At 66.2% G+C, this 53506-nt stretch carries 48 protein-coding genes and 3 tRNA genes (1 of these 51 only partly in view); 25 read left to right on the forward strand and 26 right to left on the reverse strand.

Annotated elements, in window-relative coordinates:
* A protein-coding gene (locus DA1_RS08840; protein WP_034392083.1) for an alginate O-acetyltransferase AlgF crosses the window boundary here: on the forward strand, window positions 1–43 show its 3' portion. It extends 659 nt beyond the left edge of the window; 43 of the gene's 702 nt are visible here — the last part of the coding sequence; its start codon lies beyond the left edge, outside the window; the stop codon is at window positions 41–43.
* Between the two features lie 26 nt (window positions 44–69).
* Window positions 70–1215: an acyl-CoA dehydrogenase family protein gene (locus DA1_RS08845; protein WP_034392081.1), complete on the forward strand. Its 1146-nt coding sequence runs from the start codon at window positions 70–72 to the stop codon at window positions 1213–1215.
* A gap of 17 nt (window positions 1216–1232) precedes the next feature.
* On the opposite strand, the gene DA1_RS08850 is transcribed toward DA1_RS08845, so the two are convergent.
* A complete protein-coding gene (locus DA1_RS08850) occupies window positions 1233–2207 on the reverse strand; it encodes a DUF4434 domain-containing protein (protein ID WP_034392079.1) in 975 nt (324 codons plus the stop codon).
* 297 nt (window positions 2208–2504) lie between these two features.
* Window positions 2505–3833, reverse strand: coding sequence for a dicarboxylate/amino acid:cation symporter (locus tag DA1_RS08855; protein WP_016449906.1), 1329 nt, complete (start codon window positions 3831–3833; stop codon window positions 2505–2507).
* Window positions 3834–4046: 213 nt separating this feature from the next.
* Between DA1_RS08855 and DA1_RS08860 the strand changes: the two genes are divergently transcribed.
* Window positions 4047–6698 (forward strand): hybrid sensor histidine kinase/response regulator, encoded by a 2652-nt coding sequence (locus DA1_RS08860; RefSeq protein WP_034392077.1) that lies wholly within the window; start codon window positions 4047–4049, stop codon window positions 6696–6698.
* Window positions 6699–6722: 24 nt separating this feature from the next.
* Here DA1_RS08860 and DA1_RS08865 read toward each other — a convergent pair whose 3' ends face one another.
* Window positions 6723–7361, reverse strand: coding sequence for a LuxR C-terminal-related transcriptional regulator (locus DA1_RS08865; protein WP_034392075.1), 639 nt, complete (start codon window positions 7359–7361; stop codon window positions 6723–6725).
* 528 nt (window positions 7362–7889) lie between these two features.
* Between DA1_RS08865 and DA1_RS08870 the strand changes: the two genes are divergently transcribed.
* Both DA1_RS08870 and DA1_RS31035 read left to right on the forward strand, forming a co-directional pair.
* Entirely contained in the window at window positions 7890–8918 is a 1029-nt protein-coding gene (locus DA1_RS08870) for a porin (RefSeq protein WP_034392073.1), read from the forward strand.
* 235 nt (window positions 8919–9153) lie between these two features.
* Window positions 9154–9318, forward strand: a complete 165-nt coding sequence (locus DA1_RS31035) for a hypothetical protein (protein WP_169807218.1) — start codon at window positions 9154–9156, stop codon at window positions 9316–9318.
* Between the two features lie 59 nt (window positions 9319–9377).
* On the opposite strand, the gene DA1_RS08875 is transcribed toward DA1_RS31035, so the two are convergent.
* The 4 genes from DA1_RS08875 to DA1_RS08890 all read right to left on the reverse strand — a co-directional run bounded on the left by DA1_RS08875 (window position 9378) and on the right by DA1_RS08890 (window position 12543).
* The gene (locus DA1_RS08875) at window positions 9378–10148 is read right to left on the reverse strand and encodes a hypothetical protein (RefSeq protein WP_034392071.1); all 771 of its coding nucleotides are present in this window, start codon (window positions 10146–10148) and stop codon (window positions 9378–9380) included.
* Window positions 10145–11137, reverse strand: a complete 993-nt coding sequence (locus DA1_RS08880) for an MlaD family protein (protein WP_013803088.1) — start codon at window positions 11135–11137, stop codon at window positions 10145–10147. Before DA1_RS08880 ends, DA1_RS08875 begins: the two co-directional genes overlap by 4 nt.
* A gap of 65 nt (window positions 11138–11202) precedes the next feature.
* Window positions 11203–12006: an MlaE family ABC transporter permease gene (locus tag DA1_RS08885; RefSeq protein ID WP_034392069.1), complete on the reverse strand. Its 804-nt coding sequence runs from the start codon at window positions 12004–12006 to the stop codon at window positions 11203–11205.
* Between the two features lie 72 nt (window positions 12007–12078).
* Window positions 12079–12543: a Cd(II)/Pb(II)-responsive transcriptional regulator gene (locus tag DA1_RS08890; RefSeq protein WP_013803089.1), complete on the reverse strand. Its 465-nt coding sequence runs from the start codon at window positions 12541–12543 to the stop codon at window positions 12079–12081.
* Window positions 12544–12582: 39 nt separating this feature from the next.
* Here DA1_RS08890 and DA1_RS08895 point away from each other — a divergent pair, with 39 nt between their 5' ends.
* The 10 genes from DA1_RS08895 to DA1_RS08940 all read left to right on the forward strand — a co-directional run bounded on the left by DA1_RS08895 (window position 12583) and on the right by DA1_RS08940 (window position 21547).
* On the forward strand, window positions 12583–14787 hold the full coding sequence (locus DA1_RS08895) for a heavy metal translocating P-type ATPase (protein ID WP_034392067.1): 2205 nt from the start codon (window positions 12583–12585) through the stop codon (window positions 14785–14787).
* Entirely contained in the window at window positions 14784–15170 is a 387-nt protein-coding gene (locus DA1_RS08900) for a DUF3703 domain-containing protein (protein WP_034392065.1), read from the forward strand. Before DA1_RS08895 ends, DA1_RS08900 begins: the two co-directional genes overlap by 4 nt.
* 30 nt (window positions 15171–15200) lie before the next feature.
* Window positions 15201–15668 (forward strand): hypothetical protein, encoded by a 468-nt coding sequence (locus DA1_RS08905; RefSeq protein WP_051940637.1) that lies wholly within the window; start codon window positions 15201–15203, stop codon window positions 15666–15668.
* Window positions 15669–15789: 121 nt separating this feature from the next.
* Entirely contained in the window at window positions 15790–16158 is a 369-nt protein-coding gene (locus DA1_RS08910) for a hypothetical protein (protein ID WP_034392060.1), read from the forward strand.
* The gene (locus tag DA1_RS08915; RefSeq protein ID WP_034392058.1) at window positions 16155–17603 is read left to right on the forward strand and encodes a TolC family protein; all 1449 of its coding nucleotides are present in this window, start codon (window positions 16155–16157) and stop codon (window positions 17601–17603) included. The genes DA1_RS08910 and DA1_RS08915 overlap by 4 nt, the downstream gene beginning before the upstream one ends.
* Before the next feature lies 1 nt (window position 17604).
* Window positions 17605–18987, forward strand: a complete 1383-nt coding sequence (locus DA1_RS08920; RefSeq protein ID WP_034392056.1) for a multicopper oxidase family protein — start codon at window positions 17605–17607, stop codon at window positions 18985–18987.
* Between the two features lie 20 nt (window positions 18988–19007).
* Window positions 19008–19499, forward strand: coding sequence for a cupredoxin domain-containing protein (locus DA1_RS08925; protein WP_013803095.1), 492 nt, complete (start codon window positions 19008–19010; stop codon window positions 19497–19499).
* Between the two features lie 35 nt (window positions 19500–19534).
* Window positions 19535–20062, forward strand: coding sequence for a DUF411 domain-containing protein (locus tag DA1_RS08930; protein ID WP_034392054.1), 528 nt, complete (start codon window positions 19535–19537; stop codon window positions 20060–20062).
* A 15-nt stretch (window positions 20063–20077) separates the two neighbouring features.
* Entirely contained in the window at window positions 20078–20470 is a 393-nt protein-coding gene (locus DA1_RS08935) for a copper-binding protein (RefSeq protein ID WP_034392052.1), read from the forward strand.
* 66 nt (window positions 20471–20536) lie between these two features.
* Window positions 20537–21547, forward strand: coding sequence for a P1 family peptidase (locus tag DA1_RS08940; protein ID WP_034392050.1), 1011 nt, complete (start codon window positions 20537–20539; stop codon window positions 21545–21547).
* 6 nt (window positions 21548–21553) lie between these two features.
* Here DA1_RS08940 and DA1_RS08945 read toward each other — a convergent pair whose 3' ends face one another.
* The 3 genes from DA1_RS08945 to ettA form a co-directional block, all read right to left on the reverse strand.
* On the reverse strand, window positions 21554–22699 hold the full coding sequence (locus DA1_RS08945) for an FAD-dependent monooxygenase (RefSeq protein ID WP_034392047.1): 1146 nt from the start codon (window positions 22697–22699) through the stop codon (window positions 21554–21556).
* Window positions 22700–22866: 167 nt separating this feature from the next.
* Window positions 22867–25470 carry a DUF1631 family protein gene (locus DA1_RS08950; protein WP_034392046.1) on the reverse strand — a complete coding sequence of 868 codons (2604 nt, stop codon included), beginning with the start codon at window positions 25468–25470 and terminating at the stop codon, window positions 22867–22869.
* A gap of 60 nt (window positions 25471–25530) precedes the next feature.
* A complete protein-coding gene (ettA, locus tag DA1_RS08955; RefSeq protein WP_013803101.1) occupies window positions 25531–27192 on the reverse strand; it encodes an energy-dependent translational throttle protein EttA in 1662 nt (553 codons plus the stop codon).
* A 267-nt stretch (window positions 27193–27459) separates the two neighbouring features.
* Between ettA and DA1_RS08960 the strand changes: the two genes are divergently transcribed.
* The 3 genes from DA1_RS08960 (at window position 27460) to DA1_RS08970 (ending at window position 31427) form a co-directional block, all read left to right on the forward strand.
* The gene (locus DA1_RS08960; protein WP_034392045.1) at window positions 27460–29265 is read left to right on the forward strand and encodes a DEAD/DEAH box helicase; all 1806 of its coding nucleotides are present in this window, start codon (window positions 27460–27462) and stop codon (window positions 29263–29265) included.
* Between the two features lie 242 nt (window positions 29266–29507).
* Window positions 29508–31265, forward strand: a complete 1758-nt coding sequence (locus tag DA1_RS08965; protein ID WP_034392044.1) for a M14 family metallopeptidase — start codon at window positions 29508–29510, stop codon at window positions 31263–31265.
* An 85-nt stretch (window positions 31266–31350) separates the two neighbouring features.
* Window positions 31351–31427, forward strand: a tRNA-Arg gene (locus DA1_RS08970).
* A gap of 428 nt (window positions 31428–31855) precedes the next feature.
* Here the strand turns inward: DA1_RS08970 and DA1_RS08975 are convergent.
* Window positions 31856–32758, reverse strand: coding sequence for a LysR family transcriptional regulator (locus DA1_RS08975; RefSeq protein ID WP_016445413.1), 903 nt, complete (start codon window positions 32756–32758; stop codon window positions 31856–31858).
* A gap of 132 nt (window positions 32759–32890) precedes the next feature.
* On the opposite strand from DA1_RS08975, the gene ycaC reads away from it, so the two are divergent.
* The 4 genes from ycaC to DA1_RS08995 all read left to right on the forward strand — a co-directional run bounded on the left by ycaC (window position 32891) and on the right by DA1_RS08995 (window position 35859).
* Window positions 32891–33517, forward strand: a complete 627-nt coding sequence (gene ycaC / locus DA1_RS08980) for an isochorismate family cysteine hydrolase YcaC (protein ID WP_034392043.1) — start codon at window positions 32891–32893, stop codon at window positions 33515–33517.
* Window positions 33518–33527: 10 nt separating this feature from the next.
* The gene (locus DA1_RS08985) at window positions 33528–34217 is read left to right on the forward strand and encodes a hydrolase (protein WP_013803115.1); all 690 of its coding nucleotides are present in this window, start codon (window positions 33528–33530) and stop codon (window positions 34215–34217) included.
* 423 nt (window positions 34218–34640) lie between these two features.
* The gene (locus DA1_RS08990) at window positions 34641–34979 is read left to right on the forward strand and encodes a hypothetical protein (protein ID WP_051940634.1); all 339 of its coding nucleotides are present in this window, start codon (window positions 34641–34643) and stop codon (window positions 34977–34979) included.
* A 541-nt stretch (window positions 34980–35520) separates the two neighbouring features.
* Window positions 35521–35859 (forward strand): hypothetical protein, encoded by a 339-nt coding sequence (locus tag DA1_RS08995; RefSeq protein ID WP_051940630.1) that lies wholly within the window; start codon window positions 35521–35523, stop codon window positions 35857–35859.
* Window positions 35860–35879: 20 nt separating this feature from the next.
* Here DA1_RS08995 and DA1_RS09000 read toward each other — a convergent pair whose 3' ends face one another.
* From DA1_RS09000 to DA1_RS09040, 9 genes are all read right to left on the reverse strand, one after another.
* Window positions 35880–36293: a type IV pilin protein gene (locus DA1_RS09000; RefSeq protein ID WP_174549377.1), complete on the reverse strand. Its 414-nt coding sequence runs from the start codon at window positions 36291–36293 to the stop codon at window positions 35880–35882.
* A gap of 80 nt (window positions 36294–36373) precedes the next feature.
* Window positions 36374–40852 carry a pilus assembly protein gene (locus tag DA1_RS09005; RefSeq protein ID WP_230590752.1) on the reverse strand — a complete coding sequence of 1493 codons (4479 nt, stop codon included), beginning with the start codon at window positions 40850–40852 and terminating at the stop codon, window positions 36374–36376.
* 46 nt (window positions 40853–40898) lie between these two features.
* Window positions 40899–41492 (reverse strand): pilus assembly PilX family protein, encoded by a 594-nt coding sequence (locus DA1_RS09010; RefSeq protein WP_034392036.1) that lies wholly within the window; start codon window positions 41490–41492, stop codon window positions 40899–40901.
* Window positions 41489–42349: a prepilin-type N-terminal cleavage/methylation domain-containing protein gene (locus DA1_RS09015; protein ID WP_230590751.1), complete on the reverse strand. Its 861-nt coding sequence runs from the start codon at window positions 42347–42349 to the stop codon at window positions 41489–41491. The genes DA1_RS09010 and DA1_RS09015 overlap by 4 nt, the downstream gene beginning before the upstream one ends.
* Entirely contained in the window at window positions 42312–42833 is a 522-nt protein-coding gene (pilV, locus tag DA1_RS09020) for a type IV pilus modification protein PilV (protein ID WP_224986021.1), read from the reverse strand. Before pilV ends, DA1_RS09015 begins: the two co-directional genes overlap by 38 nt.
* 23 nt (window positions 42834–42856) lie before the next feature.
* Window positions 42857–43369: a GspH/FimT family pseudopilin gene (locus tag DA1_RS09025; RefSeq protein ID WP_034392031.1), complete on the reverse strand. Its 513-nt coding sequence runs from the start codon at window positions 43367–43369 to the stop codon at window positions 42857–42859.
* A gap of 450 nt (window positions 43370–43819) precedes the next feature.
* Window positions 43820–43895: transfer RNA gene (locus DA1_RS09030), tRNA-His, on the reverse strand.
* A gap of 255 nt (window positions 43896–44150) precedes the next feature.
* Window positions 44151–44226: transfer RNA gene (locus DA1_RS09035), tRNA-His, on the reverse strand.
* Window positions 44227–44300: 74 nt separating this feature from the next.
* Window positions 44301–46196 carry a SurA N-terminal domain-containing protein gene (locus tag DA1_RS09040; protein WP_034392029.1) on the reverse strand — a complete coding sequence of 632 codons (1896 nt, stop codon included), beginning with the start codon at window positions 46194–46196 and terminating at the stop codon, window positions 44301–44303.
* Window positions 46197–46506: 310 nt separating this feature from the next.
* Between DA1_RS09040 and DA1_RS09045 the strand changes: the two genes are divergently transcribed.
* The 3 genes from DA1_RS09045 (at window position 46507) to DA1_RS29535 (ending at window position 49446) form a co-directional block, all read left to right on the forward strand.
* Window positions 46507–46950 carry a LexA family protein gene (locus DA1_RS09045; protein ID WP_034392027.1) on the forward strand — a complete coding sequence of 148 codons (444 nt, stop codon included), beginning with the start codon at window positions 46507–46509 and terminating at the stop codon, window positions 46948–46950.
* A gap of 9 nt (window positions 46951–46959) precedes the next feature.
* Complete coding sequence (locus tag DA1_RS09050) at window positions 46960–48246, forward strand: Y-family DNA polymerase (protein ID WP_034392025.1); 1287 nt, start codon at window positions 46960–46962, stop codon at window positions 48244–48246.
* A gap of 384 nt (window positions 48247–48630) precedes the next feature.
* On the forward strand, window positions 48631–49446 hold the full coding sequence (locus DA1_RS29535; protein ID WP_080736833.1) for a hypothetical protein: 816 nt from the start codon (window positions 48631–48633) through the stop codon (window positions 49444–49446).
* A gap of 233 nt (window positions 49447–49679) precedes the next feature.
* On the opposite strand, the gene DA1_RS09055 is transcribed toward DA1_RS29535, so the two are convergent.
* The 6 genes from DA1_RS09055 to DA1_RS31265 all read right to left on the reverse strand — a co-directional run bounded on the left by DA1_RS09055 (window position 49680) and on the right by DA1_RS31265 (window position 53305).
* Window positions 49680–50024, reverse strand: a complete 345-nt coding sequence (locus tag DA1_RS09055) for a hypothetical protein (RefSeq protein WP_230590750.1) — start codon at window positions 50022–50024, stop codon at window positions 49680–49682.
* A gap of 442 nt (window positions 50025–50466) precedes the next feature.
* Window positions 50467–51186 carry a HEPN domain-containing protein gene (locus tag DA1_RS30310; protein WP_155294200.1) on the reverse strand — a complete coding sequence of 240 codons (720 nt, stop codon included), beginning with the start codon at window positions 51184–51186 and terminating at the stop codon, window positions 50467–50469.
* A 157-nt stretch (window positions 51187–51343) separates the two neighbouring features.
* Entirely contained in the window at window positions 51344–51874 is a 531-nt protein-coding gene (locus DA1_RS09060) for a DUF2514 family protein (protein ID WP_034392021.1), read from the reverse strand.
* On the reverse strand, window positions 51871–52485 hold the full coding sequence (locus DA1_RS09065) for a lysozyme (protein ID WP_034392019.1): 615 nt from the start codon (window positions 52483–52485) through the stop codon (window positions 51871–51873). The genes DA1_RS09060 and DA1_RS09065 overlap by 4 nt, the downstream gene beginning before the upstream one ends.
* On the reverse strand, window positions 52482–52784 hold the full coding sequence (locus tag DA1_RS09070; protein WP_034392018.1) for a hypothetical protein: 303 nt from the start codon (window positions 52782–52784) through the stop codon (window positions 52482–52484). Before DA1_RS09070 ends, DA1_RS09065 begins: the two co-directional genes overlap by 4 nt.
* Before the next feature lie 8 nt (window positions 52785–52792).
* Window positions 52793–53305, reverse strand: a complete 513-nt coding sequence (locus DA1_RS31265) for a hypothetical protein (RefSeq protein ID WP_034392016.1) — start codon at window positions 53303–53305, stop codon at window positions 52793–52795.
* Window positions 53306–53506: the final 201 nt, after the last annotated feature.

Below are 53506 nucleotides of genomic sequence, written 5' to 3' on the forward strand. Positions count from 1 at the left end.
GCTGCGCGGCCAGGCCAGCGCCACCGACACCTATCGTCCCTGACCCAGCCCAAGGAGACCGACACAGACATGCGCACCCGCTCCGTATTGCGTGAAGACCACCTGCTGTTCAAGGAACAGGTGGACCGATTCGTGGCCACCGAGATCCTGCCCCACATCAATGACTGGGAGGCCGAGGGCATCACGCCGCGCGCCCTGTGGCGCAAGGCCGGCGACAGCGGCCTGCTGAACTGCGACCTGCCTCCGCCCTACGGCCAGGGCGGCGACTTCGGCCACGCGGCCGTGGTCATCGAGGCGCTGGCGCGCGCCAACTGCCTGGGCATCGGCTTTTCCATCCATTCCGACATGGTGGCGCCCTATCTCTGGAACTTCGGCACGCAGGTGCAGAAGGACCGCTGGCTGCCGCGCATGGCCACGGGCGAGCTGATTGGCGCCATCGCCCTGACCGAGCCCGGCGCGGGCAGCGACCTCAAGGCCGTGCGCACGCGCGCCCGGCGCAAGAGCGAGAGTGAAGGCGGCGGCTACGTGCTCAACGGACAGAAAACCTTCATCACCAACGGCGTCAACGCCGGCCTGATGGTGGTGCTGGCCAGCACCGAGCCCGACCTGGGCGCGCGCGGCCTGTCGCTGTTCGTGGTGGAAGAAGGCATGAAGGGCCTGGGCAAGGGACCGGCGCTGCGCAAGATAGGCCAGCACAGCCAGGACACCTGCGAGCTGTTCTTCGACGAACTGCACCTGCCGGCCGACCACCTGCTGGGGCGCGAGAACGCTGCCTTCGAGCATGTGACCCAGGAGCTGGCGCAGGAACGGCTGGCGATCGCGCTGCGCGCGGCGGCCTCCACCGAAGGCATGCTGGACGAGGCCGCCGAGTTCGTGCGCAACCGCAAGGTCTTCGGGCGCCGCGTGCTCGACTACCAGAACACCCGCTTCAAGTTCGCCGACGCCCTGGCCAAGACCACCATGCTGCGCGTCTTCCTGGACGACTGCCTGACCCAGCACATGGAAGGCTCACTGGACTCCGTCACCGCCGCCATGGCCAAGCTCAACGCCACCGAGCTGCAGGGCCAGGTGCTGGACGAGCTGCTGCAACTGCACGGCGGCTACGGCTACATGGCCGAATACGGCATTGGCCGCGCCTGGGCCGATGCACGGGCGCTGCGCATCTTCGGCGGCAGCAGCGAAATCCTCAGAGAGATCATCGGCAAGCGCTTCTGACCCGGCAGCCACCGCGCTCAGCGGGCGGCGGCCTTCCACTCGCGCAGCAGTTGCCGGGCCTCTGGCGTGTCGTTCAGCACCCAGGGGTCGATGGCGAAGGCGACCACGCGCTGGGCGCCGTAGTCGCGGGCCACGTCCCACTGGCGGCGCACGCGCTCGAAGCTGGCCGTGCGCGCCTGGAAGTCCGAGCCATCGGGCCGCGTGGGCGGCAGTTGCTCGAACAGTTCCACGATGAGGTCGAACGGCGCCCTGCGCTCCAGCAGCATCTGCTGCAGCGGTGCCAGCGCCTCGTAGTTGCGCAGGCCCGCCACGCCCACGCCGTCCTGCACCATGGGGCGCAGGGATACGCGGTCCAGCAGGATGCTCCACAGCGTGGGCAGGCTGCCCAGCGTCTGCAGCTGGCTGAAATAGGTGGAGATGCCGGGCACTTGGCCGGATGTGGCCGCTGCCGCCTGCGCCAGTGGCTGCAGTGCGCTCACCAGCAGCTCGATGCGCTCGGGCGCGGCCCAGTGGTATTGCTCCAGCTCGTAGGGGATGTACCAGCCGCGAAACGCCGCATGGCGCGGCCAGGTGCTGGTGTACATGTGGCTGGCGCCCTGCTCGGCGATATGCGCCAGGTAGGGCGCGGGGCCTGCGGCGTTGGAAAGGCTGATCTGCTTCCACCAGCGCTCGTCATAGGGCAGGCCCAGGTGCACGCCCATGCCCAGTTCGGTGCAGATGTCCAGCAAGTCGGCGATCTGCGCGTCGGCCAGCATCCAGCTGTCCGCCTCGGAATCGCCTTGCAGGCCGCTCCATTGCACGAACAGCTCCCGGCAGCCCAACGCCTGGGTGGCGGCCAGGCGCTGGCGCCATTGATCGCGCGGCATCTCCAGATGGCTGCGCCACGGCTGCAGGAAACTGCCCGACACGGGCGCCGAGGCCGCGCAACCGACCAGCGAGGCACAGGCGGCGGCCGCGCCGGCGCCGAGGAATTCGCGTCTGGACAAATGCATGGTGGGAACGGCCGCAAGGCTGCGTGAAGCGAAGCACCAAGAATACAGCCAAGCGGCGCGGCAGCCGCCCCGCAAGAGCCGGCCCACCCGGACTTGACCCGGCCGGGCTGAGGGTTGAATCAGAACCGACGATGAATTGGAGCCAAGGGGACGACGCCCGTGCAGATGTCCTGCCGGCCCGAACCAGGCAAGGACTTGCTGCCATTAGATCGAGTAGAAATGCCTCGCGCCACCCTTGGGCGGCGCGAGGCATCGTCGGGTGGGCCTTTGCCGGCCCTTGCCCTGGCCAGGGCGTTCTCAGGCCTTGGCCACGGCGGCCTCGGCGGGCAGGGCCTGCACAGGCTCTCCATCCAGGGCGGCATTGAGCTTGCTGTAGTCCAGCTCGTTTTCCCAGCGCGAGACCACCACAGTGGCCACGGCGTTGCCCATGAAGTTGGTGAGCGAGCGGCACTCGCTCATGAAGCGGTCCACGCCCAGGATCAGGGCCATGCCGGCCACGGGCACTTCGGGCACAACGGCCAGCGTGGCGGCCAGGGTGATGAAGCCCGCGCCGGTCACGCCGGCAGCGCCCTTGGAGCTGAGCATGGCCACCAGCAGCAGCGCGATCTCATGGCCCAGGGTCAGGTGGGTGTTGGTGGCCTGGGCGATGAACAGCGCGGCCAGCGTCATGTAGATATTGGTGCCGTCCAGGTTGAAGGAGTAGCCCGTGGGCACGACCAGGCCCACGACGGACTTGCCGCAGCCGGCGCGCTCCATCTTCTGCATCAGCGAAGGCAGGGCCGATTCCGAGGACGAGGTGCCCAGCACCAGCAGCAGTTCCGCCTTCAGGTAGCGCGCCAGCTTGAGCACCGAGAAGCCGCACAGCCGCGCCACGAAGCCCAGCACCACGACCACGAAGAGCAGCGAGGTGATGTAGAACGAGCCCACCAGCCAGGCCAGGTTCACCAGCGAACCCAGGCCGAACTTGCCGATGGTGAAGGCGATGGCGCCAAAGGCTCCCAGCGGCGCAGCCTTCATCAGGATGCCGACCAGCTTGAACACGGGCGCCGTCAGCGCCTCCAGGAAGTTGAGCACGGGCTTGCCCGCATCACCGACCATGGCCAGCGAGATGCCGAACAGCACGGCCACGAACAGCACCTGCAGGATGTTGTCGCCCACGAAGGGGCTGACCAGCGTCTTGGGGATGATGTCCATGGCAAAGCCGGTGAGCGTCAGCTCGTGCGACTTGGCCACATAGCCCTTGACGGCGGCCTGGTCCAGGTCGGCCGGGTTGATGTTCATGCCCGCGCCGGGCTGCACCACGTGCGCCACCACCATGCCGACCACCAGGGCCAGCGTGGAGAAGAACAGGAAGTAGGCCATGGCCTTGAGGAACACGCGGCCCACGGTGCGCAGGTGCGTCATGCCGGCAATGCCGGTGACGATGGTCAGGAAGATCACCGGCGCGATGATCATCTTCACCAGCTTGATGAAGGCATCGCCCAGCGGCTTGAACTGCTCGGCGTACTGGGGCTCGAAGTGGCCGAGCAGCACGCCTGCCACGATGGCGACCACCACCTGGAAATACAGCTGGCGGTAGAAAGGCAGCCGCTCGGGGCTGGCGGCGTGGGTGGGGACGGCATGCATGGTGCGGCTCCGGCGGGACTGTGTGGGGGTGGACGCACCACCAAGGTGCGGCGAGGTCCAGGTTGTACCGCTGGCGTGCTCCGGCGCCGATAACCTATTGGTATTAGGCGCAGGTGCTCTCCCAGGGAGAATGCACGCAGAATCAGGGTAATCCCCAACCCCTTCCCGCCCCTGGAAGGCACCAAGCTGGCGCCCAATCGGGTCCACACCACCATGCCCCAACCCGTTCGACGCCCTTCACGCCGTTCCTTCTGGACCCTGCTGCTGCTGTTCGGCGGCATGCTCGCCTGCATGCTGCTGGCCGGTGAGCTGGTCTACCACCGCGCCCTGCGCGGCGAGGCCGAAAGCGTGCAGCGCCAGCTCAGCCTCTACGCCCAGGCCCTGGGCCAGCGCATAGACCGCTACCGCACCCTGCCCGAGGTGCTGGCGCTGGACGCGCAATTGCGCGCCGCCCTCACCCACCCGCTGTCCGCCGCCGAGGTCGATGCCCTCAACCGCAAGCTGGAGCAGGCCAACGGCGCCAGCCAGTCGTCCACGCTGACCCTGATCGACCGCCACGGCACGGCCCTGGCCGCCAGCAACTGGCGCGAGACGCGCAGCAACGTGGGCGTGGACTACAGCTTCAGGCCCTATGTGCAGCAGGCGCTGTCGCGCGGCAGCGGGCGCTTCTACGGCATCGGCCTGACCACGGGCCTGCCGGGCTACTTCCTGTCGCAGGCCATCCTGGACGAACAGAACGCCGTCGCGGGCCTGGTGGTGATCAAGATCGCGCTGCTGGAGCTGGAGCGCGAATGGCTGCAGACGCCCGACGTGGTCATGGCCTCGGACGAGCACGGCGTGGTCTTCCTGGCCAGCCAGCCCGACTGGCGCTACCGCCTGCTGTCCCCCCTGAGCCCCATCGACGAGGCGGACCTGGCCGCCACGCGCCAGTACATCGACCAGGAGTTGCACCCCATGCGCTACCGGGTGCGCCAGGGCCTGGAGCAAGGCAGCCGCCTGGTGCAGATGCAGGAGCCCGCCCTGCCCGGCACCACGCTGTGGCAGACCCTGCCCCTGCCCGGCAGCGACTGGCAGTTGCACCTGCTGCACGACACGCAGGCCAGCACCGTGGCCAGCCGCTGGGCGGCGGCGGCCGCTGCGGGCGGCTGGCTGGCGCTGGGCCTGCTGGTGCTGTTCGTGCGCCAGCGCAGGCGGCTGGCCGCGCTGCGCCTGCGCAGCCGCCTGGAGCTGGAGACCGTGCTGCGCCAGCATGCCCAGGAGCTGCGCACGGCCCAGGACGGCATCGTCCAGGCCGCGCGCCAGGCCGACACGGGCCTGAGCCGCAGCCTGGAGCACCTGCCCCAGGGCGTGGTGGTGATCGACGCCGACCTCAACCTGGTGGCGTGGAACTCGCGCTACGTGGAGCTGTTCCGGTTTCCCTCCGAGCTGCTGCGCACGGGCCAGCCCATCGAGAACCTGTTCCGCTACAACGCCCGGCGCGGCCTGCTGGGGCCCGGCCCCATCGAGGAGGCCATCCACCGGCGGCTGCAGCATCTGCGCAGCGGCAGCCCGCACCTGCGCGAAAGCACCAAGGACGACGGCACGGTGCTGGAGATCCGCGGCAACCCGCTGCCCGATGGCGGCTTCGTCACCAGCTACGCCGACATCACCAGCTACAAGAACGCCGCACGCGAGCTGCGCTCGCTGGCCGATGCGCTGGAGCAGCGCATTGCCGAGCGCACGCGCGACCTGGCCGAAGCCAAGCGCGAGGCCGAGCAGGCCAACCGCTACAAGACCCGCTTCGTGGCCGCCGCCGTGCACGACCTGCTGCAGCCGCTGAACGCCGCGCGCATGTTCAGCTCCCTGCTGCGCAGCCATCTGCATGACGACGCGGGCCGCCACGTGGCCGACAGCATCGACGGCGCCCTGGCCGCGCAGGACGCCATCCTGGGCAGTCTGCTGGACATCTCGCGCATGGAATCGGGCCAGCTGGAGGTGCGCGTGCGCGACTTCGCGCTGGGCCCGCTGCTGCAGGTCATGCGCCACAACTTCGGCATCCTGGCCGAAAGCCGGGGCCTGCGCCTGAGCGCGGTGGACACGCGCTGCGTGGTGCGCAGCGACGAGGCGCTGCTGCGCCGCATCCTGCAGAACTTCCTGTCCAACGCCATACGCTACACGCGCCAGGGCCGCATCGTCATCGGCTGCCGGCGCCAGGGCCAGCACTTGCGCATCGAGGTGCACGACCAGGGACCGGGCATTCCCGAAAGCCTGCAGCACGAGATCTTCGAGGAATTCCGCCGCCTGGACGAAGGCCATGGCGACGACCGTGGCGCCGGGCTTGGCCTGGCCATCGTCGAGCGCCTGGGCCGCCTGCTGGGCCACGAGATCGGCCTGCGCTCGCACCTGGGCCGGGGCAGCGTGTTCTGGGTCTGCGTGCCGCTGGGCGATCCCGCAGCCGTGCCGCAGATCGCCGCGGCCACGCACTCCGGCGAGGCAGGCCAGGACGCACCGCTGCAGGGCATGAGCGCCTGGTACGTGGAAGACGATGCCCAGTCCTGCATCGCCATGCGCGCACTGCTGCAGCGCTGGGGCTGCAACGTGCCGCTGGCCGGTGGCCCGGCCGAGGCGCTGGCGCTGGCCGCGCCCGGCGAAGCGCCGCAGCTGGTGCTGCTCGATGTGCGCCTGGGCCAGTTGCACGGCCCCGATGTCTACGCGCAGCTGTGCCAGCGCTGGGGCCAGTCGCCGCCCGTGATCCTGGTCACGGCCGAGCGCGACGGCATGGTGCGCCGCCAGGCGGCCGAGCGCGGCTGGGGCTTTCTGGCCAAGCCCGTGCGCCCGCCCGCGCTGCGCGCGCTCATGAGCCAGATGCTGCTGCGCCACCGATAGACGTGGCACGGCAGGGACTGGCGTTCAGACCGTGCCGTCGTTCTCCAGGCTCTTGACCAGCACGGCCGCCTGCGTGCGGCTGTAGCACTCCAGCTTCTTGAGAATGGCCGTCACATGCACCTTGACCGTGTTTTCGGCCAGCCCCAGCTCGTGGGCGATCTGCTTGTTGAGCAGGCCGTCGGCCAGGCACAGCAGCACGCGGAACTGCTGGGGCGTGAGCTGGGCCAGCCGCGCGGCCAGCGCGGCGTCGGCCTCGGAGCGCTCGGCGGCCATGGGCGGGAACCAGCTGCCGCCGTCCAGCACTTCCTGCAGGGCCGTGCCTATGGCCTCGGCCGGCGCCGATTTGGGAATGAAGCCCGCGGCACCGAACTGCTGCGCACGGCGGATCACGCGCGGATGGTCGTTGGAGGAAATCACCACCACCGGAACATCGGGGTACTCGCCGCGCACATGCAGCAGCGCCGAAAAGCCGCGCGCGCCCGGCATGGCCAGGTCCAGCAGCACCAGCTCGATCTCGGGGTGCTGCTGCAGCGCCGCGCCCAGCGTGGCGGCGCTTGCGGCTTCCAGCACGGCGAACTGCGGCAGGGCCTCGCGCAGCACATGGATCACCGCGGCGCGGAACAGCGGGTGGTCATCGGCAACGAGCAGGGTGGATTCGGACATGGGCGCGAGTCTGACACGTCTGCAAACACATGCCCGGCTCATGGACCCCCGTGGAGGCCGGTGGCCGGGTTGCAGGCTGGCACGCCGTTTGCAATCAGTTGCAGCCACAGGCCTGGCAACAGGCGGATATCTTCCTCCAACCGACGAACAAGGAGCCCTGAATTGACCTTTGAGCCCTCTTGCAACGACCTGCTGCACAGGCCTGGTGCCCCGGCCCCATCCCAGTGCACGGCAGTGTTCAAGCCGCGAGAGTGCAAAACACAAATTAAGTTTCGTCATAACTGTGTCAAAGACACCACTTCCTGGCTGGCGCGATGGCTCGGATGCGTTGTAATACGCGGCTTAGCCAGTCAAGACCGCCTTGCACACAGGCCGCAAAGACGTGCCGACGCCAGCCCGCCCCTGATGCGAAAACGCCACTGTCCCAGGTTTGCCACGTAGCCCAGCCCGGGCGATTGGTTCATCGTCTGCCCCGGTCACAGCACTGGCCACCCGTTTCCACTCTCTAACAATGAAAGACTCCTCAACATGAAACGTTCCTTCATCGCACTGGCCGCTGCACTGGCCTGCGCCGGCGCTGCACACGCCCAAAGCTCTGTCCAGCTGACTGGCCTGGTGGACGCCTATGCCGGCTCCATGCGCATGGCTGGCGATGCCAGCGGCAAGGGTGTCGTGGGTTCGGGCGGCATGACCACCTCCTGGTGGGGCATGAAGGGCCAGGAAGACCTGGGCGGCGGCCTGAAGGTCGATTTCCAGCTGACGGCCTTCATGCGTGTGGACACTGGCAGCCCCGGCCGTTTCGATGGTGACCCGTACTTCTCGCGCGATGCCAACGTCGGCCTGTCCGGCGGCTTCGGCACGGTGCGTCTGGGCCGCGGCATGTCGCCCAACTTCCTGCCCACCATCCTGACCAACCCCTTCGGCGACTCCTTCACCATCTCCCCGCTGGTGCTGCACGCCAACGTGGGCACGGCAGCCTGGGGCTCGGCCAACCTGACCACGCCGTCCGACACCGGCTGGAGCAACCAGGTCGTCTACACCACGCCCAAGTTCGGCGGCCTGCAGGCCAACGTCCACTACCAGTTCGGTGAAAAGGGCGGCGATTCCGGCAAGAAGAACATCGGCGTGAACGCCATGTACTTCGGCGGCCCCCTGAGCCTGGTGGCCTTCTACGAGCGCGCCCAGATCAGCAATCCCGTGAGCCTGGCCGTGATGCCCACCAAGACCGACTGGATGCTGGGCGGCACCTACAACTTCGAAGTGGCCAAGCTGTACGCAACCTACGGCCAGGCCAAGGTCAAGGATCTGGACCGCAAGAACAGCACCTACTCGCTGGGCCTGGACGTGCCCGTGAGCAGCGCCGGCACCATCAAGGCAGCCCTGGCCCGCACCAAGGCCGAAATCGGCGCCGTGGACTCCACGCGCACCACGGCCAGCCTGGGCTACGACCACTACCTGTCCAAGCGCACCGATGTGTACACCGTGCTGATGCACGACCGCATCACGGACCTGAAGTCGGGCACCAGCCTGATCGCGGGTATCCGCCACCGTTTCTAAGGCGACGCCTGGCCTGCCAGCACGGGCCAGGGACTTACGTCCCGAACTTTCAGCGAGGCTCTGCCTCGCTTTTTTTTCGGCCTCTTGAAAGTCGATAGAAATTTTCTCTCAGCAGTTTTTTACAAACGTCAAGAGAGAAAGCGATTGTCCGACAGCCGCGCTGCGCAATCCGGTGTGCAATGGAGTCCAGGCCCAGCCCTGTGCTCTGCCTGCGCTGCCAGACAGGAGGTCCACCATGCGCAGACCCAGCCCCTTCGGACGTCATCCCTTCATCGCCTTCACCGCCACGGTCGTGCTTGCCCTGGCCGCCAGCGTTGCAACCTTCTGGCTGGACAGCGCCGCCCCGGCCGCAGACACCCTGCTGCAAAAAGACCCGGGCGCCCTGCTGTCGTCGATGTAAGCCCTGCAAACGCCTGCAAATGCCTGCCCAGCGCCATCCCTTTCGGACTGGCGCTGTTTTCATTTGCCGGCCGATGTGCCGACCGATGCACCGGCTGATGTACCTGCCGATGCGCCCCCACCGCTGGCCGTCTTCTCCAGCAGCGACAGCCTGCGCCTGACGGCCTGGGCCTTGTCCACCTCGCCCGCCTGCTCATGGGCCCTGGCCTGCAGCAGCAGCCAGGCCATCACCGCGCGGCGCCAGCCTTGGGCCGAGGCTGTGCCGGCGCCCAGCTCCAGCAATTGCGGCTGCGCCGCACCCGCCCGCAAGGCCGCGCCGGCTGCCACCAGCCGGGGCAGCGGCTCCTTGATGGCGCTCACGGCGGCCGGCGCAGACGCAGACCCTCCCAGCAGCGCCTGTGCCACGGGGCGCTGTAATTCTGGCAATAGCGAAATGTCCTCGGGCCGGGGCTTGCCTTGCAGATACCGCGCATAAGCGGCCTCGGCCGGCGCCGCGTCAAGCGCCAGCGCCTGGTAGCCGGGGCAGTCATCCCATTCCAGACTGGCCACCTGGGCCGCGCAGCGCATCAGCTCCAGACGCGCGGCCAGATCGGTGCGGCCCGTGGCGGCCACCTCGGCGCGGGCCTTGTCCCATTCCATGGCCTGCACGCGCTGGCGGCCTTCCAGGTAGGCGGTGGATGCGCGTTGCGAAGCCGATTCGGCATTCAGCGCCCAGTCCGGCGCGGGCGGGCGGCTGCTGCAGCCGGCCAGCACCAGGGTCAGCACGGCGCCGGCGACGGCATGGCGCGCCAGGAGGGTTGCGGCAGAAAGCTTCTTGGGGGCAGAACTCATGGCAGCTTCAACTCCGGTTGATGGGCAAACGGCCACTTGCGCTGCAGGTCGGCCAGCACGCCTTCCAGGCGGCGCAGGTTGCCCTCCACCTCGGCGCGCAGGGCGCCCAGGTCGGCCGTGGCCTCGCGCGCATTGGAGCCCACGGCCTGGGCCTCGGCCAGCACGGCGTCCACCTTGCCCAGCGTGCGGCGCGTGTCGGCCAGCAGGCCGTTGAGCTGCACCACGGTGGAACGCACCTCGGGCATGACGCCGCCGGCATCGAACACCTGGCTGTCGGCCCGCGCCACCATGCGCTCCATGCGGGCCAGCGTGGCATTGGCGCGGTCCAGCAGGGCCGTGACCTTGCGCGCCTCCTGCTCGCTGCCCATGACCACGCCCAGCACGCCGCCCGGCCCCTGGGCCCGGCCGGCCAGGCCGCGCAGTTCGGTCAGCGACCCGCCCAGGGCCGAGTCCGGCGCGGTGAGCTGGGCGATGTTGCCCAGCACTTCCTTGGCCGTGGACATGATCTGCGGCAGCTCGGCCGTGGCATCGCCGCGCAGCACGGGGCGCACGGCCTCATCGGGCAGCGGCGGATCGCTGAGGATGCCGCTGTAGGCCTTGATGGTGGTGCCGCCCACCAGCCCCTTGACCAGGGTGAAGACGCTGGACTCGCGCAGCCAGTGCGCGTCCTTGCGCGGCACGTCGATGAGGATGCGCACATTGCCGTCCTCGGCCAGTTCGATGCGGCGCACGCGCCCGATCGGAAAGCCCGAGAAGGTCATGTCCATGCCCACGCTCACGCCCTCGGAGTCGTCGGCCGTGAGCACCAGGCGCTGCGTGGCGTCGAACACGCCGCGCGAGTACAGCAGGTACAGGGCCGATCCAAGAATCAGCACCAGCGTGAACAGCAGCAGGCCCGCCGCCTTGGCGCGCAGGTGCGCCACGGGCTTGAGGGCCTCGATTTCCTCGCCGTCCCAGGGGTCTGGCGGCGTGCGCCGCGTATCGGTCATGGCATTCCTTGTTCTGGCACGGGCCTTGCCGTGCATGTGGGGTTCGTGGAGTTCAGCGGACGTGCTCAGTAGTAGTTGCCCATGAGCGAGATCACCTCGATCACCAGCAGCACGGCAAACATGCGCGCAAAGCCGCCCAGCGCCGCGCCGCCCAGCCGGTGGCGCCGCAGCGGCGCATACAGGCCCGAGGCCATGGGCATGATGGCCACGGTGAGGCTGAAGAACAAGGTCTTGAGCACGAAGACCAGGGTCACGGCCGGCGTGAAGATCTGGCCGAAGATGCGCGTGTAGCCGGGCAGGCCCGCCAGCGTGAAGCCATAGACGCTCAGGTAGACGGTGACCAGGGCCACCACGCAGCTGAGCACGGCCAGCGTGACCGAGGCAAACACGCCACCGGCCGCGCGGGGCACCAGGGCCATGCGCAGCGGGTCGGAGCCGCGCTCCTGCCAGGCCTGGAGCTGGCCCCGCGCGCGCAGTTGCGCAATCAGCGTGCCATTGGGAATGGTGCAGCGCATGGCCACGAACAGCGCGGCCGTCAGCGGGATCAGCTCGATCACCAGCACGCGCACCACCATCTCCAGCGCATAGCGCGACAGCCCATAGCTCAGCGCCGTGACGATGACGATGCGCGTGATCACCGCGCACAACAGCGCCGCCAGCGCCGTGAATCCCAGCAGGATGGGGCCGGTCTGCACATAGATCTGGTGCGCCATGGCACGCCGTGCGCCGCGCCGGTAGCTGGAAGGGGACATGGCCAGCACCAGCAGCACGGCGCCCAGGTAGACGCTGCGCCACCAGGCCAGCGCATGGTCGCGCAGCGCCGCCCAGATGCGGTCGGGAAGGGACAGGGCTGCGTGGCTGAGGCTCATCGGGCGATGATAGCGAGCCGTACCGGGACGGTCCGTCGGACGCCGGCGCAAGACAGGCAGCTGCGGACGGCGCTACACATGGCGCTTGGCGCCGGAGCTGCCCAGGGCAGGCGCCAGCGGCTCGTCAGCCTGGGCATGCAGGGCCTCGATCAGATGGCAGTAGCTGTCCGACCCGTCGCACTGGCTGCGCAGCTGCATCAGCTCATGCTCCAGCGCGCGCAGCTCGGCCAGGCGCTCGCGCACATGGCCCAAGTGGGCATCCAGGGTTTCGTTGGCAGCCACGCAGTCGGCCTTGCTGGCGCCGTCCAGCGCCAGCAGGGTGCGGACCTCGTCCAGCGACATGTCCATGGCGCGGCACAGGCGGATGAAGCGCAGCCGGTGCACATCGCTGTCGCTGTACAGCCGGTACTGGTTGTCCTCGCGCACGCCTGCACTGAGCAGCCTTTCCTTCTCGTAGTAGCGGATGTTGGCGGCGGCCACGCCGGAACGCTTGGCCGCCTCGCCGATGCGCCAGCGCGCAGATTCATGCTGTGACATGCTTGACCTTGAAGTGACTTCACCGTTTCCAATGCTCGCATGAACTCCAATCGCCTGCCAAGCCCTCAGGGCAACGAGGCCCTGAAAGCCTCCCCAGCCCTTTCAACGCCCGCCTCGACTTCGCCGTCTTCCGCCTGCGGCACCGATTGCTGCGCGCCCTTCACCATCACCCAGCCCACGCCGGCCCGCAAGAAGGCCCAAGGCCACTCGCATGCGCATGGCGAGGGCCATGGCCACGATCACGCCCATGACCATGACCATGACCATGGCCACGGTCACGACGAGAGCGATCCCCATGCCGGCCACGACCACAGCGTGCTGCCCGGCTGGCCGCGCATCACGGCCGCGCTGATTGCAGCCGTGCTGGCCGAAGCCGCCCACTGGGTCAGCGGTGCCCAGGGCGGCGTGCCTGCCCTGCAATACGGCGGCATGGCCGTGGCCGTGCTGGCGATTGCCCTGTCGGGCCTGGGCGTCTACAAGGCCGGCATACGCGACGTGCTGCGCCTGAAGCTGGGCATCCATGCGCTGATGGCCATTGCCGTCACGGGTGCCTTCGCCATCGGCCAGTGGCCCGAGGCCGCCATGGTCATGGCCCTGTACGCCGCGGCCGAGCGTATCGAGGACCAGGCCATGGACCGCGCGCGCAATGCCATCCGCAGCCTGCTGCAGATGGCGCCCGAGACGGCAGACGTGCTCCAGCCCGACGGCAGCGTGCAGCGCGTGGCCGCCGCCGACGTGGCACTGGATGCCACCGTGCGCGTGGCCCCCGGCGCGCGCGTGCCGCTGGACGGCGTGGTCCTGCGAGGCCAAAGCTCGGTCAACCAGGCCCCCATCACCGGAGAAAGCGCCCTGGCCGACAAGGCCCCGGGCGACGAGCTCTACGCCGGTAGCATCAACCAGGATGGCGAGCTGCAGATGCGCGTCACCTCGGCGGCCAATGACAGCCTGATTGCGCGCATCGTCCACGCCGTGGAGCAGGCCCAGGCCTCCAAGGCGCCCACCCAGCGCTTCGTCGATCGCTTTGCTGCCGTCTACACGCCCATCGTGCTGGTGCTGGCCATTGCGCTGGCGGTGCTGGCACCGCTGGTCATGGACTGGAGCTGGCATGACGCGGCCTACCAGGCGCTGGCTCTGCTGGTCATCTCCTGCCCCTGCGCCCTCGTGCTGTCCACCCCCGTCACCGTGGTCAGCGCGCTCACGGCGGCTGCACGCCGCGGCCTGCTGATCAAGGGCGGCCAGGCGCTGGAATCGGCGCGCAAGCTGCGCGCCATTGCCCTGGACAAGACCGGCACGCTGACCACGGGCAGCCCCAGGCTGGTCGAATGGAAATCCTGGAGCGAAGAAGACGCGGCCCAGGACTCCAGCCAGCCCGCCGCATATGCCCTGGCCCTGGCCGGCCGCTCGGACCACCCGGTCTCGCGCGCCATTGCTTCCGGACTCCAGGCCGATGCCGCCGTGGCCGCCGATGCCGCGCGGGCCTCGGTCAGCAAGCTGCTGGCCCTGCCCGGCCGTGGCGTGCAGGCCGAGATCGACGGCCAGCTCTGGACCCTGGCCAACCTGCGCTGGGTGCAGGAGCAAGGCTGGGACAGCGCCGCGCTGCGCGCCGGCTTGGCCATGCACGAAGCCCAGGGCCGCACCGTGACCCTGCTGGCCGACAGCAGCGGCGTGCGGGCCCTGTTCGCCGTGGCCGACCCGCTGCGGCCCCAGGCCCGCGAGGCCGTGGCGCGCCTGCAGGCCCTGGGCGTGCAGCCCGTGGTGCTCAGCGGCGACAACACGGCCACCGTGCGCTCCATCGCTGCCGAAGCCGGCATCCAGGATGCGCGCGGCGGCCTGCTGCCCCAGGACAAGCTCGACGCACTGGCCGAGCTGCAGCGCACCCGCGGCCCCACGGCCATGACGGGCGACGGCATCAACGATGCGCCGGCCCTGGCCCAGGCCGATATCGGCTTTGCCATGGGCGGCATGCACAGCACGGGCATGGCCATGGAAACCGCCGACGTGGTGCTGATGAACGACGACCTGCGCCGCCTGCCCGAGGTGGTGGAGCTGTCACGCAGCGCCCACGCCGTGCTCTGGCAGAACATTGCCCTGTCGTTGGGCGTCAAGCTGGTGTTCTTCGCACTGGCACTGGCCGGCAACGCCAGCATGTGGCTGGCCGTGCTTGCGGACATGGGTGTGAGCCTGCTGGTGGTCGCCAACGGCCTGCGGCTGCGCCGCTGGGGCAGCGACAGGGAGTCCGCATGACGGATTCCCAGCGCCGCGCCGCCTTCGCCCACCTGCTGCACAGCTTTCAGGCGAGCAGGGACCAGGCGCCTGCACAGCGCTGGCTGCTGCTGGAAGCCAGCCACGTGCTGGGCCAGCAACTGCTGGGCCTGCACTGGCGATCCCACTGCTGGATGCTGCGCCACGCGCTGCAGCTGCGCGACGGCAGGGAGGTGGCAGGCCAGTTGCTGCGCCTGGCCCTGGTGCCCGCAGGCCATCTGCTGGACCGGCTGCCGCGCGGCAACACCGGCCGCGCCACGGTGCCGGCCACCCTGCCCATGGACATGCCCCCCGCCGTATCGGCGCTGATCGCCGAGGCACTGCGCACCACGCGCCGCCCGCCCGGGCAAAGGGTCCGCACCTGAGGAACTTCCCAGCACCGTCCGGTATCATCCATGCCTATGCGTTGCCCCCTGTCCATTGTCCTGGTCTTGCTGCTGGTCCTTCGTGGCCTGCTGGGCGACGCCATGGCCATGGGGGCGGCTCCGGTGATGGGCGTCCCGGCTCCGGCCGTCGCATCGGCGTCGGACTCGGCACTCCACCACCATGCGCCGGAGATCGCGCAGTCGCCGGACAGCCATGAACGGCATCCGGCACACGCCACGGAGCAGCCCTCGCATACGTCACACGCCGAGCACAGTGCAGACTGCTCCTCCCAGGCCGGCGGCCCTGCGGGCGGCAGCTGCGGCGAACATGAACACGGTCCCAGCTGCACCCTGTGCGGCATCTGCCATTCGGCCCTTTTCACTCCTGGCCAGATCGGTTCGGACGGCGCAGCGCCGTCCGCCGCACTGCGCCCCCAAGGCAGCGCGCGCTTTGCCAGCGCGGCCAAGCTGCAGGCCATCAAGCCACCCATTTCCTGAAGCCTGACGCCCGAAGTGCGTCCGCGCCCGCCTTGCCGCCCGCCCATGGGCAGCCCGTTTTCGGGCATGGCAGGGCACTTGGCCGCGGATGCGTCACCCGTTACGCATTCAGGAGAACACCATGCGCCGTGCGCATTTTCTCGCCCCCCTCATCCCCCTCATCCATTTCGGGCTGGCGGCCCTTGCCGCATCCAGCCCCGCTGCCTGGGCCCAAGCCCATGACGGCAGCCTCCCCCCGGCCTCGTCCTCCGCAGGCCTGACCGGCGCCATCGATCCGGCTGCGGCCAGCCTGCCGCTGCGCCATGCCGCGCTGCCGGCCAGTGGCGCCGTGGAAACCGAGCTGACCGACTGGCGCCAGGCCAATGCGGCCGTGGCCGAGTTTCCCAACGGCCATATGGACATCCTGCGCTGGGAAGCCGCCCAGGGCGGCCGATCCACGCCTGCGCCGTCCCCGCACGGCTCTCACATGCGGCACGGAGGCCGGCCATGAAGCGCACCCTCTTCGTCCCCACCCGGCTGGTCGGCGCCATGGCTGCCGTGCTGGCCCTGGCCGGCTGCGCCAGCATCTCGCCCGACGGCCTGCGCGGCGCGGTCCAATCCCATACCGCCAGCCGCCTGCCGGACGGCGCCCAGCTGCCGCCAACCGATCTGCAGGCCCGCGACGCGGCGCAGCAGCGCATCGACGAGTGGCTACGCCAGCCGCTGGACATGGACCAGTCCGTGCGCATCGCACTGCTCAACAACCCCGGCCTGCAAGCGCGCCTGGCGCAACTGGGCGTGCAGGATGCCGAACGCGTTCAGGCCCTGACCCTGCCCAACCCCACGCTGGCTCTGGGCCGCATGGTCAACAGCGACGAGCGCGAGATCGAGCGCCAGCTGAGCTTTGGCCTGGTCAGCCTGATCACCCTGCCCTGGCGCAGCCGCTGGCAGGGCATGCAGATGGAACAGGCCACCCTGACCGCCGCGCAGGATGTGCTGCGGCTGGCCGCCGACACGCGCCGCGCCTGGCTGCGCGCCGTGGCCGCACGCCAGCAACTGGCGTCCAGCGAGCGCATGCACGAAGCGGCCGAGGCCGGGGCCGAGCTGGCGCGCCGCATGGCCCGCGTGGGCAACTTCAGCCGGCTGCAGCAGGCACGCGAGCTCAGCATCCAGCAGGACACCGCAGCCCAGCTGGCACGTGCGCGCCTTGCCGCCACGGCCGAGCATGAGCAACTGGCCCGCCTGATGGGCCTGTGGGGACGGCGCATCGATTTCAAGCTGCCCGACCAGCTGCCCGCCATCCCGCAGGCCGCCACGCAGTTGCGCGCCGGGGACGATGCCGAAGCCACCGCGCTGCGCGAGCGCCTGGACCTGCGCGCACTGCGCCGCGACCTGGACCAGTTGGCCGAGCGCCGTGGCTGGGCACGCCTGGGCGCCATGTTCGGCGACATCGGCCTGGGCTACAACCGCAACACCGCCACGGACCGGGCCACCGGCCACAGCGATGTGACACGCGGCTGGGAGATCGACCTGCCCCTGCCGCTGTTCGACTGGGGTGGCGCCGCCAGCGGCCGCGCACGTGCCGAGGTCCAGCGCAGCGCGGCCCAACTGCAGCAAGGCGCCATCCAGGCGCGGGCCGAGGCGCGCAGCAGCTGGATGCGCTACCGCACGGCCTGGGACCTGGCCCACCAGCAGCAGGCCGAGGTGCTGCCGCTGCGCCGCTTCATCCAGGACGAAACCATGCTTCGCTACAACGGCATGTTCGTCAGCGTCTGGGAGTTGCTGGCCGAGGCCCGCAACAGCGCCCAGGCCGTGGCCACCGCCACCGACGCCCAGCGCGACTTCTGGCTGGCCGACACCGACCTGCAGCTGGCTCTGGCCGGAACCTCGCCAGGCACGGTCGAGGCCGCATCCAGCGCCGCCGCACCCACTCCCACGAACACAGCGAGCCACTGACATGAACCGCCGCAACTTCTTCACCGGCGCGGCCGTGGCCGCTGTCTCCAGCGCCGCCGTCAGCCGCGTGGCCCTGGCCGCCCTGCCCGAGGCAGCGACCCAGTCCTCGGCCGAAACCGCCGCCCCGCTGGCACCGCCCAACGGCCGCCCCTACCGCCCCGTGGTCACGCTCAACGGCTGGACCACGCCCTGGCGCATGAACGCAGGCGTCAAGGAATTCCACCTGGTGGCCGAGCCCGTGGTGCGCGAGGTGGCACCGGGCTTCTTCGTCAACATGTGGGGCTACAACGGCCAGAGCCCCGGCCCCACCATCGAGGTCGTGGAAGGCGACAAGGTCCGCATCTTCGTGACCAACCGCCTGCCCGAGCACACCACCGTGCACTGGCACGGCCAGCGCCTGCCCAACGGCATGGACGGCGTGGGCGGCGTGACCCAGCCGCACATCCCGCCCGGCAAGACCTTTGTCTACGAGTTCACGGCGCGCCGTCCCGGCACCTTCATGTACCACCCGCATGCCGACGAGATGGTGCAGATGGCCATGGGCATGATGGGGCTGTGGATCACGCATCCGAAGGCGGCCCACCCGCAGATCGCCGAGGTCCAGCGCGACTACGCCTTCCTGCTGTCGGCCTACGACGTGGAGCCCGGCTCCATGACGCCGCGCGTGGCCGAGATGACGGACTTCAACATCTGGACCTTCAACAGCCGGGTGTTCCCCGCCATCAGCCCCGTCGTCGCCAGGCGCGGCGACCGGGTGCGCCTGCGCGTGGGCAACCTGACCATGACCAACCACCCCATCCACGTTCACGGCCACGAATTCGAGGTCACGGGCACCGACGGCGGCCCCGTGCCCCGGTCCGCGCGCTGGCCCGAGGTGACCACCGACGTGGCCGTGGGCCAGATGCGCCAGGTGGAGTTCATCGCCGACGAGCTGGGCGACTGGGCCCTGCACTGCCACAAGAGCCACCACACCATGGGCGCCATGGGTCATGACACGCCAACCATGATCGGCGTGGACCACCGGGGCCTGGTCGGCAAGATCCAGAAGATCGTGCCCGACTACATGGTCATGGGCGAGCGCGGCATGGGCGACATGGCCTCCATGGAAATGCCCCTGCCCGACAACACCTTCCCGATGATGACCGGCACGGGCCCCTTCGGCCCCATCGAGATGGGCGGCATGTTCACCACCCTCAAGGTGCGCGAGCAGCTGGGCGCCAACGACTACGGCGACCCGGGCTGGTTCACCCACCCCAAGGGCAGCGTGGCCTATGAATGGAAGGGGCCCGCGGCCGAAGCCTCCGCACCGCGCCAGACCACGCCCGGCCAGTCCCCCGGCGCACCCAGCGTGCGCAAGCCCGGTGCGGGCCATGAGCACCACTGATGCCATCCAAGGAGTCCCTCATGAACACCTTTGCCCTCCTCCTCGCCACCGCACTGCTTGCCGGCCCCGCTGCCGTCTTCGCCCATGGCAGCGAAGCCCACGATGACGCTCCCAAGGCCGCCGCGGTCAAGGAGCAAAAGCCCTGGGGCATTGCCGGCGATGCCTCGGCCGCCCGGCGCACCATCACCCTGGACATGAGCGACAACATGCGCTTCACGCCAGAGCGCATCAGCGTCAAGCGCGGCGAGACGGTGCGCCTGCGCGTGGCCAACAAGGGCCAGGTCATGCACGAGATCGTGCTGGGCACGCCGGCCTCGCTGGACGAGCACGCGCAGATGATGCTCAAGTTCCCCACCATGGAGCACGGCGAGCCCTACATGGCCCATGTCTCGCCCGGCAAATCCGGCGACCTGGTCTGGAATTTCAACCGCGAAGGCAGCTTCGACTTTGCCTGCCTCATCCCCGGCCACTACCAGGCCGGCATGCGCGGAACCATCACGGTGACGCAATGAGCGCGCCACTTCTTCCCCCCTTTCAGGAGCACCCCATGAAACATGAACGCATGGCATCCGCCCACCCGCGCCGCAGTGCGCTGCGCCGCATGGCCCTGGCCTGCACGGCATTCGCCGCCCCTTCGCTGTGGGCGGCGGCACCCACGACGCCCAAAGCACCCAGCACCGGCATCCCCGTCGAGGTCTGGAAGGACCCCAACTGCGGCTGCTGCCAGGACTGGGTGGTGCACATGGAGCAAAACGGCTTTGCCGTCACCGTGCACGACACCGGCAACAGCGCCGTGCGCGCCAAGCTGGGCATTCCGGCGCGCCTGGGCTCCTGCCACACGGCCCTGGTCGAAGGCTATGCGCTCGAAGGCCATGTGCCTGCGGCCGACGTGCACAAGCTGCTCAAGCAAAAGCCCAAGGCGGTGGGCATTGCCGTGCCCGGCATGCCCGTGGGCAGCCCTGGCATGGACGGCCCCGAGTACGGCGGCCGCAAGGACCCCTACGAGGTGCTGCTCATCACCAAGAACCTCATGAACAGCGACGTTTCCACCCGCACCTTCACCAGCTACCGCTGAACCCCGGAGCACACCATGCACAACACAGCCCTCCTTGTTTCCCGTACGTCCCGTACCGCCCTTGCCGTGCGCCTGGCCCTTGCCGCCGCGCTGATCCCGGCCTGGGTCTGTGCCCAGGCCACGGCCCACGACCATGCGGCGCATAGCGCGCAATCTACCGAAACCGCACCCGCCGCCGCCAGCCAGGACCTCAGCGAAGGCGAGGTCACGCGCTGGGATGCACGCACCAGCAAGGTCACGCTGCGCCACGGCGAACTCAAGAACCTGGGCATGCCGCCCATGACCATGGTCTTCCAGCTGCGCGTGGCTGCACCCGAGCCCGCCCTCAAAGCCGGCGACAAGGTGCGCTTTCGCGCCGAGCAGGACCAGGGCGCCTTCGTGGTCACGCAGCTGGAAGTGCTGCGCTGAAGAGCGGGTGCAGGGCTGCCGTTTCGGCTAAGGTGAAGGCCTGTCCATCACCGAGCAGAGCAGCGCATGCCAAGCACCGACTCAGACCCCGGCTCCATCACCCGCGTACAGGGCATCGAGGTAGGCCACCACACCGATGCCCGCCGGCCCACGGGCTGCACCGTCGTGCTGGCGCGCGGCGGCGCCGTGGGGGGCTGCGATGTGCGTGGCGCCGCCCCCGGCACGCGCGAGACCGACCTGCTGCATCCTTCCAACCTGGTGCAGCAGGTGCATGCCGTCATGCTCTCGGGCGGCAGCGCATGGGGGCTGGACGCTGCCAGCGGCGCCATGCGCTGGCTGGATGAGCAGGGCATAGGGCTGGATGTGGGCGTGGGCCGCGTGCCCATCGTGCCGGCCGCCGTGCTGTTCGACCTGGCGGTGGGCGACAGCCGCATCCGCCCGGGTGCCGATGCCGGCCATGCGGCCTGCCAGGCCGCCAGCGCCGCGCGGCCTGCCGAGGGCAATGTGGGCGCCGGCATGGGCGCCTGCGTGGGCAAGGTCTTCGGCATGGATCGCGCCATGAAGGGTGGCATTGGCACGGCCTCGCTCACCGTGCATGGCGTCACCGTGGGCGCGCTGATCGCCTGCAATGCCGTGGGCGATGTGGTCGACCCCCACAGCGGCGCGCTGCTGGCCGGCGCGCGCAGCCCCGATGGCCGCCAGCTGCACGACACCTGCCGTGCCCTGCTGCGCGGCGAAGAGCCCCGGCCGCTGCTGGCAGGCACCAACACCACCATCGGCGTGATTGCCACCGATGCACGCATCACCAAGGTCCAGGCCCAGCGCCTGGCCGTGGTGTCCCATGACGGCCTGGCACGCGCCATACGCCCCGTGCACACCATGAGCGATGGCGACACATTGTTCGCCCTGGGCACGGGTCTGGCCGAGCACTCGCTGGGCATGCTGACCCTGTCTGCCATGGCCGCTGAGGCCGTGGCCCTGGCCACGGTGCGTGCCGTGCTGGCCGCGCAGTCGCTGACCACGGCCGAAGGGCTGGAGCTGCCCTGTGCCAGGGAGCTGGCCGCCTGCCGGCCCTGACCGGGCTCAGGCCTGCAGCGCAACCGCCCAGGCGTCGTAGCCGTAGACGCCATCGGCATTGCCACCGGCGCGCAGCCAGTTGTTGCCGCGCGAGCCGATCTGAATCTCGCTGGTGCGCTGCATGCGCATGGCCTGGTAGCGCGCCAGGACCTCGGGCACCTGCTGCGGACCCGGGGCGGCATCCAGGTTGCGGGCCAGCACCACGGCGTCTTCGATGGCCATGCCTGCGCCCTGGGCCATGAAGGGCATCATCGGGTGGCAGGCATCGCCCAGCAGCGTGATGCGGTCCTGCGACCAGGCCGGCAGGGGATCGCGCTCGTACAGCGCGGTCTTGAGCACGCCATCGCAGGCGTCGAGCAGCGCCCGGGCGTCGGGATGGAAATCGGCGTAGAAGCCGCGCAACTCCTCGACGCTGCCGGGCGTGGTCCACGATTCCTCGTGCCAGGAATCCTGGGCCGTGGTGGCGAAGATGAAGGTGTCGCGCCCCTGGTTCAGCGGAAAGGTCACGATCTGGCTTTGCGGCGTGGCGCCCCACCATTTGGTGAAGGCCTGGATGTCGGGCACATGGCGCACGCGCTCGGTGGGCACCACCGCGCGGAAGGCCACCACACCCGTGAAGCGCGGGCTCTCGGCACCGAACAGGGCCGCGCGCACCACGGAGTGGATGCCGTCCGCGCCAATGAGTGCGTCCAGCCCGGCCACTTCGCTGCCATCGGTGAAGGCGATGTCCACGCCGTGCCCCGTCTGCGTGATCTGGCTGGCACGCTTGCCCAACTGCACCTGGTCCAGCGGAAAGGCATCGGCCAGCGCGGCCAGCAGATCGGCGCGGTGGATGGTCAACTGCGGGGCGCCGTACTTGCGCTCGGCCTCGTCACCCATGGTCAGGCGCGAGGTTTCCTCGCCCGTGTCCCAGTTGCGGCTGATGCGGTGCGTGGGCCGGGCGGCGCTGGCGCGCACGGCGGCGGCAATGTCGGCGCCCAGGCCATCGAGGGCGCGCACGGCATTGGGCGTGAGGTTGATGTCCGCGCCCACGCGCAGAAACTGCCGGCTTTGCTCGAACACCAATACTTCATGCCCTGCCTGGTGCAGCGCATTGGCTGCCGCCAGTCCGCCAATGCCTGCTCCGACGATGCCTATCCTCAAACGCGCCATGATTCCTGTCTCCTGCTGGTGGGGTCTATTCGGTGATGCGCCCCGTGATCCGGAGCGCACCGATGCAGGACATTGTCTTTTTGACAGGCCTCAGGCCTCAACCTCCGCAAGGCCCGAATTGGGCACGATTCGTCCCCATCGGCGCCGGCACATGTGCGGCAGGCGCCTCAGTCCACGCGCCGCAGTTGCCCTTGCGCCAGCAGCTTGTCGCGCATGCGGCGCGTCATGGACTGGGTGCTGCCGTCGGTGGCCGTGAACAGGAACAGCGTCTGCTGCGGGCTGACCCAGGTCAGCTGGGTGCGGATGCACTGCCGGGCGTTGGACAGTTCCACCCAGGTGCCCAGTGCCCAGTCTTCGGACACCACGGGAACCACCGGCGGCGGTGGCTCCAGGGGCAGCGCGGGCTCGGCAGGCATCGGGGCGGCTTCGCCACCGGCCAACGCAGCCTGCCCCGCAAGCCCAGCAAAGGCCTGCGGCGCTTGTGCAGCCGGGGTGGCCGGCAGCTCATCCTGCAGCGCCTCGGGCAGTTCCAGGTCCTGCTCGGTCAGCGCGCCGATATCGTCCGCCATCGGCTGCCGCACATCGAGCGGCACCGGCAGGGAGGCCGCCACGCCAAACAAAGACTGCGGCAGACGGCCCGCCAGGGAGCCGGGCGTTGTCTGGCCAAGCGTTGCCGCACCATTGGAGGAAGACAGGGACGCCAGCACCGAGTCCGACCCGTAGATGGTCGGCGGTATGGAGTCCAGATAAATGTCCACGCTCTCTATGGGCTGGCGGACCACACCGGCATCCAGCGCGTCCTGGTGCAGGCCGGCCAGGCGCGCGGCAAAGGCCTGGATTTCCTCTTCCGTACGCCCCACGCTGCGCAGGCCGGCGCGCAGCCGGGCCTGCAGCCGGGGTGCCAGCGCCACCAAGCGGTCGGTATCACGGCCCGCATGTGCCGACACGCTCCACAGCAGGCTGGGCACCAAGGCCAGATAGCCGCCGGGGTCCCGAGCCTCGCTGCCGTCCACGGGTTCCTGAACGCTGGCGATCACTTCGGCCCAGGGTCCCGTGGCGAATTCCAGAATGTCATCGGGCACGCCCTGGGCGCTGGGCAGGCGCCGGATGGCGGCTGCAATCTGCTCGGCCCTGGGCATGGCGGTTTCGGGCCAGCGCGGGTCCACGCCCCGCCTTTCCACATGCCTGAGCGCAGCCGAGACAGGCCCGGTCACCGTGCCGCCTTCCGGCATTTCGCCAGGACCCACGGGCTGCATGCCGCTGCCGCCCCAACCGTCGCGCAGTTGCTGCAGCACCGTGGCAAAGGCCGACGCATCGGCACGCTGCAGGGCCGCCAGCCGCATGGCGGCGGAATCGGCCACCTGCAGGAATTGACCGTAGCCCGGCGCGGATTCACTGTCGAACCACAGGCTGCGCGCCGTCAGCTCATCCAGCAGTTGGCGCGCGGGGTGGCTGCGGTCTTCAAAAAAGCGTGCGTCCTGGACCACCAGCTGCTGCAGCAGCGGCTCCAGACGGCCCACGGTGCGCTGCACGGAAGGCAGCAGGCGCGTGTCGGCCGCCATGAAACGCATCATGCGCTGCAGGGTGTGCAGCGCGGCGCCGTCGTCGGCGCGCACGCCGGGTGCGGGCTCCTGCTGCTCGGGCGGCTGCAGCGCCTGCATCAGTTGCTCCAGCTGGGCCGAGTGGTGCTGCACGGACTCCAGTGCCATGCAGCTCAGCGAAGTCCAGCCTTCGGGCAGCGCCGCCAGCACGGTGGGTGCCGTCTCGCTGCCCTGCCAGGCGGTGGTCTGCAGGCGGCTTGCGCCGTCCATGGCCGGCGCAAACTGCCCGGGCACGGAATAGGCGGATGTGTGGGCCAGCGCCAACATGGAAGAAGGCGCCGCAGCGGGCGCCTCGCGGTGCGAATCCATCCAGCGTGGATCGGACAGCAGGGCCGCCACCAGGCGCCGCGTCAGCTCATCTTCCTGGGCCTGCTGGCCAAAGGAGCCATAGGCGCGGCTCTGGGCCACGGCATCGCCATAGTGGGAAGGTGCCCGCCAGCGGCTTTGCCCCGGCAGGTCGGAATGGCGGCGTCCCGCGTCGGGCGAAGGGGCCTGTACCGGCGCCAGGCCATAGGCCGCAGGCTGCACCCCCTTGTCACGCAGGGATTGGGCGATATGGCCGTACTCGGACACCAGCAGCGCACCCAGGTGCTCGCGCATGAAGCCCAGCCAGCAGGCGGCGGAGCCGGGGTCCACCCCGGTGTCGTCGATCACGCGCTGCAGCGCCTGCACATAGCTGTGGGGCCGCAGCGGATTGCGTTCGGGCTGGACACGGTCCAGGCCCTGGACGGCGCTGACCAGGGCATCGAGCTCGGCCAGCGCGATCTCCACCTGCGGCGCCACATGCTGCAGCAGGCGCTGGTGGGCCAGCTGCGACTGCAGCACGGAGTCGTCCAGGAGGGAGAGGGAGGCGAAATCGGTGGTGCCGGGCACACCGGACGCACCGGACATGCCAGGCACAGGGGGCCAGGCAGCAGCGCCGCCGGATTGACCAAAGCATTCCAGCAGCGCCCGCCCATAGCCCTTGAGCATGGGCGCCCGGTGGCGGGCCAGCAGCTCCAGCGCCTCGGGGATTTCAGCGCGGCGCGGCAGGCCGGAGCCCGGCTGGTCGGCCTGCTCCATGGCATGCGCCGTGCGCTGCAGCAGCCGCAGGATCAGCGCCTCCGAGCCGCGAACAGCCTGCACCAGGCAGGCTTGCAACGCGGCAACAGAAACGGGTGGAGGATTCATGGCCCGAAGAATACAGGCTCCAGCCCGTGCCGGAGGCGCTTTGAGGCTTGCCTTTGATGCTTACTTCAGTGCCTTGTAGCGCATGCGCTTGGGCTTGGCACCCTCCTCGCCCAGACGCTTTTTCTTATCGGCTTCGTACTCCTGGTAGTTGCCGTCGAAGTACACCCATTGCGAATCGCCTTCGGCCGCCAGGATGTGCGTGGCGATACGGTCGAGGAACCAGCGATCGTGGGAGATCACCAGCACCGTGCCCGCGTACTCCAGCAGCGCATCTTCCAGCGCGCGCAGGGTTTCCACGTCCAGGTCGTTGGAGGGCTCGTCCAGCAGCAGCACGTTGCCGCCCTGGATCAGCGTCTTGGCCAGGTGCAGGCGGCCGCGCTCGCCGCCGGAGAGGTTGCCGACCTTCTTTTGCTGGTCCTGGCCGTTGAAGTTGAAGCGGCCCGCGTAGGCACGCGACGCCATCTGGAACTTGCCGACGTTGATGATGTCCAGCCCGCCCGAGATGTCTTCCCACACCGTCTTGTCGTTGGCCAGCGCGTCACGCGTCTGCTCCACATAGGCCATCTTGACCGTCTGGCCCACGATGACTTCGCCGGAGTCGGCCTGCTCGCGCCCCGCGATCAGCTTGAACAGCGTGGACTTGCCGGCACCGTTGGGGCCGATGATGCCGACGATGGCGCCAGCGGGGATGTTCATGGTCAGGTTGTCGATGAGCACGCGGTCACCAAAGCTCTTGGTGACGTTGTTGAACTCGATGACCTGGGTGCCCAGGCGCTCGGCCACAGGAATGAAGATTTCCTGGGTTTCGTTGCGCTTTTGGTATTCGAAATCGCTCAGCTCCTCGAAGCGCGCGATACGGGCCTTGGACTTGGTCTGGCGGCCCTTGGCATTCTGGCGAACCCACTCCAGTTCCTTCTTCAGGGCCTTGGCGCGGGCTTCCTCGCCCTTTTGCTCGGACTCCAGGCGGCTTTGCTTCTGGAACAGCCATTCGGAATAGTTGCCCTTGTAGGGAATGCCGTGGCCACGGTCCAGTTCCAGAATCCACTCGGCAGCGTTGTCCAGGAAGTAGCGATCGTGGGTGATGGCCACCACGGTGCCGGTGAAGCGGTGCAGGAACTGCTCCAGCCATTCCACGGACTCGGCATCCAAGTGGTTGGTGGGTTCGTCAAGCAGCAGCATGTCGGGCTTGGACAGCAGCAGCTTGCACAGGGCCACGCGGCGCTTTTCGCCACCGGACAGCTTGCCGATCACGGCATCCCAGGCCGGCAGGCGCAGGGCGTCGGCAGCAATCTCCAGCTGGTGCTCGGAGTCGGTGCCGGCAGCGGCGATCTTGGCTTCGAGCTCGCCTTGCTCGGCGGCCAGCGCGTCGAAGTCGGCATCGGGCTCGGCATAGGCGGCGTAGATTTCATCGAGGCGCGAACGGGCCGCGTTGACTTCGGCCATGGCCTCTTCCACGGCCTGGCGCACGGTGTGCTCCGCATTGAGCTGCGGCTCCTGCGGCAGGTAGCCGATGGACAGGCCCTGCATGGGCAGCGCCTCGCCTTCGAATTCCTTGTCCACCCCAGCCATGATCTTGAGCAGCGAGGACTTGCCCGAGCCGTTCAGACCCAGCACGCCGATCTTGGCGCCCGGGAAAAAGCTGAGAGAGATGTCCTTCAAGATCTGCCGCTTGGGCGGCACGGTCTTGGTGAGGTGGTTCATCGAGAAAACGTATTGAGCCATTCTGGTCCGAGTACTTGAATCGTTGATTTCTGCAAAAACCGGGCAACAAATCGGTTGCACGCCAGCCGTGATTATCGGCGCATGCGACAATACCCTGCGTCACGGGTTCCAGTTGCCCGTGACATCAGCATTCCAGCTGGGGACGATGGACGCTGTTTTCCAGGCTCCCGACATTGAACTACATCCGCCTACGACTGGTCCGGCAACCGCCCTGGTTGCCTCGACAGGCAGATACCCAGCGCCCCGGACGGGCGCATCTTTGATCACATGACATTTGAAGAACTGAATCTGGCTCCCGCCATTCTGAAGGCCGTGCTTGAGGAGGGTTACGAGAACCCGACTCCCATCCAGGCACAGGCCATCCCTGCGGTGCTCGCCGGCCACGACCTGCTGGCAGGTGCCCAGACCGGCACCGGCAAGACCGCTGCCTTCACCCTGCCCATGCTGCAACGCCTCTCGCAAGGCCAGGTGCCGCGCAACAAGTTCGGCGGCAAGGGCATCCGCGCCCTGGTGCTGACGCCCACGCGTGAACTCGCCGCACAGGTCGAGGAATCGGTGCGCAGCTATGCCAAGTACCTGGACATCAACTCCACCGTCATCTTCGGCGGCGTGGGCATGAAGCCCCAGATCGACCGCATCAAGAAGGGCGTGGACATCCTGGTCGCCACGCCGGGCCGCCTGCTGGATCTGCAGCAGCAAGGCTTCATGGACCTGTCCACCGTCGAAGTCCTGGTGCTCGACGAGGCCGACCGCATGCTGGACATGGGCTTCATCCATGACGTCAAGAAGGTGCTGGCCCTGGTGCCCAAGGACAAGCAAAGCCTGCTGTTCTCGGCCACCTTCAGCGACGAGATCCGCGACCTGGCCAACGGCCTGCTGCGCAACCCGCAGTCCATCCAGGTCACGCCCAGCAACACCACCGTGCAGCGCATCACCCAGGTGATCCACCCCGTGGGCCGCGGCAAGAAAAAGCAGGTGCTGCTGCACATCATCAACGAGAACAACTGGAGCCAGGTTCTGGTGTTCACGCGCACCAAGTTCGGCGCCAACAACGTTGCCGAATTCCTGACCAAGAACAACATCAGCGCCATGGCGCTGCACGGCAACAAGAGCCAGAGCGCCCGCACCCAGGCCCTGGCCGGCTTCAAGACCGGCGAGCTGCGCGCCCTGGTCGCCACCGACATCGCTGCACGCGGCATCGATATCGATGAGCTGCCGCACGTCGTGAACTACGAGATCCCCAACGTGTCCGAGGACTACGTGCACCGCATCGGCCGCACGGGCCGTGCCGGTCGCGAAGGCCACGCCGTCAGCCTGGTCTGCATGGACGAAGAAGGCTTCATGATGGACATCGAGCGCTTCACCAAGCAGGAAATCCCTGTGCAGGTGCTCGAAGGCTTCGGCCCCGAAGAGGACGAAGTGGCCGAACCCATCGCCATGGGCCGCCAGACCATCTGGGGCGGTGCGGGCAAGCCGCCCAGCCGTGACGTCATGCAGGCCGCCGCCAAGGCTGCGCGCCAGGAAATGATGGACCGCATCCGCACCACCAAGGCCACCCAGCCCGACCGTGGCGGCCGCGCAGGTGGCCGTGGTCAGGCTCCCAAGGCCGGCTCGGACGAAGGCCGATCCGAAGGCAACGCCGGCGGCCAGGGCCGTGGCCGCAACCACGCCGGTGCAAGCGCCAACAACAAGCCGCGCCGCGATCGCTTCGATGGTCCGGGCAATGGCTCCGGCGCCGCCCACCGTCCCAAGGCAGCCCCCCAGAACGCCCCCAGGCGCGGCCCGCGCCCTGACGGCGAAGGCGGCGGCGGCGGTGTCCGTCGCTTCGATGACCAACCCCCGCGCGCTGATGCCCACCTGGGCACGCAGCTGGGCCATGCACGCAGCAGCGGCCCCCGTGGCAGCGCAGGTGGCGGCCAGCCCGATCCGATGCGCACCAGCGTGGACACCATGGCCGAACGCGGCCGCCGTGGCGGCTTCAACCGCGGCGGCAATGGTGGCGGCGGTGGTGGTGGTGGCGGCTTCGGCGGCGGTGGCCGCGGCGGCCCCTCGCGCGGCGGCTACGGTCGCTGACCTGCACCACGGCTCCTTGGCATGCCCTGCGGCAAGCCGAGGAATCCGCCAGCAAAAAAAGGGCTGCATCTCCCCGGGGCTGCAGCCCTTTTCACATGGCGCAGATTGCGCATTCAGCCGACAGCGCGCCGCAAGCCTGCATGGCTATCATCCCGATAGCATTGCGGCCTGCGGCGATTGAAGGCCGCGCCCTTTTCCCGGATTTCCAAAGACTCCCCCGACTGGTTCCTCAAGGCCACGCCATGACACTGCAGACCCCACACGCCACCCCCTCCAGCCAGCGCCCCGATTCGGAGCTGCCACAGGACAGGTTGCGGTGGTCGGCCCTGGCGTGCGCAGCCCTGCTTTCCGCCTGCGCCAGCACCCCGCTGCCGCCATGGCCCACCACCTCCAAGCCCCAGGCGCCCGCCCCCACCCGGCCGGCCCCGGCCACCCCGGTGGTGCCCCAGGCGACCACGCAGCCCATCGCGCCGGCCAACAACCTGGTCCCCCTGCCCTACAACGCGGCCGTGGCTGCGCGCTTTCCCGATCCAGCCACCCGCTACGACACACCGGGCCTGGCACCGCAGCGCAACCAGTTCACCACGGCCAGCGAACTGTCTTCCTGGCTGAACAGCCAGGCCAGCAAATCCCTGGGCCGCGACACGCGCCTGGGTATCGTGCAGCCCGGCAGCTCGCAGCGCGGCAGCCCCATCCAGGCACTGGTGGCCACGCGCGCACCCGGCATTCAGCCGTCGGCGCTCTATGACAGCCGCCGCCCCACGGTCATGCTCGTGGCCGGCCAGCACGGCGACGAACCTGCGGGTACGGAGGCCTTGCTCATCATCGCCCGCGAGCTCGCTCCCGGCGGCCTGCTGGAGCCGCTGCTGCAGCAGATCAACGTGATCCTCGTGCCGCGCGCCAACCCCGACGCCGTGGAAGCCGGCACGCGCAATGCAGCCGATGGCACCGACATCGCCCATGACCACCTGCTCCTGAACACGCCGGAGGCCAAGGCCCTGGCCACGCTGGCGCGCGACTACCGCCCCGTCGCCGTGGTGGACCTGCAGGAATTCCCCGCCGCCAGCATCTTCCTGCAGAAGTACCAGGCCATACAGCGCTACGACGCCCTGCTGCAGTACTCGGCCGCGGCCAACCAGAATGAATTCGTGACCAAGGCTGCGCGCGAGTGGTACACGGCGCCGCTGCGCACCGCGCTGTCGCAGGCCGGGCTGAGCAGCGACTGGTACTACACCACCAGCCAGGATCTGCAGGACAAGTCCATCTCCATGGGCAGCCTCGCGCCCGATTCGCTGCGCAACGTCAGCGGGCTCAAGAACTCGGTGGGCTACCTGGTCAGCAGCCGTGGCTCGGACCTGGGCCGCGCCCACATCCAGCGGCGCGTGCATACCCTGGTCACCGCGTCCACACGCATGCTGCATTCCAGCGCCGAGCGCGCCAAGGACCTCACCCAGGTGCAGGCCTTCGTGGCGCGCGAGACCGCCTCCCTTGCCTGCCACCAGCAACTGGCCGTACTGGCCGAGCAGACCCCCGAGCAGCGCACCCTCACCATGATCCAGCCCGACACGGGCGCCGACCAGCAGGTGCGCGTGGACTGGAACGCTTCGCTGCAGCCGCGCACCACGCTGTCGCGCCCGCGCTCCTGCGGCTACTGGCTGTCCGCCAGCGCCCAGCCCGCCGTGGACAGGCTGCGCCTGCTGGGCCTGCAGGTGCTCAAGGTGGCCGAGCCCGGCCAGCTGCTGGCCGACTCGTACAACGAAGCCCGCTCGGCCACGCCCGCCAGCGGCGCCTATGCGCTCACGCGCGGCGCTGTCGAAGCGCCCGTGGGCAGCTACTACCTGACGATGAACCAGCCCATGGCCAATCTTGCCGCTGCGGCGCTGGAGCCGGACACGCCCTACAGCTACCTTGCACGCGGCCTGGTACCCACGATGACCGACATGGCGCGCGTGATGGCGCCTCCTTCGGTGGTTTTCGAGGAAGAAGACGACGCCGAATGACGGCCAGGGCGCCAGGGCACGCCGCCAAGCCCTGAGCGCCCGCCCATTGCGGGTATGATCCGCGCTGGCCCGTCAGCGGCCATACCTGCCCGTAGCTCAACCGGATAGAGCAATTGCCTTCTAAGCAATAGGTCGGGGGTTCGAGTCCCTCCGGGCAGGCCATCCTGGCATCCCAAGAAATCCCAATGCGTCCAAAGAAGTCCAAGGGCCCGCACTGGTCTCGGGCTTCAGGTACACCTAGCTTTCGATGTCGTCCAACGGCGCCCCGGTGGCGCGATACACGCGTGACGTGATGCCATCCGGCGTGGGTTCGACGTGCCTGACTACGTGCCTGACTAACGGCAAGCACCGGGACATTGCCGTGCTCTACGGGCAGGATCGATGGCGCACAAGAGCTGTCTCCTGGCGTCCGCTCGGCGCAGATGCAACACGACAGCCGCGTGATCGCACGGTCCCGACTGATTGAAAATCTGGTCGCTCTGGAAAAGCAGCTTCCGGAGGTGGAAGACATCCAGGCACCCGGCCGGATCGTTCATTTGTCAACGATGAAGACGGAGCTCCGGGTGGTAGCCAGTCGGCTTCCCGGCAGCTCAGTCTTCGTCCAGCGCCTCAAACCGCTCTGCCAGGAAATCCAGCAGCGCCCGCACGGCCGGCAGCAGCCCGCGCCGCGAGGCGAACACCGCATGGATGATCTCGCGCCGTGGCGCCCAGCCCGGGATGACGTGGACCAGTTCACCGCGCGCGATCTGCTCGCGCACCATCATCGAGGGCAGTTGCACCACGCCCACCCCCGCCAAGGCCGCCGCGCGCAGCGCCAGCATGCCGCGCGTGACCAGGCGCGGCCGGTGGCGGATGGCCGCCTGCGTGCCGTCCGGGCCGATCAGGTGCCACACATGCTCGTGCTGCGGCAGGCCCAGGTCCATGCTCGGCAGGCCTGCCAGGTCGGCGGGCACCTGGGGGATGCCGCCTGTCAACAGCTGCGGGCAGGCCACCAGACATTGCCCGCGCTCGGCGAGCATGCGCATCACCAGGTCGCTGTCCTCCAGCGGCGGCGGGCGCACGCGGATGGCAACGTCGATTCCTTCGCCCACCACGTCCACGCGGCGGTTGGTTTCCTCGAGGTGGATCTCCACGCGCGGGTACGCGGCCATGAAGGCCGCCAGCATGTCGGCGATGCGCGCATCGAGCAGCGCCACCGGGCAGGTCATGCGCACGATGCCACGCGGCTCGGCGTGGGTCAGCGCGATGGCCTCGTCGGCGGCGTCGGCCTCCACCAGCATCGCCTTGCAGTGGCCATAGTAGGTCTGGCCGGTCTCGGTGACGGCAAATCGCCGCGTGGAGCGCTGGATCAGGCGCGTGCCGAGACGCTCCTCCAGCTGCGCAATGCGACGGCTCAGCTTGGATTTGGGCATCCCCAGCGCGCGGCCCGCGGGCGCAAAGCCGCCGTGGTCCACCACCTGCACGTAGTAGTAGAGGTCGTTCAGGTCTTTCATTGCACACCGTCTCCATCGTTCCTCAGATAAGACTCTGATGGCAATTATTAACGACTACCGCGTTCATCGTTCGAATTCTATTCTCTATCCGTCAGCCAAGACCTTTGTCTCGGCGACCCAAGGAGATTCACCATGACCAAGCCCTACGTCCGCCTGGACAAGGACAACGCCGCCGTGCTGCTGGTAGACCACCAGACCGGCCTGCTATCCCTTGTACGCGACATCGACCCGGACAAGTTCAAGAACAACGTGCTGGCGCTGGCCGACATCGCCAGCTATTTCAAGCTGCCCACCATCCTGACGACCAGCTTCGAGAACGGCCCCAACGGACCGCTGGTGCCGGAGCTCAAGAGCCAGTTTCCCCAGGCGCCCTACATCGCCCGGCCCGGCAACATCAACGCCTGGGACAACGAGGACTTCGTCAAGGCCGTGAAGGCCACGGGCAAGAAGCAACTCATCATCGCCGGCGTGGTGACCGAGGTGTGCGTGGCCTTCCCCGCACTGTCGGCCATCGAGGAGGGCTTCGACGTCTTCGTGATCACTGACGCCTCCGGCACCTTCAACCCCATCACCCGCGATGCGGCGTGGAATCGCATGTCGCAGGCCGGCGTGCAACTGATGAGCTGGTTCGGCGCTGCCTGCGAACTGCACCGCGACTGGCGCAACGACGTGCAGGGGCTGGGCACTCTGTTTTCCAACCACATCCCCGACTACCGCAACCTGATCACGAGCCACACCATGCTCACCCAGGGCAATTGAGGAGAAGACCGTGAGCACACCCCAAACCATCGCCAACTTCAACGGCGCCCGCCCGGTCATCGATCCCGACAATGTGGCAATGCTGCTGATCGACCATCAAAGCGGCCTGTTCCAGACCATCAAGGACATGCCCTTCACCGAGGTGCGTGCCAATGCCACCACACTCGCCAAGGTAGCGACACTGGCGAAGATCCCTGTCATCACCACCGCATCGGTGCCGCAGGGTCCGAACGGCCCCTTGATCCCCGAGATCCACCAGTACGCCCCGCATGCCCGGTACGTTGCGCGCAAGGGCGAGATCAACGCCTGGGACAACCCGGAGTTCGTCGCTGCCGTCAAGGCCACTGGGCGCAGGCAGCTCATCATCGCGGGGACGATCACCAGCGTCTGCATGGCCTTTCCCAGCATCGCCGCAGTGCACGAGGGCTACCAGGTCTTCGCGGTGATCGACGCCTCGGGGACCTACTCGAAAATGGCGCAGGAGATCACGCTGGCGCGCATCGTGCAGGCTGGTGTCGTGCCGATGGACACGGCGGCGGTGTGCTCGGAGGTGCAAAAGACCTGGAACCGTGAGGACGCGTTGCAGTGGGCGCAGGCCTACAGCGCAGTCTTCCCGCCGTACCAGTTGCTGATCGAAAGCTACTCCAAGGCGCAGGAAGTGGCCAGGAACGGTGAGCAGCTGGATTCGCAACGCACCTGACTGCGGTAGCACGGCACGGGTACGAGGCCGCTTGCCCAGGCCAGGGGCAGAAGTCATTACACTTGTCGCCAAGCCGAAAGGCCCGGTGTGTCGAAGCACCTTACCAGTAGCGTTTGCGACCCCCAACGTCAAGCGGGGTTCTGTCATGCCCGAATTCCTGAGGCGGACGTGCCTGTGCACGCCCCTTCCAACGGTTTTGGGCGGGATGGGGCTCTCCGTGAGGACGCCCGCACGGCTACTGACGTGCTTCGAACATCCCGTCCACCCGTCTCGTGTCGAAGCGGTGCGGGTGGCTTCCTTGAATCCAGTAGGAGCCAAGCGATGACCGCATCTTCACCCGCTTCCCAACCACCCCCTTCCCTCACCACTCGCCAAGCGGGAAAAGCCAAGGCTTGCCGCAGGCATCGCAGGACCCACTGCACCATGCAGACCGCGCTGGCCTTCATGCAGCGATCCCTGGAATTCCTGGTGCGCGTGGCAGGCGAACACGACAACGCCAACTACGACGACGACGGCACCGATGCCGATGTGGAACTGGCCGTGGAACTGGCGCTGGAGCACATCAGGCGCCTGCGCGCAGCGGAGCCCATGGAGCGCGAGGCCTTCGCCCAACACTGGAACATGGCGGCGGCCGCTATCCGGCTGGGGGCGCTTGCCTACGGCCGCACCGACAGCACCTACTACCGCATGCTGAGCTTTGTGCAGCAGCAGTTCGACGTATCGGCGGCCATGGTGGAATTTGTGGATGAGGCGCAGGACTGAGACCCCGGCCCCGGGTGGCGCTCAGCGCCAGCAGTCCTCCACCGTTCCCAAGGGCGAGGGCGAGATGCCTTCCTGCTTGAAGCCGCATGTCCAGGGCCGGATGGCGCGCCGGCACCTCGCGAGTGTGTCAGCCGGACTGCAGGCTTGCGGCGTCTCCCAGGCCAGGGGCAGAAGTCATTACACTTGTCGCCAAGCCGAAAGGCCCGGTGTGTCGTAACACCTATCTGGAGAGGTTGCAGCCCCCACCTTCAAGCGGGGTTTTGTCATGCCCAAATTTAAGAGGCTGGTGCGCCCGTGCGCGCCAGCCTGCATGGTTTCGGGCGAGATGGGCCTACCCGCGAGGATGGCCGCACGGCTCCGGACGTGTTACGAACATCTCGTCCACCCGTCGCCCTTCGTAAGGCAGCGTGTGGTGCTCAATGAGCCCGGAGCAAGAACCATGACCGCATCTTCACCCGCTTCCCGACCACCCCCTTCCCTCACCACTCGCCAAGCGGGAAAAGCCAAGGCTTGCCGCAGGCATCGCAGGACCCACTGCACCATGCGGACCGCGCTGGCCTTCATGCAGCGATCCCTGGAATTCCTGGTGCGCGTGGCAGGCGAACACGACAACGCCAACTACGACGACGACGGCACCGATGCCGATGTGGAGCTGGCCGTGGAACTGGCGCTGGAGCACATCAGGCGCCTGCGCGCAGCGGGGCCCATGGAGCGCGAGGCCTTCACCCAACACTGGAGCATGGCGGCGGCCGCCATTCGGCTGGGGGCGCTTGCCTACGGCCGCACCGACAGCACCTACTACCGCATGCTGGGCTTTGTGCAGCAGCAGTTCGAGGTGTCGGCGGCCATGGTGGAATTTGTGGATGAGGCGCAGGACTGAGACCCCGGCCCCGGTGGCGCTCAGCGCCAGCAGTCCCCCACCGTTCCCAGGGGCGAGATGCCCTTCACGCCCAGGGCGTTCAGGGTGTAGTCGCCGCAGCGCCTGTCCGATGCCTGGCGGCCTGTGCGCGTGGCCTTGAGCGTGTAGCCGCCGTCATTGGCGGTCGTGGCCATCGTCAGGGTGTAGTGGCCGTTCTCGGACTTGTCTCCCCAGGGCAGCCTGAGGTTGGCGACGGAGCTTGTGTAGCCGCCGTTCTGGGCCCGCCAGCGCTCCTGCCGGGCGGCGGCCTCGCCCAGCAGGCTTTGCGCTTCCACGCGCCGCGATCGCAGCACGTATTCCTGGTAGGAGGGGTAGGCGATCGCCGAAAGAATGGCGACCACCGCCACCGTGATCATCAGCTCGATCAGCGTGAATCCATGTAGCTTGCTGCGCACGCATTTCTCCTTGGGGGCCCGCAGGGCCAGCCAGACGGCCGGGGCCGGCAGGCCCCTGTGTGTAGTGGATGGGATGGCGGTCACGGGTTCGCTGGCTGGCGGCGCCAGCTCTGTCGCCCCCGGTCCACTCCGCTGTTGATATCGTCGCCCCCGGTCTTGACTGGGTCTCCCGCCCCGCTTTGCTTTCCGCTGGAGTCGAAGATCTTCGCGCCGCTGATGGTGGGCCTGCCCGGCCCCACCTCGCGGCCGTTGACCTGCTGGCCTGCCAGGTTGTCGGAGGCGTTGAAGATGCCGTCGCCGTTCACATCGAAGGCGACATAGTCGGTCTTGCCCCCGGTGTCGGGATCGATGGCGTAGATCGTGCTGGCCAGGCCTGCGGAGCAGGGGTCGCCCAGCGGTGGCCGGATGGAGGTGAACACCAGACCCCGCCCGTACAGGCTCATGTCGTAGACCAGTCTTTCTCCATCGCGCGGCAGATCGACGTACCAGCCCCAGCTGTGCACATTGGAGTCGGCGGTGCTGGTGGCGTCCTTGTACCAGGTGACCGGGTTGGCCGACAGGGCGAACTTGCCCGGAAAGCCGCTCACCTGGGTGAACTGCTGGGCCTGCAGATCCCCGCGCCCCTTGCCGGCGGTAGGCAGCGGCTGCGGCGCAGTCGTGGCGGGTGTGCCGTAGCGATCCCAGATACCGAACACCGATTGCCGGCGCATGTCCAGCTTGTCGTCATCCGTCATGAAGCGGCCCGTGCCGAAGGCCACCACATCGCCCTTGCCGCTGGAGTGCCGCACCACGTAGGGTGCGGTGGTGATGGACAGCCGCTTGCCGCCGCTGCGTTCGGACTCACGTGCCACAAAGAACAGTTGCGCATTCCATGAGCCGCTGGCACCACTGGCCAGGTCTACGCGCCATACATTGCCCGCAAGATCACCGGCATAGGCCACGTCCACCTTGCCATCGCCGTTGTTGTCCACCACGGCGGCGCGCGACAGGCCGTTTTTCGGCGCAGGCAGCGCGCTCAGCTCTGCGGCCGTCATGCCTGCCGCGAAATCAAAGCGCCGGATGACCTCGCCACTGGAGACATCCAGCACAAACAGGCTGGACTCGCCGGAGGCGCTGTTCGACGCCTGGTAGCCATTGGACAGGAATACCACCCACCTGCCCTTGGACCGGCCGGCATCGTTGAGCCGCGCAACGACAGGCGCGGGCATCGAGTAACCCATGCGTTCGTCCTGTTCAACCCCGAACTCCCACAGCAACCGGGGGGAGGTGGGGTCCGTGACGTCCAGCGCAAAGACCTGCCGCCCGCCCGCACCCAGGCTGCCGACCAGCACCCTGTGCCAGGCGTTGCCGAAGTAGACATCCGAGACCACGGGCGTCCCGTCCACGAAGTAGCGGTGGGGAGCGCCGCCCGCGCCATACCGGGACGCCAGGACATTGAGCGAATCCTTCACGCCCGATGGAATGAAGGCGAACTCCTCCTTGCCCGATGCCGCGTCGAAGGCGTGCAGCATGCCGTCGTTGGCGCCCACATACAGCATCTCCTTGGTCGCCTGTTTCGCGGCAAAGGCGGCATAGGTGGTGCTGCCCTCCAGCTTGTCCGCGGCAGAGGCGCGGTACAGGCCGCCCTTGACCCGTACCAGCGAGGAATTGACGATATCGCCCAGCACATTGGGCTTTCCACTGTCCAGGGGCTTGCGCACGCGCAAGTCATCGCGCACCTCGCCACGCAGGAACTCGATGCGCTTTTTTGCCTGGCCATCGGCGGAGTTCGTGGCCGGGTCCGTGTTGAGCACGGCCAGCCAGGACGCATCGGAGCGCTGCCCGCTGAGACTGGAGTACGTGAAAGGGCTCAGCGACACGGCACTGCCGGTCCTGCTGGGATAGTAGATCTTGCGGTCATCGGCGGACCGCGCCGACAGGAGTTCCGCCGCGCTCCACACCAGCGTTCTGTCGCTGGTGGTGAGCTTCTCGCGGATGACATCGCCGCTCCAGTACTGGACCTCGAACGTGGTCCGGTACAGGTCGGCGCCTTCGCCCAGTGTCGCAGTGGGCATGTCCACGCTGACCGCCGTCACGGAACTGATGCTCTGCAGGATGTCGTTGAACGCCTTGGTCAATTGGTCCTTGAGCGTGCCGGCATTGGTCACCAGAAAATAGTTGTCCGGATCTCCCGTGATCTTGGAGGGGTCGCGGTCCGGCACACCGTACTTGGCGGCATACCACAGCGGTCCCTTCAGGAAGCTGCCCGCGTCGGTCGCATTGCCGGGAGTGAAGCTGCGGGTGGCCGTGAGTCCCAGGTTCGTGCATTCCGTGCGCTGCTGGGCCGAGATGCTGCCCCGGCAGTAGCCCGGATCGCGATTGGGTGGCGTGTTGTAGGCGTAGTAGGCCGAGGCCGTGTCCTTGTCACGCACCTCCAGGTACATGCCGTCCTTGGTGGTGCCCGAGATCACATAGCCCATGTGCTGTCCCAGGCCGCCAGCGGCGTATTCGGACACCATGTCGATCTTCACCTTGCCATCGGCCTGCAGCGCGACCGTGTAGCGCGCGATGGCGTCCATGTCATGGTCGGCGCCCTGCTCCACGTCCTCGTAGTTGATGCGGAACTCCGCATAGGGCCGCCCGCCATTGACCGAGGCATCGATGTCCGCCTTGCCCGTGTTGGCAATGTTGACCACGTAGTAGTCGACGATCTGGTTGGTCGGCGTGAAGACCGCATTGTTCACGGTGCTGCCGCCGGCACTGCCGGAGACGGTCTTGGCAAACGGCGCAATGGTCACAAAGCGTTTGCCGCCGATCGGAAAGCGTATTTCCGGCAGCGGTGACGCAATGGCCACGGAGTAGGTCCTCAGCGCATTCTTGCCCTGGCTGTTGCCGAACATGGCATTCCTGGCGCCGAAACGGGCCACACCGGCGGCATAGTAGGTGCCTTCCTTGCTGGGCTCCTCGGGAGACAGGCCGCGCGCCCAGGACAGGTCTGCAATGGTCTTGACCGAAGGAGCCTGGTCGGCATTGGCCGACGTTGACTGGCCGATGAAGAAGTTCTTCCCGTCTATGCGCTCGGCCGAGCCGATGGCCGCCACCTCGTCAGAGACATTGAAGCCATTGAGGGCGCTGGCACTGACGCTCGCGTAGCGGCTGCCGGGCAGCTTGCCGTCGTAGGAGGGATTGATGTCGCTGAGCACCGTCATGACGGGACGGGAGCAGTACTGGTAGCCGCCCCCGCCTTCGGCCTTGGCCCTGTAGGGCGTTTCCCAGGCGGGCTTGGACAGACCCAGGGACGCATCCTTGGAGGAGCCGCCGGCGTAGTCATAGATGCCGAGGGCCTGGGATGCGCCGCCGAAATAGCGCATGGTCTCGAACATCATCTCGCTGATGGGGTTGCCCCACATGGCGCACTTCGAAGGCTTGTCCAGCGAACTGATGGGGCCGGACGTGATCCAGCCGCATTCCACGTATTTGCCGCCGGTGTAGCCTATCAGGCGCTGGCGGTCTATGTTGGCGACCACGCCATTGACACCCGTCCTGAACTGGCCCGTCTGAGGGTCGACTTCGTCTGCGAAATTGCTGATATTGCGGCGCAGCACGCCGCCGGCGATGTTTTTCTCGTACGAGCCTGTGAGCAGGCCGAAGTACATCTTCCCGTTCTCTCCGAAGTCGTGCAGCAGCCCCGTGGGCTTGTAGATGGTCTTGCCGCCGTTGGGATAGGCCTTGCAGCTGGCCTCGAGCAACTGGACATTGCTGCTGGAGCAGGCCTCCACAAGCAGGTTGTAGTCGGTGATCCTGCTGCTGCCTCGCGCGCACGAATTGCCGCCTGCACAGTTGCTCTGCCCTGCAAAGCCCTCCTGGGACACCCAATCCCAGATCTGGAACGAGGAGTCATTGAGCACGCGCAACTGGGTGATGACGCCAGCGGCCTCCCCCAGCGTGGTGACGGCAAACAGATGGCGCGTGCCGACCGCCGGCGAGCGCAGCGGCGCATAGTCCGAAATGCTGTAGACCTTGGCATCCCGCGCAGGGTCATAGGCCTTGCCCCAGCTGTGCGCATCCCTGGGAATGTAGGCGGTCTGCAAAACGGTGCGCGAAGCCGTGTCCTCCGCACGCATGCCGCCATAGAGTACGCGGCGTATGGCGTCCATGCGCGATGTGCCCAGATAGTTCAGGAAGTCGCCGCTCCAGTTGTTCGAGCACTTTTTCCTGTTGCTTCCGGTCGCTGCCTGCGAGGGCACGAAAACACCCTTGGAATAGCTGTAGCAGACGTTGTTGTTGAAGTAGCCGTAGTAGTCGATCTGGTCCGGCTTGTACCCGACATCGATCACACCGTCGCCGTTGAGGTCGGAGGCATCGTTGTAGGCCTCGTAGTACAGCTTGTGGTCACGCCCCATCACCAGCATGTTCAAGGGCGCCAGCGCCTGGTTCACGAACAGCGGCATCTGGGACAGCACGGTGTCCGCACGCCCCTGGGCATGCGCCGGCGTACTGGCCAGTGCCAGTGCGCACGTCCACAGCGCCAGGGCCGGCCACGCGCGTGCCCGGCCCTGGCGCGCCCTCGGGCCATGCATGGTTTTCCAACTTGCAATGCGAGCCATTGAAGCTCCCTCCCCCTGCTTACTTTATGAACATGTTGACGCTGGACCGCAGGCACAGCGCATCCGCTCCGCAGGCCTGGGCCTGCGACTTTTCCGTGGCCTGGGCATTGACCTCATAGAAGTCCGTGCAGCCGGTGGCGGGTGCATCCAGCGCGGACGTCGCACTACCCGACTTGGGACAGGCGGTCGTGATGTATCGGGGATACCAGTACCCATCGGGCTTCTGAAACCCGGCCGCCTTGGCCTTGGTCGTACGAAAATCCGTACCGAGCCCGATGGAGTCCGTACGCACGTCGGACACCGAGCAGGGAATGCCGCTGCCCTCGGCCACCGGAGTGCCGGCGCCATTGCAGGGCTTGAGTGCGACGGCATGCTCCAGCAGCTTGCGCTCGCCTTCTCGCAGCGTGCCATCCGCGGTTTCATACAGCCGCTGGCTATCCACCATGTTGGCAGCGATGCGCGCCTCCAGCGTGGCCACGCGCATGCCGACCACCGCCAGCAACAACACAAGCAGCAGCATGATCATGGACACCAGCAAGGCATTGCCGCGCTGGCGCCCGTGCAGGACACAGGACATGCAGCGGCGGCTCCGGGCTCCGATCAGCGCGGTCATGGCATCAGATTCCTCAGGGTAAGCGTGCTGGTGGCCAGTTGCAGCAGGGGGCCGGCATTCGCATCGCATCGGGCCGCGGCGCCGCCCAGTTGCGCCCAACGCTCGCAGACGGTGGAGGCCATGCCCTGCGTCACCTTGCCGGAGCTTTCCAGCAAGAGGGCAAGGCGCAGGGAACGGATGGTTTCCTGCTGCCCGGGCAACGTGGCCGCGAAGGCATCGACCCTGCGTATCGCGCCGGGCGCTGTCTGCCGATCGATGCCGAACTCGAAATGCACCGCCCGCACGCCATCGGCGAGCGGCACAACCTCCTGCGCTGCCCGGCAGACCAGCACACCACTTTCAACGGTGTATTTCTCCGCGAACATGCCGGTCGCCGGCGCCGGAGCGTCATAGGGGCCGGCGGCTCCCAGGTTCGCGGGCGTGCCCGCACAATCGGTTTCCGCAGCGTCCCGGGGCTGGAAGCGAAGGCAGATGCTCTGCGCGTCAGCCGCGTAGAGCGCCTGTCCCTGGGCGAACTGGCAGCCGTTGGGATGGGGCGAGGAATCGGCAGGAAATGCGTCGAACATCGCCTGCGAAGGGTCTCTCCTGTAGCCTGCCTTGGAGAACTCGGAGTCCAGCACGGCCAGCGCCAGCCGGCTGTTGCCGAGGTTCTCGCTCTGCCCCACGCGAAAACCGAAGCTCGACAGCCCCTGCATGTAGATGGTGGTGGCAATCAGCACGAGGAACAGGCCGATGGCCAGCGCCACCATAATCTCCACCAGGGACATGCCCGCCTGTGACGGCATGCGCATGCGGCACGCCCGTGCGTCCGGCCCGTGCTCAAAGCCGCGACCGCAGCGTGAATGTGCAAAATTCATTGTCGCTTCCATCCAGACATTGGCCTTTCTTGACCGGCCAGGCCACCGTCACGGACACCAGGCCATCGGCATCGGCGCTCACGGCGAAGGAGGTGTCGATGTGGTCCGCGGTGAGATCGGGCACCAGCTTGCGGGCCCGCTCGCCCCAGCAGGCCAGGCGCTGCGCCCGCGGCTGCGGCAAAGGCTGGCAGGCCGCAGGGGCCGCGGGCATCGCGGCCCCCTGCAGCTTCTGATAGCCGGCCAGTTCCTCCACGGGCACACCCTTCGCGTCCAGGACCGTGGCCGTATCCCCCCGCAGGGTCTCCAGCAGTTCGGAAGCCAGCATGGATGCCATCTGGCGCCGCTCGGTATCCACGGTGTATTCAATGGCACGCACATGGATGCGCACGGCGCCCAGCAGCCCCACGGCCACCAGCAGCACGGCGACGAGTACCTCGATAAGGCCTGCGCCGCGTTGCCTGCGAGAAGAAAAAGGAATGGACATGTTGCAGACCCGTTGCATGCGCATCAGCAACTGCCGCCGGCAGGCAGCCGCTGCTGGCGCACAAGCCCGGCGCGAGTCACTCTCAGGCAGTGCATGCGCGTGGCATGGCGAGCCGTGACGGTCAGCGTGTACAGCGTGCTGGCGCCGGAGAACTGCCTGGCGGTCCCCGTGGTTTCGAACAGGACGCCCTGGGAAGAATCACCGGAGGGCGACACGGTCACGGCATCAGGCACCCAGGCCTCGCGCACCAGTTGCCCCCCCGACTTGGCGGACCATGTCTGCCCCGTGCCCACGAAGCTGCTTTCCACCCGTTTGTAGACCGCTTCGGAGCGAGCCAGCTGCAGCAACGACTGCAACTCGAGCGCAGCCGAGCTGACGCGCTGGTTGGCTATTTGGACGATGAAGGAAGGAGCGGCCAGAGCGGCCAGAATCGCGATCAGCGCCACCACGACCATCATCTCGATGAGGGTGAAGCCACGGGGCCGTTGCCACCTGCCACCTGGACAGCCGTTGCGTGTGTAACCGGGATTTTTCATGCAAGCGTGCTTCTCGTTGGCGGGGGACCATGCGACAGGCCTGAAAGCCCTGCGCCATTGCTCTTGATTGATGTTTGCAATCGTAATTCAATGGCAATGCAAAACACCTATTGACACAGGTCATGGGACAAATATAGGACTTGTCTTATAAAAACCTGCGCAGAGCGCAACACCCCATCCAGCAAGCCCGGCCCGCCGTCCGCGCACGCAAGCTCGGCGGAACGGCCCGCGCGACGGGCATGGCCACGGTGGCGATACGGCAGATCCCGAAGTCAGGCAGGCAGGCCTCGCATCAAGCGCCTGAAAATCCACGGCAGCATGAGCGGCCGCAATCCAGCCGCAGCGCGATTGGCCATGCGAATATCCCGTCTGCTTGCAGCCCGAGGAAGAAAAAGTTTTCGCCCAAAGCAAAAATCCCCAGAGCATTTCTGCTCTGGGGATCTTTTTATTTGGGGTGGCTGATGGGGCTCGAACCCACGACAACAGGAATCACAATCCTGGACTCTACCAACTGAGCTACAGCCACCGTTGAAGCATTCGATTATATGCCAAAAACCAGCAGGCAAATGCTTTGGAACAGGCGTTACGTGACGGATCGGGAGCAGCAGGAACAAAGGCGCATCGGGGGACGCGGGCAACGGGCATGATGCCGCCATCCTCCATGCAGCCGCAGCCGGCAGGAACCTTGCCCGGCGTCCCTGGAGCTTTCGGGGACAACCAGTCCCCCTGCCGCCCAAAGCAAAAATCCCCAGAGCATTTCTGCTCTGGGGATCTTTTTATTTGGGGTGGCTGATGGGGCTCGAACCCACGACAACAGGAATCACAATCCTGGACTCTACCAACTGAGCTACAGCCACCGTAGAAGAACGCTATTCTATTCCAAAAAACTGCTTGATTTCTGAAATTTCTGTTTTGCTAGAAATTTCTCTCATCAGGGGCGCGGGACCTTGATCTGCACCTTGAGCTGTTTCTTGAGAAGCTCGTAGTATGCCATAGCTTCTGCGACCGCAGAGCTTCGCAGGAAGTCCTGCTTCTGCGCGGCAGCAGCCTGTGCATCATCGGCCGGGCGCTCGACGATGCGGTTGATCTTGACCACGGCATAGCCTTGGGCACCCATGTCAACACCAGTCCAGGCAGGCAGCTGAGCGGTCGGTGCGCGCAGGGCGGCATCCACCACTTCGCGCGACAGGCCTTCGGGCTGGTCACGGCTGATCACCTTGGCGGCAGGCAGTTGCGCCGCATCAGGCTTGGCCTTCCATGCGGCGAGCTTGGCCTCGCCATCGGCCTTGGCCAGTTCGGCGGACTTTTGCGCCACGTACAGGGTGCGCAGCTTGTCGCCGACCTCGGCCATGGGCAGCGTGCGGGCAGGCGTGTACTCCACCACACGGCCGGCCACCAACTGGTTGGAACCCAGCTCCACCGCATCGGTGTTGCGCTTGTTGTTCAGCGAATCGCTGGAGAACAACGCTTCCAGGAAGCGTGGATTGGCCAGGGGGCCCTTGACGTTGGGGCCGGGCTGGCGCGTCACATGGTCTGCCTTTTGCACGGTGAGCTTGAACTTCTCGGCCACGGGCTGCAGGCTGTCCGACTGTTCGTAGACGGCATTGGAGAAACCTTCCGCCAGTTCGGCGAACTTGCGCTGGGCCTGCTGCTGCTTGAGTTCGGCTTCCAGCTTGGGACGCATCTGCTCGAAGCTCGGAGCCTTGGGCTTCTTGATGTCCACCAGCGAGATGATGTGGTAGCCGAAGTCGCTGTGCACCACGTCGCTGATGTCGCCGACCTTCATGCCGAAGGCTGCGTCCTCGAAGGGCTTGACCATGGCACCGCGGCCGAAGTAGCCCAGATCGCCACCCGATGCAGCGGAGCCACCGTCCTGCGAATTGGCCTTGGCCAGTTCGGCGAAGCGCTTGGGGTCCTTGCGCAGCTCGGCCAGCAGTTCCTCGGCCTTGGCCTTGGCTTTTTCCTGCTCGGCAGCAGGCGCATCCTTGCTTGCATTGATCAGGATGTGGCTGGCACGGCGCTCTTCGGGGCCGGCCAGGCGCTCGGCGTTCTGGTTGTAGTAGGAACGCACATCGTCTTCGCTCAGCGTGATGCCGGCCTCGATGCTGGGAACGTCCAGCAGCAGGTATTCCACCTTGGCCTGCTCCGATTGCTGGAACTGGCTGGTGTGGGCATCGTAGTAGGCCTTGAGGTCTGCCTCGGTGGGCTGGACCTTGCTGGCGTAGGCGCTGGCTTCAAAGCGGGCCACCTGCACTTCGCGGCGCTGGTACAGCGCATCGATAGCCTGCTTGACCTGGGTGTCGGTCGCAAAGGCCGTACCCGTCACGCCACCCATCACCTGGTTCATGGACAGCTCGCGGCGCAGGTTGGCCTCGAAGCCTTCAGGCGTCAGGCCCTGAGATCCGACCAGGGCACGGTAGGCCTCGGCATCCATCGAGCCGTCAGGCTTCTTGAGCGCGGCAATCGCGGGGATCTCCTGCAGCGTGCGCACCAGTTGCGCATCGGACGCTGCCAGGTGCATCTTCTGCACGGCGGCGGCCAGCACCTGGTCACGCACCATCTTCTCCAGCGTGGCGTAGCGCGCCTGCGGTGAGTCCAGCAGCTTGGGGTCGATGTTGGGGTTCTCGGCGCGCAGGCGATCACTCTCCATGCGGTGCGCGTTCTCCCAGTCGGCCTGCTTGATCTCATGACCATCGACACGTGCGACGATGACGCTGGACTCTGTGAAGTAGTTCTGGTTCACACCCACGAAGATGAACGAGGGAATGATCAGCAAGAACAACAAGATCATCACGAACTTGGAATGCTTGCGGATGGATTCGAACATGGTCTGTCGTCTTTCAATGGCAGAAATAGAAAAGGCGAACTTTCGTTCGCCTTTTGTTCTTGGTGGGTGCTGACGGGGTCGAACCGCCGACCTACGCCTTGTAAGGGAAAATTCCACCATTACAAATCAATAGCTTACAGCGTCTACCAACTTCGTCCCACCAGCTTTAAGAGGTCGAAGCGAAACATTCTACTTTCTCCAGCACATCAGCCTCCCGGTTCGCCGGGTCATATACGCCACAGCGCGGGAACGCGCTGACTTGAGGGGATCGCCGGTTACTGTATATTTATACAGCACAAGGAATTCGGCCATGCCCCACCTCATCACCTCCTCACAACCAGTTGCGGTCACCATGCCGCTAACACCGCTGCCGGCCCCCAACAGCCCAGTGCGCGCTGGCTTTCCCAGCCCCGCCGAAGACTTCAGTTGTGCGCGCATCGATCTGGCCAAAATCATGGTCAAGCATCCCCAGTGCACGTTCCTGCTGCGCGTCCGCGGCGACTCGATGATTGGGGCAGGGATCTTCGACGGCGACCTGTTGGTGGTGGACAAGTACTTGCGCCCCCAGCATGGCGACATCGTTGTGGCTGAAGTTGATGGCGACTTCACATGCAAAAGATTCTGGGCCAGGTATGACCAGGTGATGCTCCGCGCCGAGAACCCCACATACCCAGACATCCGTGCGAAAGAAGGCCAACAGCTGGAGATCTGGGGCGTGGTGACGTGCGCCGTCAAGTCGTTCCGCTCATTGTGAGATCAGGCCATGTTCGCGCTGCTGGACGGCAACAATTTCTACGTGAGCTGCGAGCGCGTGTTCCGCCCGGCGCTCAAGGGCCTGCCTGTAATTGTCCTGAGCAACAACGACGGCTGCGCCATTGCCCGGTCGGAGGAAGCCAAGGCCCTCGGGATCAAGATGGGCGAGCCATTCTTTCAGATCAAGCACCGCATCCACCAAGGCCTTGTCGCCCTGTCCGCAAATTTCGTGCTGTACGGAGACATGAGCGACCGCATGATGTCCCTTGCCGCAGGCCTAGGGCCAGAACAAGAGATTTACAGCATCGACGAATGCTTTATCGGCCTTGCTGGCGTGCACGACGTGACACGCAGATCATGGGCAATCCGTGATCGCATCTTGCGGGGCGTGGGCATCCCCACGTGCATCGGCATCGGCCCCACGAAGACTCTGGCGAAACTTGCCAATCATGTGGCCAAGGACGCGGAGCGCAAGCCGGGCAGCTACCCGAAGGAGCTGGCTCAGGTGTGCAACCTCACTGAGCTACCAACTGCACAGCTTCGAGAATTGCTGGAAAGCACGCCTGTGGGTGATGTCTGGGGCGTTGGCCGACGAATCAAGATGCGCCTCTTGGATCACCAGATTTATACGGCATGGGATCTCGCTCAGGCACCACAGGCCCTGGTGCGCTCACACTTCGGCGTGGTCCTTGAGCGCACGGCGCGGGAGCTTCAAGGCACTTCATGCTTGGGTCTTGAGCACGAGCCGCCGCCAAAGCAGCAAATTGCATGCACGCGCTCATTCGGCAGACCAGTCACTGACCTCGCCCCGCTGATTGAGGCCGTATCGACATTCGCGCAGCGGGCTGCCGAGAAACTGCGTGCGCAGAACAGCAGGGCCGGCGCCGTGCATGTTTTCGCGCATACCAGCCCATTTCGTGACGGACCACGGTTTGCCCGCAGCACCACCATCCAACTCCCACAGCCCAGCAGCGACACGGCGCTGCTGGTGCGTGCTGCAGCGCGCGGGATCGCCAAGATCTACGAGCCCGGCTATCAGCTCTCGAAGGCCGGCGTGATGCTGCTGGATCTCACCCCTGTTTCGATACAGCAAGCCTCATTGCTCGATGAGCCTAACGTCTATGCACGCGACCACAGCCCCCTCATGGAGGCCATGGACCGACTCAACGAGCGCTATGGCAAGGGCACGTTGGGAGTGGCCAGCGCATTGCAGGTGGCCGGCTGGGGCATGCGCCAGGACCGCCGCACCCCCCGATACACCACGGACCTGCACGACATCCCCATCGCACGAACCTGACCTGGAGATCGTTATGAAAATGTCTCTCGAAGTTGAGCTTTATCCCACTTTGCTCACAATACCCCGTTGGTTCGGAACGCCAGAAGTGCAGATCCTGCCCGGCCTGCCTGAGCATTACTTCATAAATGAAGTGGAGCCCGGATGGTTTGTTGTGAGGGATCTAGACAATGACCTGATTTACAGCGGTCTCGGGCCAGTGTCTGTAGAACGTTCGCGAGCACCATTTTAAGATGCAATGGATGGATACGTGTTTATCATACAATTTCTTCGGGAACTGCTGCTGTACGTTTGCGGCCCGCCTTCGTCAAGGTCACTAACTGATATAGATAGATTTTGAACAATATCAACCAAACAACGGTTTTTAGTCATCAACAGGATCACTAGATGAGTACAAATGACAGTCTTCAGTTTTTTCTTCGCCTACTGACGCAAAAACATAGTGCACTTCAAGTAGGATTAAATAATTTCCTTGGCGAATTGATTGGAAACGACCCAAAAGCGAAGAAACAAGCAGCAGAAACACTCATAAGAACCGCCAATGATTTGAAAGCTGTTTTATCAAAAAAAGATATACCCCAATGGCTTTCATCCTTAATTGCTCATCTAACTAATTATTTGTCAGGAACCAGTTCCCCAAATGATATTGTGCGAGGCTTTTTACCTCTAAAAGTTGCACTTGATGAACATGTTTGGTCTTTTGAACAAAACCCAGAAGCTTCTTTTGATTTTGATTCAATATTTGAGCATTATAAAAAAGAAAGCCGTCTACCCCAACTTTTCGACGAGATAGTTGAACTACTTGAAGAAATTCAAAATAGTGGCGAAGTGGATAGCCTTATGATGCTACGCGCCCTCGGCAAGGTGATCGCCACAATAAAACGCTCCAAAGACGGTTCATATTTCTCAATGAACAGCGCGTGGGATTTTCTTTTAAACTTTCTCAATAACTACTTACTTGCAGAGCTTTCGAAAATTCCTGTGCTAGGCACTGCCTTGGAAGCGCTGGAAAAAACGATCAAGGAGGCTGATGCAGAAATGTGTAGTTTGCACAAAAATTTACGGAATGAATTAATTCGCGTAGTAGGGGAAGATGTAAAGGCATTATCTAGAAACGCATCCTTTCCATTCCTAACATACAACGAATCTGGCAATCTTCAAACCCCCAAGCCAATTCCACAACTGCCTAACGTTATTACTTAGCACAAGAACTTAATTTGATACAGGCTCGGGACTTGCGGCGACATCCAATCTTTCCCAGACTGCTACATCACAGGCTGGACGTCCCCCGTGCTGACGCGATGGCCCGCAGTTCGCGTAGTCCGAAGAAGTTGGTACCCAGCCCTGCACCGCGCCAGCGTCGACGATGCATTCGCGCGAGTGGCGGCCATCGGTAGCGCAGCAGTTGGTGCCTTAGCAGTCGCAGGTGTGTTGTGTCATGGGTGGCTCTCTGTGGTGGTGCCTGCGGCCGGCAGGCTCGGAGAAATGGGGCGGTGGCAGTTCGCGAGGGCTGCGGTCAGCCGGATTTCGTAGGCCTCGCGCCGCTCAATCTCTGCCTGGGCTGCCTGCGTGAATTGGTCCACCGTGGCGCCTGGGCGCAGCTGCTCGGTTTGCCTGGCCGGGCGCTCGGGCACCGGCTCGACGCAAGCCACTGGCACAGGCACGTTGACCCGCTGCAGCTCGATGCGTGCTGGTGGGGTCTGACACCCGGCCAGGGCCAGCACGGCAGCCGCAAGCACAGGCCAACGGCTGGAATATTTCCGGGAATAAATTTCGCTCACTTTTGCGACCTCCCCTGCAGCCAGTTGTCCACCCGGTGCAGGGCGCTCGCACAGGTATCGTTCAGAACGGCCGGCAGCGCGGCCAGGATCTCGTCGACGCGCTGTTAATGTGTCCAGGCTCGGGCTGCTGCGTTGGCTCGCGCGGCTTCGCCCTCTCTCTTGCGCCGGTCAGCCAACTCCCGCAGGTCATCGACAGCATCGCTGCAGGCGGCAGCCAAGTCGCGGGTGCCGTCTCGCTGCTGAGTCATCTCGCCCACGCTGGCGCGCTCTGTTGTGGCGGTGCACGCTGGCTCAGGTAGGCCCTGACCAGCAGTGCGTTGCCGAACAGGCTCGCCAGCAGCGCGAGGACAGCAGCCGTACCTAACTCTGACAGTGGTTAATCTAAGAGAGAGACGCCCCCCCGGCGAATTCAAGCAAATATCTTACAGAAACCAACCGAATCTCAGCGAATGAGATTGCTCTCCCGCAAGGCTTCTTTTTGCTCCAACATTCGTTTGAAGTCAGGGTTAAGATTTGAAACGATCGATTGACCCAGTAAGATATCGGTCCCTGCAACCATATGAGCTGAGCAGTACATCCAATCAAGCGTATCTTCGGTAAAAAATGAGCGCCGTACCGGATCGTGTACCAACTCATGCCGCAAATCGAAAAGCATTTTCAGTTTAGTCAAAGAGCTTTCCTCGAACGTTGATTCTGTCCCAGGCTGATCTTTTAATCGAATTTGCATGCCGATCACGTTACTCCACAATCCGCCTTTGGGGAGAAACTTCGAAAACACTCTGTCAATTCGGTCAATATTCTGAAAGGACTGAGAGGCTAGTACAATGTCCAGTGGATGCACATTGTGTTCGTAGAATTCTAAGATTTCGGCGACATCATACTTCTCAGAATGCAATTGCTTAAGGTGAGGCTCAAAGAAGGATGGTTCACAGCTCTTAAAAATGAGCGATAGCAAGTCTTTATAATACACCTCAATACTTGTCACAGTCGTGATAACTGCCGACCGTTCAAGTAAGTTTGCCACCTCGGTATTCAGCTCCCCTTCCAAAATAAGCTCGCCCGCCTTAGCGCATTGAGCGAACGATTCATAAAAAATCTTGAATGGCCGCCCAAGCCGTTCTGAACGGTTTTGCCTACTTTGAAGTATTTTGTTTAGGTCCATATTTACATATCTTAGCGTAGGCATCTGAAAGTATGGTTATCTTTGGCGGTCCATCGCTGCACGCGTAGCTGGTACACACGCCGGTCAGCGCGCCACCTTCGGTCAAGCCTCCCGCATCAGCGCGGCGTCAGCGGCGTGGCCCTCAGCCGCTCGCAGCCTACTGCGCCGCCTCGGTCATCGCGCGGCCGGCATCGTAGGCCCGCTCGCAGGCGCCACCCCGGCCTCGGGCATCGTCAGCAATGCGCGCCAGCTCTCCCGCTCGCTCATCAGCGCGGCGCTGCAGGTCGGCGAGCAGATCGAGGGCGCCGGTGTCTGGCGCGCACTGTCCGGCAGCGGCGCGAGCCTGAGCGGCGGCACGGTGGGCCGTGATGTAGTCGGCGAGGTCGCCGCGCAGCCGGCCAGCAGCAGCGCGGGCAGCAGCAGCGTCCACTGCAGCGCGCGCCTGCGCCTGGTGCGCATCACGGGTGACGTTGTCGAGATTTTCACGGTAGGTGCCTTCCAGTTTTCGGTATCGCTCTGACGCCAGTAGCGCCGCCGTAGCGGCTGCCTCGCGATCGCTGGCCATCTCGCTACGCGCCTGCGCGGCATCGCGCTCGGCGGCAAGCCGCCCCAGGGCCTGCCATGCAAGCAACGCCGCCAGCACCAGGGCCAGCGACTGCCACGCATAGGCCTTGAGACCGGCGATCATGGTGCCGCCCGTACCGCGACCAGCGCTGCGCTGAAATGCCCGTCCCTGCCCCACTGTGCGCACAGCTCGCGGGTGGCATCGCGGCGATCAACAAGGCCAGGCAGCCGCGTGGGCACGCCGTTCACGGTGCCGTGGACCCATCGAGGCATCTGCAGGCATGCAGCATCGAGTTGCCCGGCGTTCGCCAGCCGCATGACCGTCGTGTCAGGTGCCAGCGCCGAGGGCACGTTGTAGGCCATATCGATAAAGCTGGCCTGCACCCACACGTTGTAGCTGTCCCAGTTCCGCAGGGCGCGGCGCGCCAGGCGCTCGGCCTCACGGTATTTGGGTCGCTCCAGGCGCTCGCAGTCCTCGGGCTTGTAGTAGCGCCCCGCCACAACTTCGGTGCCTGTGACGCCCGCGCAAACTGTCAGCGGCTGGCCCTTGCCCAGGCGGTCAACGTAAGGCGTGCCGATATGCCGGCCGCTGCTCTCGTAGTGCAGCCCGATCTCGCGGGCCAGCGTCACGGCAGCGCTGGGCCTGGTCTCCTGCGTGGCGACATAACCACCGGCAGCGGTGGCTGCCAAGCCGGCGGCCGTAGCCAGCAGTCGATTACGCAATATCTCGTTCATCGGCCACCTCCGCCAATGGTCAGCGCCTTCCAGAAGGCCAAGCCTGCGCTGGCCATCATCACGATGTAGGTGATGGGTTTGGCCACCTTGCCGATCCAGTTGAGCACCTTGAAAGCGCCCTGCGCGGCGGCGAAGAACTCCACCATTTCGGCCGTGTTGACACGAACCTTTTCCGTGGCCTCGGTGTTTGCGCGCAGCTCTGCCTCGATGCGCGTCATGCGCGCATCCCCCTCGTCCAACCGCGCATTGATGGTCCGCGCCGTGTTCGGAGTGATTGCGTTTCCATAGTCGTCCTGCATGGGCACTCCTAAAGCGTTGCCGCCAAAACAAAGGCCTCGTCCAGGGATTGGGGAGTGCCTCCAAGCTGCGCCCAAAGACCTGCAAGAAACGGGTTGCCACGCTCCCAGGTGTCGGCCTCGTACTCAATTTGAGCCTCACGCTTTTGCACTGGGTCCGTGATCGCCGCAATGGCCGCCTCGGCTTCATCGAGCATCCCGAATGCAAGAAGGGCAAGACGCCCCTGCCGGCGCGTGCAGGACTTGGGGATCAGCGCGGCCGCAGCCTCATCGCGTAGGCGCTGCAGCTCGGCCAACTCCTCTTCGGACAGCGGCACGACGGACCACTGCTGCCGCCACACGCCGTCGATTTCCATAGGCTCGATCTCGACGGGCTTTTGCGTGTCCGCGTCGTAAGCGGGCGCATCCGATGGCTCAACGAGCGCATAGCACTCCAGATGCTGGGCCATCATCGTGAGCGGGTGCAGCTCCTGGATCTGAGCAACGCTCAGCGGGTATTGCCCGGTTTCGGTGTTGATGTACATGCTGATCCTCAAATAACGCGGCCGAGGCGCGTGCCGGTTGCGAGCCAGGTGACGTATGCGCTACCGTCGAGGTAGTAGCCAGCTGCAGCGGGCGGACTCCCAGGGACAGAGCCTGTCGCACCAGTTCCTCCGCTGGATGCGTTTTCGCCATTCGCTCCTGCAACCCCAATAGCGCCACCGGATCCGCCAAACCCGCCCTGG

The sequence above is a fragment of the Delftia acidovorans NBRC 14950 genome (assembly GCF_001598795.1).
GTDB classification, from domain to species: domain Bacteria; phylum Pseudomonadota; class Gammaproteobacteria; order Burkholderiales; family Burkholderiaceae_C; genus Comamonas; species Comamonas acidovorans.

Bases quoted from the DNA above. Each gene is read 5' to 3' on its own strand.
- DA1_RS08845 (WP_034392081.1), top strand. From the start codon at position 70: ATGCGCACCCGCTCCGTATTGCGTGAAGACCACCTGCTGTTCAAGGAA.
- DA1_RS08850 (WP_034392079.1), bottom strand. From the start codon at position 2,207: ATGCATTTGTCCAGACGCGAATTCCTCGGCGCCGGCGCGGCCGCCGCC.
- DA1_RS08855 (WP_016449906.1), bottom strand. From the start codon at position 3,833: ATGCATGCCGTCCCCACCCACGCCGCCAGCCCCGAGCGGCTGCCTTTC.
- DA1_RS08860 (WP_034392077.1), top strand. From the start codon at position 4,047: ATGCCCCAACCCGTTCGACGCCCTTCACGCCGTTCCTTCTGGACCCTG.
- DA1_RS08865 (WP_034392075.1), bottom strand. From the start codon at position 7,361: ATGTCCGAATCCACCCTGCTCGTTGCCGATGACCACCCGCTGTTCCGC.
- DA1_RS08870 (WP_034392073.1), top strand. From the start codon at position 7,890: ATGAAACGTTCCTTCATCGCACTGGCCGCTGCACTGGCCTGCGCCGGC.
- DA1_RS31035 (WP_169807218.1), top strand. From the start codon at position 9,154: ATGCGCAGACCCAGCCCCTTCGGACGTCATCCCTTCATCGCCTTCACC.
- DA1_RS08875 (WP_034392071.1), bottom strand. From the start codon at position 10,148: ATGAGTTCTGCCCCCAAGAAGCTTTCTGCCGCAACCCTCCTGGCGCGC.
- DA1_RS08880 (WP_013803088.1), bottom strand. From the start codon at position 11,137: ATGACCGATACGCGGCGCACGCCGCCAGACCCCTGGGACGGCGAGGAA.
- DA1_RS08885 (WP_034392069.1), bottom strand. From the start codon at position 12,006: ATGAGCCTCAGCCACGCAGCCCTGTCCCTTCCCGACCGCATCTGGGCG.
- DA1_RS08890 (WP_013803089.1), bottom strand. From the start codon at position 12,543: ATGTCACAGCATGAATCTGCGCGCTGGCGCATCGGCGAGGCGGCCAAG.
- DA1_RS08895 (WP_034392067.1), top strand. From the start codon at position 12,583: ATGAACTCCAATCGCCTGCCAAGCCCTCAGGGCAACGAGGCCCTGAAA.
- DA1_RS08900 (WP_034392065.1), top strand. From the start codon at position 14,784: ATGACGGATTCCCAGCGCCGCGCCGCCTTCGCCCACCTGCTGCACAGC.
- DA1_RS08905 (WP_051940637.1), top strand. From the start codon at position 15,201: ATGCCTATGCGTTGCCCCCTGTCCATTGTCCTGGTCTTGCTGCTGGTC.
- DA1_RS08910 (WP_034392060.1), top strand. From the start codon at position 15,790: ATGCGCCGTGCGCATTTTCTCGCCCCCCTCATCCCCCTCATCCATTTC.
- DA1_RS08915 (WP_034392058.1), top strand. From the start codon at position 16,155: ATGAAGCGCACCCTCTTCGTCCCCACCCGGCTGGTCGGCGCCATGGCT.
- DA1_RS08920 (WP_034392056.1), top strand. From the start codon at position 17,605: ATGAACCGCCGCAACTTCTTCACCGGCGCGGCCGTGGCCGCTGTCTCC.
- DA1_RS08925 (WP_013803095.1), top strand. From the start codon at position 19,008: ATGAACACCTTTGCCCTCCTCCTCGCCACCGCACTGCTTGCCGGCCCC.
- DA1_RS08930 (WP_034392054.1), top strand. From the start codon at position 19,535: ATGAAACATGAACGCATGGCATCCGCCCACCCGCGCCGCAGTGCGCTG.
- DA1_RS08935 (WP_034392052.1), top strand. From the start codon at position 20,078: ATGCACAACACAGCCCTCCTTGTTTCCCGTACGTCCCGTACCGCCCTT.
- DA1_RS08940 (WP_034392050.1), top strand. From the start codon at position 20,537: ATGCCAAGCACCGACTCAGACCCCGGCTCCATCACCCGCGTACAGGGC.
- DA1_RS08945 (WP_034392047.1), bottom strand. From the start codon at position 22,699: ATGGCGCGTTTGAGGATAGGCATCGTCGGAGCAGGCATTGGCGGACTG.
- DA1_RS08950 (WP_034392046.1), bottom strand. From the start codon at position 25,470: ATGAATCCTCCACCCGTTTCTGTTGCCGCGTTGCAAGCCTGCCTGGTG.
- ettA (WP_013803101.1), bottom strand. From the start codon at position 27,192: ATGGCTCAATACGTTTTCTCGATGAACCACCTCACCAAGACCGTGCCG.
- DA1_RS08960 (WP_034392045.1), top strand. From the start codon at position 27,460: ATGACATTTGAAGAACTGAATCTGGCTCCCGCCATTCTGAAGGCCGTG.
- DA1_RS08965 (WP_034392044.1), top strand. From the start codon at position 29,508: ATGACACTGCAGACCCCACACGCCACCCCCTCCAGCCAGCGCCCCGAT.
- DA1_RS08975 (WP_016445413.1), bottom strand. From the start codon at position 32,758: ATGAAAGACCTGAACGACCTCTACTACTACGTGCAGGTGGTGGACCAC.
- ycaC (WP_034392043.1), top strand. From the start codon at position 32,891: ATGACCAAGCCCTACGTCCGCCTGGACAAGGACAACGCCGCCGTGCTG.
- DA1_RS08990 (WP_051940634.1), top strand. From the start codon at position 34,641: ATGCAGACCGCGCTGGCCTTCATGCAGCGATCCCTGGAATTCCTGGTG.
- DA1_RS08995 (WP_051940630.1), top strand. From the start codon at position 35,521: ATGCGGACCGCGCTGGCCTTCATGCAGCGATCCCTGGAATTCCTGGTG.
- DA1_RS09005 (WP_230590752.1), bottom strand. From the start codon at position 40,852: ATGCATGGCCCGAGGGCGCGCCAGGGCCGGGCACGCGCGTGGCCGGCC.
- DA1_RS09010 (WP_034392036.1), bottom strand. From the start codon at position 41,492: ATGACCGCGCTGATCGGAGCCCGGAGCCGCCGCTGCATGTCCTGTGTC.
- DA1_RS09015 (WP_230590751.1), bottom strand. From the start codon at position 42,349: ATGAATTTTGCACATTCACGCTGCGGTCGCGGCTTTGAGCACGGGCCG.
- pilV (WP_224986021.1), bottom strand. From the start codon at position 42,833: ATGTCCATTCCTTTTTCTTCTCGCAGGCAACGCGGCGCAGGCCTTATC.
- DA1_RS09025 (WP_034392031.1), bottom strand. From the start codon at position 43,369: ATGAAAAATCCCGGTTACACACGCAACGGCTGTCCAGGTGGCAGGTGG.
- DA1_RS09040 (WP_034392029.1), bottom strand. From the start codon at position 46,196: ATGTTCGAATCCATCCGCAAGCATTCCAAGTTCGTGATGATCTTGTTG.
- DA1_RS09045 (WP_034392027.1), top strand. From the start codon at position 46,507: ATGCCCCACCTCATCACCTCCTCACAACCAGTTGCGGTCACCATGCCG.
- DA1_RS09050 (WP_034392025.1), top strand. From the start codon at position 46,960: ATGTTCGCGCTGCTGGACGGCAACAATTTCTACGTGAGCTGCGAGCGC.
- DA1_RS29535 (WP_080736833.1), top strand. From the start codon at position 48,631: ATGAGTACAAATGACAGTCTTCAGTTTTTTCTTCGCCTACTGACGCAA.
- DA1_RS30310 (WP_155294200.1), bottom strand. From the start codon at position 51,186: ATGGACCTAAACAAAATACTTCAAAGTAGGCAAAACCGTTCAGAACGG.
- DA1_RS09060 (WP_034392021.1), bottom strand. From the start codon at position 51,874: ATGATCGCCGGTCTCAAGGCCTATGCGTGGCAGTCGCTGGCCCTGGTG.
- DA1_RS09065 (WP_034392019.1), bottom strand. From the start codon at position 52,485: ATGAACGAGATATTGCGTAATCGACTGCTGGCTACGGCCGCCGGCTTG.
- DA1_RS09070 (WP_034392018.1), bottom strand. From the start codon at position 52,784: ATGCAGGACGACTATGGAAACGCAATCACTCCGAACACGGCGCGGACC.
- DA1_RS31265 (WP_034392016.1), bottom strand. From the start codon at position 53,305: ATGTACATCAACACCGAAACCGGGCAATACCCGCTGAGCGTTGCTCAG.